Annotated in this window: 51 protein-coding genes and 1 riboswitch (1 of these 52 cut by a window edge); of the genes, 30 read left to right on the top strand and 21 right to left on the bottom strand. The window is 66.5% G+C overall.

The window, feature by feature from the left end; translation table 11 throughout:
• Positions 1-376 precede the first annotated feature (376 nt).
• Positions 377-2,254 carry a molecular chaperone HtpG gene (gene htpG, locus DK847_RS08045; RefSeq protein ID WP_111197593.1) on the top strand — a complete coding sequence of 626 codons (1,878 nt, stop codon included), beginning with the start codon at positions 377-379 and terminating at the stop codon, positions 2,252-2,254.
• A 176-nt stretch (positions 2,255-2,430) separates the two neighbouring features.
• On the opposite strand, the gene efp is transcribed toward htpG, so the two are convergent.
• Positions 2,431-3,003 carry an elongation factor P gene (gene efp, locus DK847_RS08040; RefSeq protein WP_245414554.1) on the bottom strand — a complete coding sequence of 191 codons (573 nt, stop codon included), beginning with the start codon at positions 3,001-3,003 and terminating at the stop codon, positions 2,431-2,433.
• Positions 3,004-3,096: 93 nt separating this feature from the next.
• Here efp and epmA point away from each other — a divergent pair, with 93 nt between their 5' ends.
• Entirely contained in the window at positions 3,097-4,128 is a 1,032-nt protein-coding gene (gene epmA / locus DK847_RS08035) for an EF-P lysine aminoacylase EpmA (RefSeq protein ID WP_111197592.1), read from the top strand.
• 122 nt (positions 4,129-4,250) lie between these two features.
• On the opposite strand, the gene DK847_RS08030 is transcribed toward epmA, so the two are convergent.
• Both DK847_RS08030 and DK847_RS08025 read right to left on the bottom strand, forming a co-directional pair.
• A complete protein-coding gene (locus DK847_RS08030) occupies positions 4,251-5,300 on the bottom strand; it encodes a MaoC family dehydratase (protein ID WP_111198133.1) in 1,050 nt (349 codons plus the stop codon).
• Positions 5,300-6,160, bottom strand: a complete 861-nt coding sequence (locus DK847_RS08025) for an HpcH/HpaI aldolase/citrate lyase family protein (RefSeq protein ID WP_245414553.1) — start codon at positions 6,158-6,160, stop codon at positions 5,300-5,302. Before DK847_RS08025 ends, DK847_RS08030 begins: the two co-directional genes overlap by 1 nt.
• Before the next feature lie 129 nt (positions 6,161-6,289).
• On the opposite strand from DK847_RS08025, the gene DK847_RS08020 reads away from it, so the two are divergent.
• The 5 genes from DK847_RS08020 to DK847_RS08000 are packed head-to-tail and all read left to right on the top strand — an operon-like array spanning position 6,290 to position 10,829.
• A complete protein-coding gene (locus tag DK847_RS08020) occupies positions 6,290-7,462 on the top strand; it encodes an NAD(P)/FAD-dependent oxidoreductase (protein WP_111198131.1) in 1,173 nt (390 codons plus the stop codon).
• Complete coding sequence (locus DK847_RS08015; RefSeq protein ID WP_111197588.1) at positions 7,462-8,229, top strand: bifunctional hydroxymethylpyrimidine kinase/phosphomethylpyrimidine kinase; 768 nt, start codon at positions 7,462-7,464, stop codon at positions 8,227-8,229. Before DK847_RS08020 ends, DK847_RS08015 begins: the two co-directional genes overlap by 1 nt.
• Positions 8,226-8,927 (top strand): DUF429 domain-containing protein, encoded by a 702-nt coding sequence (locus DK847_RS08010; protein WP_111197586.1) that lies wholly within the window; start codon positions 8,226-8,228, stop codon positions 8,925-8,927. Before DK847_RS08015 ends, DK847_RS08010 begins: the two co-directional genes overlap by 4 nt.
• A 34-nt stretch (positions 8,928-8,961) precedes the next feature.
• A complete protein-coding gene (locus DK847_RS08005) occupies positions 8,962-9,900 on the top strand; it encodes a bifunctional 5,10-methylenetetrahydrofolate dehydrogenase/5,10-methenyltetrahydrofolate cyclohydrolase (RefSeq protein ID WP_111197584.1) in 939 nt (312 codons plus the stop codon).
• On the top strand, positions 9,897-10,829 hold the full coding sequence (locus DK847_RS08000; RefSeq protein ID WP_111197582.1) for a threonine/serine dehydratase: 933 nt from the start codon (positions 9,897-9,899) through the stop codon (positions 10,827-10,829). Before DK847_RS08005 ends, DK847_RS08000 begins: the two co-directional genes overlap by 4 nt.
• Here DK847_RS08000 and DK847_RS07995 read toward each other — a convergent pair.
• The 4 genes from DK847_RS07995 to DK847_RS07980 all read right to left on the bottom strand — a co-directional run bounded on the left by DK847_RS07995 (position 10,822) and on the right by DK847_RS07980 (position 14,485).
• Positions 10,822-12,099, bottom strand: a complete 1,278-nt coding sequence (locus DK847_RS07995; RefSeq protein ID WP_111197581.1) for a flavin monoamine oxidase family protein — start codon at positions 12,097-12,099, stop codon at positions 10,822-10,824. The genes DK847_RS08000 and DK847_RS07995 overlap by 8 nt on opposite strands.
• Positions 12,100-12,123: 24 nt before the next feature.
• Complete coding sequence (locus DK847_RS07990) at positions 12,124-12,318, bottom strand: hypothetical protein (protein ID WP_111197579.1); 195 nt, start codon at positions 12,316-12,318, stop codon at positions 12,124-12,126.
• A 315-nt stretch (positions 12,319-12,633) separates the two neighbouring features.
• The gene (locus DK847_RS07985; RefSeq protein WP_111197577.1) at positions 12,634-13,851 is read right to left on the bottom strand and encodes a class I SAM-dependent RNA methyltransferase; all 1,218 of its coding nucleotides are present in this window, start codon (positions 13,849-13,851) and stop codon (positions 12,634-12,636) included.
• A complete protein-coding gene (locus tag DK847_RS07980) occupies positions 13,844-14,485 on the bottom strand; it encodes a thiamine diphosphokinase (RefSeq protein ID WP_111197576.1) in 642 nt (213 codons plus the stop codon). The genes DK847_RS07985 and DK847_RS07980 overlap by 8 nt, the downstream gene beginning before the upstream one ends.
• A gap of 57 nt (positions 14,486-14,542) precedes the next feature.
• A riboswitch (TPP riboswitch) is annotated at positions 14,543-14,652 on the top strand.
• Between the two features lie 45 nt (positions 14,653-14,697).
• Between DK847_RS07980 and thiB the strand changes: the two genes are divergently transcribed.
• From thiB to DK847_RS07960, 4 genes are all read left to right on the top strand, one after another.
• Positions 14,698-15,693 carry a thiamine ABC transporter substrate binding subunit gene (gene thiB, locus DK847_RS07975; RefSeq protein ID WP_111197574.1) on the top strand — a complete coding sequence of 332 codons (996 nt, stop codon included), beginning with the start codon at positions 14,698-14,700 and terminating at the stop codon, positions 15,691-15,693.
• A gap of 108 nt (positions 15,694-15,801) precedes the next feature.
• On the top strand, positions 15,802-17,331 hold the full coding sequence (locus tag DK847_RS07970) for an ABC transporter permease subunit (protein WP_111197573.1): 1,530 nt from the start codon (positions 15,802-15,804) through the stop codon (positions 17,329-17,331).
• Complete coding sequence (thiQ, locus tag DK847_RS07965; RefSeq protein ID WP_111197571.1) at positions 17,328-18,044, top strand: thiamine ABC transporter ATP-binding protein; 717 nt, start codon at positions 17,328-17,330, stop codon at positions 18,042-18,044. The genes DK847_RS07970 and thiQ overlap by 4 nt, the downstream gene beginning before the upstream one ends.
• A gap of 18 nt (positions 18,045-18,062) precedes the next feature.
• On the top strand, positions 18,063-19,871 hold the full coding sequence (locus DK847_RS07960; protein ID WP_111197569.1) for an ABC-F family ATP-binding cassette domain-containing protein: 1,809 nt from the start codon (positions 18,063-18,065) through the stop codon (positions 19,869-19,871).
• Positions 19,872-20,021: 150 nt separating this feature from the next.
• Here DK847_RS07960 and DK847_RS07955 read toward each other — a convergent pair whose 3' ends face one another.
• The 4 genes from DK847_RS07955 to DK847_RS07940 are packed head-to-tail and all read right to left on the bottom strand — an operon-like array spanning position 20,022 to position 24,223.
• Entirely contained in the window at positions 20,022-21,932 is a 1,911-nt protein-coding gene (locus DK847_RS07955) for a DUF2207 domain-containing protein (protein WP_111197567.1), read from the bottom strand.
• Between the two features lie 3 nt (positions 21,933-21,935).
• Positions 21,936-22,493: a LemA family protein gene (locus DK847_RS07950; protein WP_111197565.1), complete on the bottom strand. Its 558-nt coding sequence runs from the start codon at positions 22,491-22,493 to the stop codon at positions 21,936-21,938.
• A 33-nt stretch (positions 22,494-22,526) separates the two neighbouring features.
• Entirely contained in the window at positions 22,527-23,369 is an 843-nt protein-coding gene (locus DK847_RS07945) for a carbon-nitrogen hydrolase family protein (protein ID WP_111197563.1), read from the bottom strand.
• On the bottom strand, positions 23,366-24,223 hold the full coding sequence (locus tag DK847_RS07940; protein ID WP_161957192.1) for a LysR substrate-binding domain-containing protein: 858 nt from the start codon (positions 24,221-24,223) through the stop codon (positions 23,366-23,368). Before DK847_RS07940 ends, DK847_RS07945 begins: the two co-directional genes overlap by 4 nt.
• 91 nt (positions 24,224-24,314) lie before the next feature.
• Between DK847_RS07940 and DK847_RS07935 the strand changes: the two genes are divergently transcribed.
• The 5 genes from DK847_RS07935 to DK847_RS07915 all read left to right on the top strand — a co-directional run bounded on the left by DK847_RS07935 (position 24,315) and on the right by DK847_RS07915 (position 30,798).
• Complete coding sequence (locus DK847_RS07935) at positions 24,315-25,475, top strand: 2-aminoethylphosphonate--pyruvate transaminase (protein WP_111197560.1); 1,161 nt, start codon at positions 24,315-24,317, stop codon at positions 25,473-25,475.
• 145 nt (positions 25,476-25,620) lie between these two features.
• The gene (gene phnA, locus DK847_RS07930; protein WP_111197558.1) at positions 25,621-26,859 is read left to right on the top strand and encodes a phosphonoacetate hydrolase; all 1,239 of its coding nucleotides are present in this window, start codon (positions 25,621-25,623) and stop codon (positions 26,857-26,859) included.
• A 2-nt stretch (positions 26,860-26,861) separates the two neighbouring features.
• Positions 26,862-28,322: a phosphonoacetaldehyde dehydrogenase gene (gene phnY / locus DK847_RS07925; protein WP_111197557.1), complete on the top strand. Its 1,461-nt coding sequence runs from the start codon at positions 26,862-26,864 to the stop codon at positions 28,320-28,322.
• 8 nt (positions 28,323-28,330) lie between these two features.
• Positions 28,331-30,001, top strand: coding sequence for a Na/Pi cotransporter family protein (locus DK847_RS07920; protein WP_111197555.1), 1,671 nt, complete (start codon positions 28,331-28,333; stop codon positions 29,999-30,001).
• A complete protein-coding gene (locus DK847_RS07915) occupies positions 29,998-30,798 on the top strand; it encodes a phosphodiesterase (protein ID WP_111197553.1) in 801 nt (266 codons plus the stop codon). The genes DK847_RS07920 and DK847_RS07915 overlap by 4 nt, the downstream gene beginning before the upstream one ends.
• Positions 30,799-30,996: 198 nt before the next feature.
• On the opposite strand, the gene DK847_RS07905 is transcribed toward DK847_RS07915, so the two are convergent.
• Complete coding sequence (locus DK847_RS07905; RefSeq protein ID WP_111197550.1) at positions 30,997-32,337, bottom strand: aspartate aminotransferase family protein; 1,341 nt, start codon at positions 32,335-32,337, stop codon at positions 30,997-30,999.
• 73 nt (positions 32,338-32,410) lie between these two features.
• On the opposite strand from DK847_RS07905, the gene DK847_RS07900 reads away from it, so the two are divergent.
• Genes DK847_RS07900 through DK847_RS07885 form a run of 4 tightly spaced genes read left to right on the top strand, consistent with a single transcriptional unit; the run spans position 32,411 to position 35,545 of the window.
• A complete protein-coding gene (locus DK847_RS07900) occupies positions 32,411-33,442 on the top strand; it encodes a histone deacetylase family protein (RefSeq protein WP_111197548.1) in 1,032 nt (343 codons plus the stop codon).
• Entirely contained in the window at positions 33,439-33,912 is a 474-nt protein-coding gene (locus DK847_RS07895) for a GNAT family N-acetyltransferase (RefSeq protein WP_111197546.1), read from the top strand. Before DK847_RS07900 ends, DK847_RS07895 begins: the two co-directional genes overlap by 4 nt.
• Positions 33,909-34,802 (top strand): NAD(P)-dependent oxidoreductase, encoded by an 894-nt coding sequence (locus tag DK847_RS07890; RefSeq protein ID WP_111197544.1) that lies wholly within the window; start codon positions 33,909-33,911, stop codon positions 34,800-34,802. The genes DK847_RS07895 and DK847_RS07890 overlap by 4 nt, the downstream gene beginning before the upstream one ends.
• Positions 34,799-35,545: an SDR family oxidoreductase gene (locus DK847_RS07885; RefSeq protein ID WP_111197543.1), complete on the top strand. Its 747-nt coding sequence runs from the start codon at positions 34,799-34,801 to the stop codon at positions 35,543-35,545. The genes DK847_RS07890 and DK847_RS07885 overlap by 4 nt, the downstream gene beginning before the upstream one ends.
• Before the next feature lie 4 nt (positions 35,546-35,549).
• Here the strand turns inward: DK847_RS07885 and DK847_RS07880 are convergent, their stop codons facing one another.
• Entirely contained in the window at positions 35,550-36,551 is a 1,002-nt protein-coding gene (locus tag DK847_RS07880) for a threonine dehydratase (protein ID WP_342634748.1), read from the bottom strand.
• A gap of 64 nt (positions 36,552-36,615) precedes the next feature.
• On the opposite strand from DK847_RS07880, the gene fabD reads away from it, so the two are divergent.
• Both fabD and fabG read left to right on the top strand, forming a co-directional pair.
• Positions 36,616-37,563: an ACP S-malonyltransferase gene (fabD, locus tag DK847_RS07875; RefSeq protein ID WP_111198129.1), complete on the top strand. Its 948-nt coding sequence runs from the start codon at positions 36,616-36,618 to the stop codon at positions 37,561-37,563.
• Positions 37,564-37,567: 4 nt separating this feature from the next.
• A complete protein-coding gene (gene fabG, locus DK847_RS07870) occupies positions 37,568-38,308 on the top strand; it encodes a 3-oxoacyl-[acyl-carrier-protein] reductase (protein ID WP_111197540.1) in 741 nt (246 codons plus the stop codon).
• 43 nt (positions 38,309-38,351) lie between these two features.
• Here fabG and DK847_RS07865 read toward each other — a convergent pair whose 3' ends face one another.
• Positions 38,352-38,930: a DUF4893 domain-containing protein gene (locus DK847_RS07865; RefSeq protein ID WP_111197538.1), complete on the bottom strand. Its 579-nt coding sequence runs from the start codon at positions 38,928-38,930 to the stop codon at positions 38,352-38,354.
• Positions 38,931-39,116: 186 nt separating this feature from the next.
• Here DK847_RS07865 and DK847_RS07860 point away from each other — a divergent pair, with 186 nt between their 5' ends.
• The 5 genes from DK847_RS07860 to gmk all read left to right on the top strand — a co-directional run bounded on the left by DK847_RS07860 (position 39,117) and on the right by gmk (position 43,753).
• Positions 39,117-39,353, top strand: coding sequence for an acyl carrier protein (locus DK847_RS07860; RefSeq protein ID WP_111197536.1), 237 nt, complete (start codon positions 39,117-39,119; stop codon positions 39,351-39,353).
• Positions 39,354-39,458: 105 nt separating this feature from the next.
• On the top strand, positions 39,459-40,724 hold the full coding sequence (fabF, locus tag DK847_RS07855; RefSeq protein ID WP_111197535.1) for a beta-ketoacyl-ACP synthase II: 1,266 nt from the start codon (positions 39,459-39,461) through the stop codon (positions 40,722-40,724).
• A gap of 17 nt (positions 40,725-40,741) precedes the next feature.
• The gene (gene mltG, locus DK847_RS07850; protein ID WP_146256073.1) at positions 40,742-42,157 is read left to right on the top strand and encodes an endolytic transglycosylase MltG; all 1,416 of its coding nucleotides are present in this window, start codon (positions 40,742-40,744) and stop codon (positions 42,155-42,157) included.
• A 65-nt stretch (positions 42,158-42,222) separates the two neighbouring features.
• A complete protein-coding gene (locus DK847_RS07845; protein WP_111197531.1) occupies positions 42,223-43,110 on the top strand; it encodes a YicC/YloC family endoribonuclease in 888 nt (295 codons plus the stop codon).
• Between the two features lie 10 nt (positions 43,111-43,120).
• Positions 43,121-43,753, top strand: a complete 633-nt coding sequence (gmk, locus tag DK847_RS07840) for a guanylate kinase (RefSeq protein WP_111197529.1) — start codon at positions 43,121-43,123, stop codon at positions 43,751-43,753.
• Between the two features lie 44 nt (positions 43,754-43,797).
• Here the strand turns inward: gmk and rsmA are convergent, their stop codons facing one another.
• Genes rsmA through DK847_RS07820 form a run of 4 tightly spaced genes read right to left on the bottom strand, consistent with a single transcriptional unit; the run spans position 43,798 to position 48,952 of the window.
• Entirely contained in the window at positions 43,798-44,634 is an 837-nt protein-coding gene (gene rsmA, locus DK847_RS07835) for a 16S rRNA (adenine(1518)-N(6)/adenine(1519)-N(6))-dimethyltransferase RsmA (protein ID WP_111197527.1), read from the bottom strand.
• Positions 44,631-45,623 carry a 4-hydroxythreonine-4-phosphate dehydrogenase PdxA gene (gene pdxA, locus DK847_RS07830; RefSeq protein ID WP_111197526.1) on the bottom strand — a complete coding sequence of 331 codons (993 nt, stop codon included), beginning with the start codon at positions 45,621-45,623 and terminating at the stop codon, positions 44,631-44,633. Before pdxA ends, rsmA begins: the two co-directional genes overlap by 4 nt.
• A gap of 9 nt (positions 45,624-45,632) precedes the next feature.
• Positions 45,633-46,637, bottom strand: a complete 1,005-nt coding sequence (locus DK847_RS07825) for a SurA N-terminal domain-containing protein (RefSeq protein WP_111197524.1) — start codon at positions 46,635-46,637, stop codon at positions 45,633-45,635.
• A complete protein-coding gene (locus DK847_RS07820) occupies positions 46,637-48,952 on the bottom strand; it encodes an LPS-assembly protein LptD (RefSeq protein ID WP_161957191.1) in 2,316 nt (771 codons plus the stop codon). The genes DK847_RS07825 and DK847_RS07820 overlap by 1 nt, the downstream gene beginning before the upstream one ends.
• Positions 48,953-49,163: 211 nt before the next feature.
• Between DK847_RS07820 and DK847_RS07815 the strand changes: the two genes are divergently transcribed.
• Positions 49,164-50,642: a leucyl aminopeptidase gene (locus tag DK847_RS07815; protein WP_111197520.1), complete on the top strand. Its 1,479-nt coding sequence runs from the start codon at positions 49,164-49,166 to the stop codon at positions 50,640-50,642.
• 6 nt (positions 50,643-50,648) lie between these two features.
• Here DK847_RS07815 and DK847_RS07810 read toward each other — a convergent pair whose 3' ends face one another.
• From DK847_RS07810 to DK847_RS07800, 3 genes are all read right to left on the bottom strand, one after another.
• Positions 50,649-51,662, bottom strand: coding sequence for a LacI family DNA-binding transcriptional regulator (locus tag DK847_RS07810; protein ID WP_111197518.1), 1,014 nt, complete (start codon positions 51,660-51,662; stop codon positions 50,649-50,651).
• 284 nt (positions 51,663-51,946) lie between these two features.
• The gene (fghA, locus tag DK847_RS07805; protein ID WP_111197516.1) at positions 51,947-52,792 is read right to left on the bottom strand and encodes an S-formylglutathione hydrolase; all 846 of its coding nucleotides are present in this window, start codon (positions 52,790-52,792) and stop codon (positions 51,947-51,949) included.
• A 2-nt stretch (positions 52,793-52,794) separates the two neighbouring features.
• Positions 52,795-53,922 (bottom strand): S-(hydroxymethyl)glutathione dehydrogenase/class III alcohol dehydrogenase, encoded by a 1,128-nt coding sequence (locus DK847_RS07800; RefSeq protein WP_111197515.1) that lies wholly within the window; start codon positions 53,920-53,922, stop codon positions 52,795-52,797.
• A 200-nt stretch (positions 53,923-54,122) separates the two neighbouring features.
• Between DK847_RS07800 and DK847_RS07795 the strand changes: the two genes are divergently transcribed.
• Together DK847_RS07795 and DK847_RS07790 are read left to right on the top strand one after the other, a co-directional pair.
• A complete protein-coding gene (locus tag DK847_RS07795; protein ID WP_111197513.1) occupies positions 54,123-55,247 on the top strand; it encodes an efflux RND transporter periplasmic adaptor subunit in 1,125 nt (374 codons plus the stop codon).
• Positions 55,248-55,253: 6 nt separating this feature from the next.
• Positions 55,254-56,062, top strand: partial view of an efflux RND transporter permease subunit gene (locus DK847_RS07790; RefSeq protein WP_111197511.1) — the 5' portion only. Its footprint extends 2,260 nt past the window's final position; 809 of the gene's 3,069 nt are visible here — the first part of the coding sequence; the start codon lies at positions 55,254-55,256; its stop codon lies beyond the right edge, outside the window.

Here is a 56,062-nt window from a genome sequence, read left to right as displayed (position 1 = left end):
GGCTGATGACGTCCGAGAGGATGAACCCGTTCCCGCCCCTTGGCAAGCGCGCAGCAGAAATCACGTTTTGGCCGCATTGCGATCAAGCTGCCGCCCCAACCCGCCGCCATAAGGAGATCGTTGCCTCTAGCGGCCCGGCTGGTGTTGAGCTTCGGAAATCTCAGCCCCCCAGCCCCCCGGATCTCGTGAAGCCGGCCGGGCCCCCCCCCCCCCCCCCAAGTTTCAGTGTGTTTGAGGCGTAATCTCGAGAGAGTTTCGAAGGCCGGAGCAGTCACTGCTTCGGCCTTTTCTCTTTTGTTTTGGCCCCCTTGACCATCGGGCAGCGGCACCCGATATGCACGTCATCAATCAATCACATGCTTGTGAAGAGGGTGACATGGCCACTGACACGGCGACCACGGACGCCACCACCGCGACCTCCCATCAATTCCAGGCGGAGGTGGCAAAGCTCCTCCACCTCATGGTGCATTCGGTCTATTCCGACCGCGACGTGTTCCTGCGCGAGCTGATCTCCAATGCCGCCGACGCGCTCGACAAGCTGCGCTACGAGGCGATCGCCAACCCGCAGTTGCTGGAGGGCCAGCCGGACCTCACCATCACCATCACGCCCGACAAGGAAAAGAAGACACTCACCATCACCGACACCGGCATCGGCATGAGCGAGCAGGAGCTGATCGACAATCTCGGCACCATCGCCAAGTCGGGCACGCAGGCCTTCGTCGAGCAGGCCAAGGCGAAGCAGGGCGACGTGCACCTCATCGGCCAGTTCGGCATCGGTTTCTATTCGGGCTTCATCGTCGCCGGGAAGGTGGACGTGATCTCGCGCCGCGCAGGCTCCGACCAGGCCTGGATGTGGTCCTCCGACGGCTCGGGCAGCTTCACCATGACGCCGGTCGAGTCGGCTCCGCGCGGCACCTCCATCGTGCTGCATCTGCGCGAGGACGCGCTCGAGTTCCTCGAGGACTGGAAGATCGAGAGTGTCGTTCGCACCTATTCCGACCACATCGCGCATCCGATCATGCTCAGTGTCGGAAACGAGACGGCGAAGCAGATCAACTCCGCCAACGCGATCTGGACGCGGGCCAAGTCCGACATCACGCCCGAACAGCACAAGGAATTCTTCGGCCATATCTCGGGCAATTATTCCGACCCCGCACTGACGCTGCATTACCGCGCCGAGGGCCGCAACGAATATACGGTCCTGCTCTATGTGCCGGGCGAACGGCCCTTCGACCTCTATGATCCGGAGCGGCGCGGCCGCCAGAAGCTCTATGTGAAGCGCGTCTACATCGCTGACGACGTCGAGCTGCTGCCGGCCTATCTGCGCTTCGTGCGCGGCGTCATCGATTCGGAGGACATGCCGCTCAACATCTCGCGCGAGATGCTGCAGAACAATCCGCAGGTGGCGGCGATCCGCAAGGCTGTCACCAACAAGGTGCTCTCGGAGCTCAAGAAGCTGAGCGAGACGGATGATGCCGCTTACCGGAAGCTCTGGGAGATCTATGGCCCTGTCCTGAAGGAAGGCCTCTACGAGGACATGGAGCGCCGCGACCAGCTCTATGAGCTCGTCCGGTTCAAGTCGACCAAGGGCGACTGGGTGAGCCTCAAGGACTATATCGCGGGGCTGAAGGAGAACCAGACCGCGATCTATTACCTCACCGCCGAGGATGCGGCCAAGGCCAAGGCCTCGCCGCAGCTCGAGGGCTACAAGGCGCGCGATGTCGAGGTGCTGCTGCTGACCGATCCGGTGGACTCGTTCTGGGTGAGGACGGCGCTGGGTTACGAGGGCAAGCCCTTCAAGTCGGTGACTCAAGGGTCGGCCGATCTCGACCTGATCGTGGCCAAGGACGAGGCGAAGCCCGATGCGGCGGCGGATGCCGAGACCGCAGTGCTCGCCGCCGCGCTGAAGCAGGCGCTGGGCGAGCGCGTGAAGGACGTGCGGTCCTCGAAGCGCCTCACGGAAAGTGCCGTCTGCATCGTCAATGACAGCATGATGGACCGCACGCTGGAGAAGCTGCTGTCACGCCAGAAGGACTCCGGTATCTCGGTGTCGGCCCCGATCCTCGAGGTGAACCCGGGTCACCCGCTGATCAAGGCACTCGCCGCACAGGTGAAGGCCAAGGGCGCGGCCTCGGTCGAGGATGCCGCCCAGCTGCTGCTCGACCAGGCCTTCATCATCGAAGGTGAGCAGGTGCCGGACCCGGCGAGCTTCGCGAAGCGACTGGCGGATGTGATGGCGAAGGCCTTCGGGTGATCCCACTCTTGCCGTCATCCCGGCGAAAGCCGGGACCCCGCTTCTTTCCACGCGGTCGACGCCCAAAGCTGGGCCCCGGCTTTCGCCGGGGTGACGGTCCTTAAGCGCGGGGCTCCTCAAAACAAAAATGGCCGGGGCGAACCCGGCCATTTCCGTATTCGATGCTGAAGGACCCCTCAGTCCTTGGCGCGCTCCACATAGGCGCCGTCCTCGGTCTGGACCACGATGCGGGTGCCGGACACGATGTGGGGCGGCACCATGGTGCGCACGCCGTTCGACAACACGGCCGGCTTGAAGGAGGACGACGCCGTCTGGTTCTTGATGGCGGGCTCGGTCTCGACGATCTCGAGCGTCACGCGCTGCGGCAGCTCGATGGAGATGGGCGCACCGTTGAACAGCGCGATCTGGCACTCCATGCCTTCCTGAAGGAAGGGCGCCGAATCACCCAGCATGTCGCCCGAGACCTGGATCTGCTCATAGTTCTCGGGGTTCATGAAGACGTAGTTGTCGCCGTCCTGGTAGAGGTAGGAATGCGTGATGGTCTCGACGAAGGCGCGCTCGAGCGGGTCGGTCGTCTTGTAGCGCACCACCGTCTTCACGCCGTCCGAGATGCGGCGCATGTCGATCGTGGTGGTGGGGGTGCCCTTGCCGGGGTGCATGGATTCGGCCTTCAGGACGACATAGAGCTTGCCGTCCTCGTGCTCGATGACATTGCCCTTGCGGACACCGCTTGCGATTACCTTGACCACGTTTGTTCTCGTTTCTCTCGAATTGCCGGAATGGGTTGCGCGGGGTATTAGCAGCGGCCATTCCGGAAGCCAACCCCCCAGGAGGTCAGGCCCTTGGCCACCCCGTCCCGCTGGTTCGACCCCTCCCGCCATGCCGACCGGCGCCCCTTCCTGATGGCCCGGAACCGCATCGTGGCGGCCATCCGTCACTGGTTCGCCGAACGCGACTTCGTGGAGGTGGATTGCGCCGCACTGGCCCTTTCGCCCGGAAACGAGGCCCATCTTCATGCCTTTGCGACCGGGCTCATCCAGCCCGATGGCGCAACCGAGACGCGCTATCTCCACACGTCGCCGGAATTTGCCTGCAAGAAGCTGCTGGCGGCGGGGGAAACCCGCATCTTCAACCTGGGCCATGTCTGGCGGAACCGGGAGCGCACGCCCACCCACTCACCGGAGTTCACCATGCTGGAATGGTACCGGGCGCGGGAGGATTACGAGACCATCATCGCCGACACGCTCGCCCTCGTGCAGCTCGCCGCCCGCACCGCCGGCACCCGGCAGTTCACCTGGAAGGGTCGGACGGCGGACCCTTTCGCCGGGGCGGAGTGGCTCACCGTGAACGACGCCTTCAAGACCCATGCCGGGGTGGACCTTCTCGCCACGCTGCGCGCCGACGGCACGGCCGACCGGGATGCCCTGGCAAGGGTCTCGCCCGTCGCCTTCGGCAAGGGCGAGAGCTGGTCCGACATCTTCAGCCGCATCCTGTCGGAGAGGGTGGAGCCGCAACTCGGCAATGGCCGCATCACGGTGCTCTATGAATACCCATCCGTCGAGGCGGCCCTCGCCCGCACCACGGCGCGCGACAGCCGCGTCGCCGAGCGCTTCGAACTCTATGCCTGCGGGGTGGAGCTGGCGAACGGCTTCGGCGAGCTGACCGACCCTGAGGAGCAGCGCCGCCGCTTCGTCGCCGAGATGGACGTCAAGGAACAGGTCTATGGCGAGCGCTACCCGATCGACGAGGAGCTGCTGGAGGCGCTGGCGATGATGCCGCCGGCCTCGGGCGTGGCGCTGGGGCTGGACCGGCTGGTGATGCTGGCGGCGGGCGCGACGCGGATCGACCAGGTGCTGTGGACGCCGGTGGGGTAGGGCGCCTTCGCCACCCCACACTCATCATGCGCGAGCTCGACCCGCGCATCCTTTTCGGTGGCCGCAAAAAGGATGGCCGGGTCAGGCCCGGCCATGATGAGCAGGAGGATATCGGTGAGTGACTACCGCACCATCAGCGCCCAGTAATCCAGCTCCAGGATCACCCCCGGCTTGTCGGGCGCGCCATCCTCCACCGGGAACTCCGCACACGGAACATCGCGCGTGGCGCGCGTGACGATGCGGAGCGCTCCGACATCGTTGCGGCCCGGCACATCCGCGGTCTCGATGATCTCCGACCACGCAAACACCGTGCCGCCGGCAAACAATGGCGCCACGTGGCGGCCGCCGTTGATGGCTGCGATGTGGAAGGCATTGGCCAGCCCGTTGAAGCTGAGCGCACGCGCCAGCGAGATGACGTGGCCGCCATAGATCAGCCTGCGGCCGAAGCGCCCCTGCGCTTCCGAGTGCTGGTTGAAATGCACCTTGGCGGTGTTCTGGTAGAGGCGGGTGGCCAGCATGTGCTCGGCCTCCTCCACGGTCATACCATCGACGTGGTCGATCTTCTCGCCCGCGGCATAATCCTTGAAGCGGTGCGACGAGCCGGCGAGGCCGTCATTCCAAGCCTTGGTGTTGATCACCGGGCAGGCCCGGCCGAGCTCGCTAAGGTCCACGCGCTTCGGCGGCGTGGGAACCATGGCTTCCGGTGCTGGTGCCTGCTCGTCGCGCTTCCGCACCATCACCCAGCGCACATAGGAGAGCACCTCCTCGCCCTTCTGGTTCGTGCCCACGGAGCGCACATAGACGGTGCCGGTCTTGCCGTTGGAGTTCTCCTTGAGGCCGATGACCTCCGAGACCGTCGACAGCGTGTCGCCGGGATAGACAGCCCTGAGGAAACGGCAATCGGCATAGCCGAGATTTGCGACCGCATTGAGCGAGACATCCGGCACGGTCTTGCCGAAGACCACGTGGAAGGTGAGCAGGTCATCGACCGGGGCCTGCGGGTAGCCCACCGCCCTGGCGAAGGCATCGGAGGACTGCAGCGCGAAGCGCGAGCCATAGAGAGCCGTGTAGAGCGCCACGTCGCCCGCCGTCACCGTGCGCGGCGTGGCGTGGCGGATGGTCTGGCCGAGGCGGAAGTCCTCGAAGTAATTGCCGGGGTTGGTCTTGAGGATCACGAAATTGCCTCCGCAATGGCTGCCACGCGGTCCGCCATGGCGAGGTGCAGGCGTTCCACCATTTTTCCATCGACCGTGATGACGCCCTTCGCTGCATTCTCAGGCAGCTGGAACGCCGCGATGATCTTGCGCGCCCAGGCCACTTCCTCGGGCGAGGGCGAGAACATCTCGTTGCAGGCCGCGATTTGGCCGGGGTGGATCAGCGTCTTGCCGTCCATTCCCAGCGTGCGGCCCTGCTCGCACTCGGCCCGGAAGCCCTGTTCGTCGCGGAAGTCATTGTAGACGCCGTCGATCACGTCGAGGCCATAGGCGCGTGCCGCCAGCAGCGTCATCGACAGCCAGGGCAGGATGGCGAAGCGGCCGCCGGTGGCGAGTGCGCGAGATTCCTTCAGGAGGTCATTGGTGCCGAGCACGAGGCAGGAAAGCCGCGCCACCTGGTGCACCGAGGCGATCTCGCGCACGTTGAAGATGGCCATGGGCGTCTCCATCATCGCCCACATGCGGGTCTTCTCGGCCCCGCCCATGCCGAAATGGATCTTCGAGACATTCACGATGTCGCCTGGCCGCGCCACCTTGGGGACGAGGATGGCATCGGGGTTCACCTCGGCCGCCATCCTGAGGTCGTCCACGCCCCAGGGCGTGTCGAGGCCGTTGATGCGGATGACAAGCTCGCGCCGCCCGAAGCCCCCCGCCTTCACCGCGGCGGCCACCTTGGCGCGGGCGTCTGCCTTGGCATCGGGGGCGACCGAATCCTCGAGGTCGAGGATCAGGCTGTCGGCAGGGAGCGTCTTGGCCTTCTCGAGGGCGCGCTCATTGGCGCCGGGCATGTAGAGGACGCTGCGTCTGGCTCTGAACATCTTGTCTTTTCCGTCTCTTGCTGCGCTGCAAGCTAGCCGCCGCAATGCGTCATTGGAAGCCCACTTTTGGATGAGCCGCATGGCTTCTGTGCTTGTGGGATGATTGCGGTTTGGGCAATGTCCGCCGCCATGAAAACTTATGACGTCGTGATCGTGGGTGGCGGCGTGGTGGGCAGCGCCAGCGCCCATTACCTGCGGAAAAATGGATTCGCGGGCTCCATCGCCCTGGTCGAGAAGGACACGAGCTGGGCGCTGGGCTGCACCGCGCGCTCGGTCGGCGGCCTGCGCCAGCAGTTCTCGACGCCGGAGAACATCGCGCTCTCCAAGTTCGGCGTGGCGCTGGTGAAGACCCTGAAAAGCGAATTCGGACCCGATGCCGACATCGGCTTCAAGGAGCAGGGCTACCTGATCTGCGCGAGCCCCGAGGGCCTGCCCATCCTCGAGGAGAACCACGCGGTCCAGATCGCCCATGGCGCCGACAACGTGCTGCTGCGCGGCGAGGACCTGGCGGCGCGCTTTCCCTGGCTGGTGACGGAGGGGATCGCGGCCGGCTGTTTCGGCCTTTCGGGCGAGGGCTGGGTGGACCCCTACATGTTCGCGGCGCTGTTCCGGAAGGCTGCGATCGCGCAGGGCGTTGAGCTGATTCACGACGAGGTAACGGGCGTGACGCGCGAGGGTGACCACATCACCGGCGTGATGCTCACTTCCGGCGAGGCCATCGCCTGCGGCACGCTGGTCAATGCCGCTGGCACCGGTGCGGGCAAGCTCGCCGCCATGGCGGGGATCGAGCTCCCCGTGGGACCACGCAAACGCTATGTCTATGTGCTCGATTGCCCGGCGGCCACCGAGGCGCTGCACAAGGCACCACTCACCGTCATTCCCGGTGGCGTCTATTTCCGCCCCGAGGGCCGCAACTTCCTCGCAGGGCTCTCGCCGGAGGAGCACCAGGAACCGGACAGTCTCGACTGGGAGGTCGATCATGCCTGGTTCGAGGAGAATATCTGGCCGGCACTTGCCGAGCGCGTGCCGCTCTTCGAGGCGATCAAGGTGATCAGCGCCTGGGTGGGTCACTACGACTACAATGCACTGGACCAGAATGCGGTGATCGGGCCGCATCCGGAGGTGACCAACTTCCTCTTCGCCAATGGCTTTTCCGGCCATGGGCTGCAGCAGGGCCCGGCGGCGGGCAATGCGATTTCGGAACTCGTCATCGACGGGCGCTACAAGACCATCGACCTCACGCGGCTCGGCTTCACGCGCATCCGCGACAGGCAGCCGATCTTCGAGAAGAACGTGATCTGATGAAGGTGCTCAGCATCTCGAGCCAGGTCGTCTGGGGGCCCGTTGGCAACAGTGCTGCCGTTCCGGCGCTGCAGGCCAAGGGCCACGAGGTACTGGCACTGCCCACGATCACCTTGTCGAACCATCCGGGCCATGGGGCACCGGCTGGTTTCCGGACGCCGGTGGATGACATGGCGCGCATGTTTGCCGCGCTGGAAGCGCTGGGTGCGCTCGGCGATCTCGATGCGGTGCTCACCGGCTATTTCGCGAGTGTGGGACAGGTGGAGGAGGTGGCGCGGCTGCTCGACCGTGTCCGCGCGCCCTTCCTGCTGGTCGATCCTGTCATGGGCGATCACGGCAAGCTCTATGTTGCGCCGGAGGTGGCGGAGGCGATCCGCGATCACCTGCTGCCGCGCGCCTCCTGCGTCACGCCCAATGGCTTCGAGCTGTCATGGCTGACATCCCGCGAGGTGACGGACGAGCGAAGCGCCATTGCTGCGGCCCATGCGCTGCTGGTGCCGGAGGTGATCGCCACCTCGATTCCCTGCGAGGAAGGCCTCGCCACGCTGCTCGTCACGCCCGGCCAGTCGCACCGCGTGGTCAGCACGAAGCTCGACAAGGTGCCGCACGGCACGGGCGATTTCCTCAGCGGGCTCTATTTGGCCGAACGCCTGATGCAATCGCCGCACCACGCCTTCGCCGCCGCGATGGAGACGCTGTCGCGCGCCATCTGGCGCAGCGCGGGGTCATCCGTGCTGGACGTGGCAGGCACGCTGCACGCGACATGACGCCCGTCATCGGTGTCGATGGCTGCCCCGGCGGCTGGATCGCCGTGCGCTGGGCAGAGACGGTGTCGCATCACCTGTGCCGCAGCTTTGCCGAGGTTCTGGCGATGGATGCGGCGGTGATCGCGGTGGACATGCCGATCGGCTTTCCGGAAGGATCGGGCCGTGCGGCCGAGCGCGAGGTGCGGTCGCGCCTCGGCGGGCGGCAGTCGAGCGTGTTCTCGGTGCCCGCGCGCGCCGCCGTCATGTGCGCGGACTACCGCGAGGCCTGCGCGGCCAATCTCGCCGCCTCCGACCCGCCGAAGAAGGTGTCGAAGCAGATCTTCCACATCTTCCCCAAGATGCGCGAGATCGATGCGCTGATGACGCCGCAGCTGCAGGCGCGCGTGATCGAGGTTCACCCCGAACTCGCCTTCTGGGCGATGCATGGCGAGGCGCCGCTGCCGCTGCCGAAGAAGGTGAAGGGCCAGCCCCATGCGCCTGGCCTCGCGCTGCGCAAGGCGCTGCTGGCGGATGCTGGCTTCCCGCTCGAGGCCTTGCCGCCCGCCGCCTATCGCCGGGCCGATGTGGGGGCGGACGACCTGATCGATGGCTGCGCCTGCGCGTGGAGTGCGCGGCGCATCCTGGAGGGCCGCGCCATCTCCTTCCCCGCCGATCCGCCTCTGGATGCAAGGGGCTTGCGCATGGCGATCTCGGCGTGAGAAAGAGGCGCCAAATGCAAGGAAAGTGCCGCTGATGAACGCCCACGCCGCCACCCGCCACAACGCCCTGATGGGCAAGCCCGTCGCCGAGGAGATCACCCGTGCCGTCTACCAGGGCGTGGAGGAGCTGGCCTCCAAGGGCTGGCCGGTCAAGCTCGTGTCGATCACCATCGGTGATGTTCCCGCCGTCCATCTCTACGTGCGAAACCAGGCACGCGGGGCGGAGAAGGCGGGCATCATGTTCGAGGAGCGGCACCTGCCGGCCACCGTGTCGCGCGTCGAGATGCTGGCGATGCTGCAGGCGCTGAACACCGATCCGCGCGTCACCGGCGTCATCATCCAGCGCCCGGTGCCGAAGCACCTCGACATCCGCGAGCTGCAGACGGCGGTGCACCCGCTGAAGGATGTGGAGGGCATGCACCCGGCCTCCATCGGCAACATCGTCTATCGCGACACCTCCTTGGCGCCCTGCACGGCGGCGGCCTCGGTCGAGTTGCTGAAGCGCACGGGCCTGAAGCTCGAGGGCCTCGAAGTGGTGGTGATCGGGCATTCGGAAATCGTCGGCAAGCCTATCGCCTTCCTGCTGATGGCGGAGGGTGCCACCGTCACCGTCTGCCATCACATGACGCGGAACCTCGCCGTCCATTCGCGCGCGGCGGATGCGATCTTCGTGGCGGTGGGCAAGCCGCGCTTCATCACGCCCAACATGATCAAGCCGGGTTCCGCCGTCATCGACATCGGCATCAACCAGATCGAGGAGAACGGCAAGCACATCACCGTGGGCGACGTGGACTACGAGGCCTGTGCCGAAACCGCCGGCTGGATCACGCCGGTGCCGGGTGGCGTCGGCCCCGTCACGGTGTCGATCCTGATGCGCAATGCGCTCACCGCGGCACAGGCGCAGAAGCGCTATTACGACCAGGTCTTCGGCGGCAAGTCGGACACCATGGTCAGCGTGGCGCCGGCCGAATGATCGCGCGCGAGGCCATCAGCCGCGCCGCCTCCCGCATTGCGGGCCAGGTGCGCCGCACGCCGGTGATCGATGTCATGGTCGCGGGCGTCGATCTTCCCGTCACGCTGAAGCTCGAACTCCTGCAGCATGCCGGCAGCTTCAAGTCGCGCGGTGCCTTCAACACGCTGCTGCAGGCTGAGGTGGGTGCGGGCGGTGTGGCCACCGCATCGGGCGGCAATCATGGTGCGGCGGTTGCCTATGCCTCGCGCCAGCTCGGCCATCGTGCCAGGATCTTCGTTCCCGAGATCGCCTCGCCCGCAAAGGTCTCGCGCATCGCGTCCTATGGCGCGGAGATCGTGCAGAAGGGGGCGAACTATTACGAGGCCTTCGCGCTGTGCGAGGAGTGGATCGCACAGAGCGGCGCCACCAACGTCCATGCCTATGATGCCGCGCCGACGCTGGAAGGCCAGGGCACGCTGGCGCGCGAGCTGGAAGAACAGGCGCCCGGCATCGATACGCTGCTCGTCGCGGTGGGCGGCGGCGGCCTCATCGGCGGCATTGCGGCGTGGTACCAGTCCAGGGTCAAGGTGGTGGGCGTCGAGCCCCAAACCTGCAATGCGCTTCATGCATCACTTGCGGCAGGCGAGCGCGTGAAGGTGGCACCCTCGGGGCTTGCCACCGACTCGCTCGGCGCCAGCTATGTCGGCGCCCTGATGTTCGACATCGCGCGAGACCACATCGCCGGGGTGGCCCTCGTCACGGATGACGACATCCGCGACGCCCAGCGCCACCTGTGGCGCGAGACGCAGCTCGTCACCGAGCCCGGCGGGGCCACGGCGCTGGCGGCACTGCTGTCGGGCGCCTACAGGCCGGAGAAGGGCGAGCGCGTTGGCGTCGTCGTCTGCGGCGCCAATACCTCGATGGACGTGTTCGGCCAGCTGTTCAGCTGAGTTTCAGCACGGCTTCCGCCGCATCCTCGCCCGAAATCACCGCGCCCTCGAACCAGCCGGCCTGGTCGCGCGCATAGTCGGAGGAGGCGAAGGCGAGGCGGCCTTCCGGCTGCCATGCCGCGGAGTCGTAGCCAGCTTCGTGCCCGGCCAGTGCCGCCACCCAGGTGCCGCGCGCGAAGGGGTCCTCCAGCCAGTCGTGCCAGTCATGCGACAGCACGCGGGCATTGGGGAAGAGCTTCGCGGCCTGGTTCCTTACCCAGGCGGGGTCCTGCGGGTGATTGCCGTCCTGCATCAGCCCGAAGGCGACGATGTAGGTGGTGCCGCCCTCGGCGCGCTCTGCGAAGGCGAACTCGATGCCGCTGCCGTCGCCCGTCACCAGCGTGCCCACGGCGACGCCCTCGGCGCGGATCCACAGCTTGAAGCTCCGCCCGCCATGGCCATGGGCGATGGCGGCGGTCCTGGCATCCGACAGCCAAGGCGTGAAGGCCACACCGCGCAGCTGGTTGAGGCCAAGCGCCAGAATGCAGGCCTTCGCCCGGTGCCGCCGGTCACCGGCAATCACCTCAACATGCCCGCTCTCCTGCAGCACTTGCGAAACCGGTTCGCCGAGCATGAGGTCGGCGCCGGAGGCCGCGATCATGCGCTCCGCCAGCACGCCCATGCCAGGCACCACCGTGTCAGTCCAGAAATTGATCATGCCCTCGGCAAGGCCATTGTCATAGGCGCAGCTTGCGAGGAATTCGGAGGCAGCCCCCTTGTCGTGGGCGGCATTGCCGGACACCGTCCACCACGCCGAGAACAGGCCGCGCGTGGCGCGCGGGCAGGCCAGCCGGTCGAGATAGGCGGAGAAGGTGATGCCGGTGAGCGGCTCGCCCTTTTCATTGGTGGCGAGGCCCTTCTTCAGCAGGATCGCATCGGCGGCGACGCGGGCAATGGCGCGTTCATGCGCCGTCACGTCCTGTGGCGAGGCGGGGCCATCACCCTGCAGCATGCCGTCGCGCAGCCACATGCGGCCGGTGACGGGCGTGCGCGGGCGCAGGCTGAGGCCATGTTCCGTCACCAGCGCGCGCAGGCGGTGGTGCCAGGGCGTGATCCAGGCGCCGCCGAATTCCAGCTGCGGGCCGTCGCCCGCATAGGACCTTGCAAAGCCACGCCCGCCGCAGCGCGCACGCGCCTCGATGACGCGCACGCGCCTGCCGGACTTCGACAGCTTGAGTGCCGCAGCCGCACCCGCGAGCCCAGCCCCCACCACGATGACATCCGCATCCATGACGCGGATGCTAGCGGGCGGCGGTCACCACAGCAACCGGCCGCCCGTCACCTGCATGCGCAGCCTTTCGCGTGCAGCGCGCAGTTCGTCCTGCATGCGCTGCAACTCGCGCGGGTCGGCGTCCGATGGCTGGCGCCGCCACCCGGCGTTGAGAAGGAGGGCCGCCTGCTTCGCCTTCTCGAGGCCCAGGAACAGCGGATCGAAATTGAGAGAGAACATGCGAGTCTCCATCGCGGGAACATGGGGCGATGCCCATGCGCGTGAAAGGGTGATGAGGCGCAGCGCGCGCGGCACAGGCCAGCGCAGCGGAAACGACCGTTCAGTGATGTGATGAAAGCGCCTGAAGCGCGAAGGATACGCTATCCGCCTGAGGCCCGAGCCTCAGTGCGGCCCGGAGATCAGCAGCGCGTAAAAATGGCTCCCATGGCTGATTCTCCTCTGTTGGATTGCGTGTGACGGTTTCGTAGCAGCAATGCGCAACGTATGGAAGTGCACCGGGCCAAATTGATGGCGCTGTTGCGCTGTTGCCACAGATCAACGCGCGAAGCGGGCAACGACCTCGACGTGGGAGGAATACTTGAACTGGTCCACCGCCGTCACGCCCTTCAGCGCATAGCCGCCGCCGATCAGGATTTCGGCATCACGCGCGAAGCTTCCGGCGTCGCAGGAGACGGCAACCACCGTCTTCACCTTGCTCCGCGCCAGCTGCCTTGCCTGCGCCTCGGCACCGGCACGGGGCGGGTCGAAGACCACGGCGTCGAGTTCCTTCATCTCGTTGGGTACCAGCGGTTCGCGGAACAGGTCGCGCACCGCCGCCGTCATCGGCTTCAATCCGGAGCTCGCCCTGATCGCGGCATTGAGCGCGGCGATGGCCGGCTTGTCATTGTCATAGGCCTCGACGCGGGCGCGCTCGGCGATGCGCAAGGCGAAGGGGCCGATGCCGCAGAACAGGTCGGCGACGCTCTTCGCCTTGCCGAGCGCCTCGAGGACGAGCCGCGCCAGCGTCTCCTCGCCCGCGGCGGTTGCCTGCAGGAAGCCGCCGGGTGGCAATGCGACGGTGGCCTTGCCGATCTCGAGGCGCGGCGGCACGGCGGTGGCGATCACCTCGCCATTCACCGACAGCCGCGCCAGCCTGAGTGCATTGACGAAGCCGGCGAGATTGCCATGCTCGCGCGCCAGCACGTCACGTTCGGCCTTCACGCTCACGTCGAGGCCGGTGAGCGTCGCCGTCACCGCCACGTCGCAGTCGCCGAGCCTGGTGCCGAGAGATCGCGCGATGTCGAAGGCGCCGTTCAGGGTGGGGTCGAGGATGGGGCACTGGTCGATATCGAGCAGCGTATGGCTGCGCGCCTCCATGTAGCCCGCGGTGACCACGCCGCTGCGTTTCCGCACATGGATGGCCACGCGGCGGCGCCCTGCGCCATGCGCGTCGATGCAGGGGGCGACCTCACATGCGATGCCGCGCGCCTTCAACGCGTCGGTGACGAGCGAGCCCTTCCACGCTTCATAGGGCGCCTCGCGCCAGTGCTGCAGCTGGCAGCCGCCGCAGCGGCCGTAGTGCCTGCAGAAGGGCGCCACACGGTCGGGCGAGGGCTGCTCCACCACGACGAGGGACAGCCGGTCGCCGTCACCTGCGGCCTTCACCACTTCGCCCGGCAGCGTTCCCGGCACGAAGACGATGCGGCCGTCATGTGCCGCCACACCTTCGCCGCGCTTGCCCATGCCTTCGATGGTGAGCGTGAGGTCAGACATCGGCAGCCTGCGGCGGATAGGCGATGGCGATGCCGTAACCGCCCGCGAGCGCGATCTCGACAGGCCCCAGCGCCACGTTGGAAAGCGTGAGGGTGGAACCCACGGGCACGTCACGATCCTTCAAGGGCCACTTCACGCCGGCAAGGTCCAGTCCGTGAAGATCCGTGAACGGAATGATGCTGAGGCGTGTGCCCTGCGGCAGGTCGACCAGCATCCGGCCGCCGACCAGCGGCCAGGCTTCCTCCACGCCGCTCGTCAGCAGGCAGGCGATGCCCTGCCGCGCGATCTGGATGCTCTGGCCGAGCAGTCCGGCCGTATGGTCCGTCTGGCCGCCGAGACCGCCGAGCAGCACGATCTCCGTGGCGCCACGGCGGATCGCTTCCGCCACAGCGATTGCCCCGTCGGTTGCGTCCTTCTCGGCGGGGAAGGTTTCGCGCGGCACGTCGCGGTACTGCACCGTGAGTTCGGAGCCCGCCGAATCGAAATCGCCCACCCAGAGTTCGGGAAGAACGCGCAGTGCGGCGGCATGCATCATGCCGCCGTCGGCGGCGATTACCCGGGCACCCCTGATCTGGGACTTGAGCCGGGGCGTCACGGAGAGGTCGCCGCCCAGCAGAATGGCGAATGTGGTCATGCGCCCTCTCTAGCAAAAGCTTCTTGCCAGCGCACGCGGGAAGCCTTACCTCTGGTCCCGCTCTCAACGGGGTGCCGCGCCAAGCGGCTGAGACGGGGCTGATGCGCCCCAAACCCGCTGAACCTGATCCGGATCATGCCGGCGGAGGGATTGCGAGCGGATGCGCCGGCCCGGCACGTCCAATCCTCCATCCAACGGCGAATGGAGGCATTATGAAGACGACACTCACAGCCCTGTTCGCGCTGCTCACGCTCACCGCCCCCGCGCTGGCGAAGGACACGCTCACCGTCTACACCTATGACAGCTTCGTCGCCGAGTGGGGCCCCGGCCCCAGGGTGAAGGAGGCCTTCGAGAAGACCTGCGACTGCACGGTGGAATGGGTGGCGCCCGGCGATGGCGTTGCCATGCTCAACCGCCTGAAGCTCGAGGGCAAGAACACTAGGGCCGACGTGGTGCTGGGCCTCGACACCAACCTCACCGCAGAGGCGCTGAAGACCGGACTCTTCGCGAAGCACGGGCTGGACGTGAAGGAGGCAAGGACGCCCATCCCTTGGACGGACGAGCATTTCATGCCCTTCGACTACGGCTATTTCGCCGTGGTCTATGACAGCGAGGCCATGAAGGACCCGCCGAAGTCGCTGGACGAGCTGGTGAACGGCGATCCCGCACAGAAGATCATCCTCGAGGACCCGCGCTCCTCGACGCCGGGCCTCGGCTTCCTGCTGTGGATGAAGCAGGTCTATGGCGACAAGGCGGCGGACGCCTGGAAGAAGCTGGAGCCCCGCATCCTCACCGTGGCGCCCGGCTGGTCCGAGGCCTATGCGCTGTTCACCAAGGGCGAGGCGCCGATGGTGCTGTCCTATACCACGTCGCCCGCCTACCACGTGATCGCCGAGAACACCGAACGCTACAAGGCGGCCTCCTTCGCCGAGGGCCATTACCTGCAGGTGGAAGTCGGCGGGATCGTCGAAGGCAGCCGGCACAAGGAGCTGGCGAGCAAGTTCCTGAGCTTCATGATGCAGCCGGGCTTCCAGGACCAGATCCCCACCAACAACTGGATGTTCCCGGCGGGCACGACCTCCGCCCCGCTTCCCGCCGCCTTCGACCAGCTGGTGAAGCCCGCGAAGACGCTGCTCTATTCGCCGGAAGAGGTGGACCAGAACCGCCGCGCCTGGATCGACGAGTGGCTGAACGCCACGGCGAAGTGATGTGATGCGCCAATCCCCCCTCGATCCGTCACCCCGGCGAAAGCCGGGGCCCCGCTTGGGGCGCCCACAGCGGGGTTCCGGCTTTCGCCGGAATGACGGTGTTTTGGGATGATCGCCTACCAGCCATCGCGGGTGCCGGCCGTTGCGGCACTCGCCCTTCTCGCCTTGGCACTCGCTGCGGGCTTCCTGCCCGTGTTGCGGATGGGGCTGGAGCAGGGGCTCTCCGGTCTCGATCCTTACGTCCTCCGCGTCCTGCGCTTCACGCTGCTGCAGGCGGGGCTTTCGACCATCCTGTCGCTCGCCCTCGGCCTGCCGCTGGCGCGCGCGCTGGCGCGGCAATCGTCATTCCCCGGCCGCGCAGTGCTGCTCAGGCTCCTCAACCTGCCGCTGGCGCTGCCGGCCATCGTGGTCATCATCGGCATCATCGAGGTCTATGGCGCCAGGGGCTGGCTCGGCGGGCTCTTCGACATCTATGGCCTGCAGGGCATCCTGCTGGCGCATGTCTTCTTCAACGTGCCGCTCGCCGCGCGGCTGATCCTCGCCGATCTCGAGCGCATCCCGCCGGAGAGCTGGAAGCTCTCGGCGCAGCTGGGGCTCTCCCCGCTCGCCATCTGGCGGCTCGTGGAATGGCCCGCGATCCGCAGCGGCCTCGCCGGTGCGGCACTGCTCATCTTCCTGCTCTGCGCCTCGAGCTTCGCCGTGGTGCTGACGCTGGGCGGTGGTCCGCGCGCCACCACGCTGGAGGTGGCGATCTATCAGTCGCTGCGCGCCGACTTCGATCCGCCGCGCGCCGCCATGCTGGCGCTTGTGCAACTCGCCCTCTGCGCCACGCTGGCGCTTGTCGCCCAGGCCTGGGGCGGGCTCGCGGCCGGATGGCCGGCCTTGCGGCTGCAGCCCAGGCGCTTTGATGGGCGAACCGCCCTTTCGCGCCTGCTCGATGGCGGCGTGGTGCTGCTCGCCCTCCTGCTGCTCGTGCCGCCGCTGCTGGCGCTCATCGGGGCGGGGCTGTTCCACATCAATTTCTCCGCCCTGCTGCTGCGTGCGCTGGCGACGAGCCTCGGCCTCGGCATGGCCAGCGCGGCACTGGCCTTCGTCATCGTCTGGCCGCTCGCCGTGCTGGCGGTGCGCAGCGGGGCATGGCGGAAAGTTGCGTCGATTGCCGTGCTCGCCTCGTGGATCGTGCCACCCGCAGCGCTTGCCACCGGCTGGTTCATTACGTTGATCGCCCAGGCCGGCATGACGGGGCTTGCAGCTTTCCTCGTGATCGCCATGAATGCGCTGATGGCGCTGCCCTTCGTGTCCCGCGTGCTGATGCCCGCACTCGCCCAGTCGGCCGAGGCGCATGACCGGCTGTGCCTCAGCCTCGGTCTCGAAGGCTGGAACCGCTTCCGGCTCGTCGAGTTTCCGGTGATGAAGCGGGCGATCGGCCTCTCGCTCGTCATGGCGCTGATCCTGTCGCTGGGTGACCTCACGGCGATCTCGCTCTTCGGCACGCAGGATTTCGTGACGCTGCCCGCCCTCATCTACCGCCAGATGGGCAGCTACCGCTTCGACGAGGCGATCGGCACGGCAGTGGTTCTGAGCGCGCTCGTCCTCGCCTTCTCGTCGCTTGCCGAGCGCTGGAGCGACCAGCGATGATCCGTCTCGAGGGTGTCACCTTCCGCTATGAAGACATGCAGATGCGCTTCGATGTGGCGTTTCCCAAAGGCTCCTTCACCGCGGTCATCGGGCCTTCGGGCGGCGGCAAGTCGACGCTGCTCAATCTCATCGCCGGCTTCGAGGCGCCGGAGCAGGGCCGCGTGCTGATCGGCGGCGCGGACGTCACCGCACTGCCGCCGCACCAGCGCCCGGTGAGCATGATCTTCCAGGACAACAATGTCTTTGCCCATCTCGACCTGTGGCAGAACGTGGCGCTGGGCGTGTCACCATCGCTGAAGCTCGACATGGCGCAGAAGGCCCGTGTCGAGGCCGCGCTCGCCGAGGTGGGCCTCGGCGCGCTGATGCAGCGCAAGCCCGGCGAGATTTCGGGCGGCGAGCGCCAGCGCGTCGGCGTGGCGCGTGCCCTGGTGCGCGACCGCCCGGTGCTGCTGCTGGACGAGCCCTTCGCGGCGCTGGGCCCCGCCATGCGCAAGGACATGCTGGAACTGGTGACCGCGATGAGCCAAGCGAGGGACCTCACCGTGGTGATGGTCACCCACCAGCCGGAGGATGCGCTGGCCGCTGCGCGCCACACCGCCTATCTCGAGAACGGGCGGATCGTGGCGCTGCGCCCCACGGCAGAGCTCTTCGCGGCTGAGGACCTGCCGGGCCTTCATGCCTATCTGGGGGACTGGAGAAGCGCCAAGCTTTAGGCTAGAGCCTCGGACCTCATGAGCAGGATCCTCCTTCATCTCCGCGGCATCGGCCTTACCTTCGGCGGGCGTCCCATTCTCGAGAATGCCGAACTCGCCGTCGCCGAGGGTGAGCGCGTGGCGCTCGTCGGGCGCAATGGCTCGGGCAAGTCGACGCTGCTCAAGATCGCCGCCGGCATGATCGAGGCGGACAAGGGCGAGCGCTGGGTGCAGCCCGGCACGACGATCCGCTACCTGCCGCAGGAACCTGACCTCTCGGCCTATGCCACCGTGCTCGACTACGTCGAGGCAGGACTGGGCCCTGCCGATGACCCGCACCGCTGCACCTATCTGCTGCGCGAACTGGGCCTCACCGGCGAGGAAGACCCCAAGCGCCTGTCGGGCGGCGAGATCCGCCGCGCCGCCATCGCCCGCACGCTGGCGCCGCAGCCCGACGTGCTGCTGCTCGACGAGCCGACCAACCACCTGGACCTTCCGGCCATCGAGTGGCTCGAAGCCGAGCTCAAGTCGCTGCGCTCCGCCTTCGTGCTGATCAGCCATGACCGGCGCTTCCTGCAGTCGCTCACCAACCGCACGGTGTGGCTCGACCGCGGCGAATCGCGCCGCCTCGAAAGGGGCTTCGCGGACTTCGAAAGCTGGCGCGACGAAGTGCTGGCGAAGGAGGAGGCGGAGCAGGCCCTGCTCGCCAAGCGCATCGAGGCGGAGGAGCACTGGATGCGCTATGGCGTCACCGCCAGGCGGAAGCGCAACATGCGCCGCGTCGACCTGCTGGCGAGCTTGCGCAAGGAGCGCAAGGAGCATGTGGGCCAGCAGGGTGCCGTTCGCATGGCCGCCACGAGCGGCGACATCTCCGGCAAGCTCGTCGCCGAGGCCAAGGCCATGTCGAAGAGCTTCAGCGACAGGCCCATCGTCTCGAACCTCGATCTTCTCGTCATGCGTGGCGACCGGCTCGGCATCGTCGGCCCCAACGGCGCGGGCAAGACCACGCTCATCAAGCTGCTCACCGGCGCACTGGAGCCCGACTCCGGTGTGATCCGCCTCGGCACCAACCTGCAAACCGTCACGCTGGACCAGAGTCGCCAGAGCCTCGATCCGAATGCGACTCTCGCCGACGTCATCACCGATGGCCGCGGCAATTCCGTCACGGTCAATGGCGAGACCAAGCATGTCATCAGCTACATGAAGGACTTCCTCTTCCCGCCGGACAAGGCGAGGACGCCGGTGAGCGTGCTTTCGGGCGGCGAGCGCGGCCGCCTCATCCTGGCGCGTGAACTTGCAAAACCCTCCAACCTCCTCATCCTCGACGAACCCACCAACGACCTCGACCTCGAAACACTCGACATGCTGCAGGAGATGCTGGCGGACTATCCCGGCACCATCCTGCTGGTCAGCCACGACCGCGACTTCCTCGACCGCGTTGCCACCTCGGTGCTGATGGCCGATGGGGACGGCGAATGGACCGAATATGCCGGCGGCTATTCCGACATGGTGGCCCAGCGCGGCCAGGGCGTGGAAGCCCGCAAGGTGAAGGCGGAGGTGGCGAAGGCGACGCCGTCTTCCGCGCCGCCGCCGCAAGCCCCGCAGGCGCAGCGCAAGCTCTCCTTCAAGGAGAAGCACGCGCTGGAGACATTGCCCGGCACGATGAAGACGCTGGAAAACGAGATCGGCACGCTGGAGGCAAAGCTTGCCGATGCCTCGCTGTTCTCGCGCGATCCGAAAGCTTTCGATTCGGCTGCGTCACGATTGACGACAGCCCGCGAGGAACTCGCCAAGGCCGAGGAACAGTGGCTCGAACTCGAAATGAAGCGCGAGATGCTGGAGGGGTAGGGCCTCCCTCGGTAATGGACCATCATGGCCGGGCGTGTCCCGGCCATCTTTCTCCCGAAGCCCCAAAGAGGATACGCGGGTCAAGCCCGCGTATGATGAGTTGGGGGTGTTGCTGCTGCGGGGATGAGACCATCGTGGTACGCTTCAGCGTCACCACCCGCCGCCACCACCGCCGCCACCGCCGCCGCCTGAAAACCCACCGCCGCCGCCACCCGAGCCTGAGCTGCGACCCGGTGCGGTTGCAGCCGCTGCGGCACTCGATGCAAGCCCGCGGCCCAGGCTGTCGGTGAAGCCGCCGCCCATGCCGCCCGAGCCCCAGCTGCGCCCCGAATACCAGGCAGGTGCTGCCGCACCCGCCGCTGCCGCTGCGGCCAGCACGGCGGCGAACTTGGCGTTCCACTCGTTCTCGCAGTCGAGCGCCAGCGCATAGGGCAAATAGCGTTCGAAGAGTTCGGGCGTCTTTTCCGGCGGGTGCAGCACCTTGAGGCGCTCCTCCTCGGCGGTGGAGAGATAGAGGCGGAAGCCCTCGATCTGGTCCATCAGCTGGCGGCCCGACTGGGTGGGCGCGCGCAGCAGGTGGTAGAAGACGACGTTGAGCAGGCCCAGCAGCATGGCCGTGCCCACCAGCGCATAGAGCCCGGGCGAGCCGCCGCCCTGTGAGAAGATCAGCGCGGGGGCCACGATGCCGCCGCCGGCGAAGGGAATGAGGAACAGCAGTGCGCCGAGCGAGGTGATCCTGGCCCACAGGCCACGCGCTGCGAACAGGCCCTTGAAGCTCGCCCAGCCGACGGCCAGAACGACGCCCCACCACACGCCCATCCAGCCGAAGGCGAAGAGACCCTGCACGCCCTCGGCCCCCGGCAGCAGGAAGGCGCCGATGACGAGGCAGAGGACGGAGATCGCAAGGCCGACCGCGAACCAGCCGAGATTCCTGAGGAAGGCCGTGCCCTCGAACTCGTTCTTCAGCGCGCGGTCCAGCGCGTTGCGCGCCGCGCTGATGGAGGCATGGTTGGTCTGCTTCAGCTCCGTGCTGCCCGAGGGGAGCGCCAGGTAGAGGGCGCTTTCCGCCGGTGTCAGCGGCTCGTTGCCGCCCTTGAGCTTGGTGATGGTGAAGGTCCGGTCATCATCGGCGATCCTAAGGCGGCCCTTCACCGCAAGCCCCACCATGGCGGCGGCAAAGCCCTTGTCATCCGCGCCATAGCGTGACACGAAGCGCACGGCCGAGGGGCCCAGCCCCTTGGGCGGCGCGAAGAGCGGGATGATGGTGCCACGGGGCGGGTCGCGCCCTACCTTGTTCCAGGCGAAAAGGAAGTAGAGCGCGGTGGCCAGAAGCCCCAGTGCCAGCGTGAAGAAGCCAGCATTGTCGGAGGCCCACCAGGCCCATTTCTGCGCATCCGACGGCGGCGTCACCAGCCCCTTCTGCCAGGCCACCGCCACGGTGAAGCCTTGCCGCGGGTCGAGTGCTGCCGTCGTTTCCGCCGTAAAGACGTTGCCGCTGAGCGAGAGCACGCGGCTGTTGTTCTCGGTGGAGCGATAGCCGCCGGTGAATTCGTCGTGCTGCAGGATGCGGGCGCCCGGCGGCAGGGTGATGGTCACCCGTGCCATGTCGATGGGGAAGTCCCAGCCATTGCCGGTGACGTTCCAGTAGAGCTCGTCGAATGTCCCGAAGAAGCCGATCTGCCGCGTGGTGCGATAGCTGATCTCGTATCTGTGCTGCGCATTCTCGAGCCAGACGTCCTTGTCGCCGATCCTGATGCGCGTGCCGTTGCTCAAGGGCTCGAGCGAATAAGGCTCATCCTGCCCGTCGCGCTTCACGTCGAGAACGGTGAACCCGACGATCACCCGCTGGCCATGGGCATCCGTGTAGGTCGTCGGGAAGTCACGGAAGATGCCGTGGTTGATCGCCCGGCCTTCCGAATTGACGATGATCGTCTCGGTGACGTTGATCGACGCGTCCGCGTTCACCGTCACGGAGCTGATGAAGTTCCTGATGCGCTCCTCGGCCTGCGCCGGAGCGGCAAGCATGACGGCGAGAAGAAGGAAGGCGAGAAGCCGGCGCATCGGCTACGTCTTGAAGTCGACCTTGGGCACCTCGCGTGCCGCGGCGTCGCCGATCTCGAAGAACTCGGCCTTGGTGAATCCGAACTGGTTGGCGATGAGGTTGGTGGGGAAGCTCTCGATCATGGTGTTGAGGTTCCTTACCGCGCCATTGTAGTAGCGGCGCGACAGCTGGATCTCGTCCTCGATGCCGGAGAGCTTGTCCTGCAGGTCGCGGAAATTGGCATCCGCCTTCAGTTCCGGATAGGCCTCGGCGATGGCGAAGAGCTTGCCCAGCGCCTGGCTCATCGCCTGGCCGGTGGCGGATTGTTCAGCCACCGATCCGCCGGAGATCGACTTGGCGCGCAGTTCCGCGATGTCGCGGAACAGCTTGTCCTCATGCGCGGCATAGCCCTTGACCGTCTCGATGAGGTTGGGGATCAGGTCGGCGCGGCGGCGCAGTTGCACGTCGATGCCGCTCCAGCCCTCCGCCACCAGGTTCTTGTTCTTCACCAGGCCGTTGTAGGCCGACATCAGCCAGATGCCGAACAGCACCAGAATGCCGAGCAGAATGTAAAGGATCATGTCCCCCTGGCTCCCTTGCAACCGAAGGGCGGACTATGAGGCCTCGGGCGTGGCGAGGCAAGCGGGCGAGAATCGGCGGTCATGCGTCAGCGAGGGAATGCGCCCCCGCGTCTCCGCCACCAGCGCCAGGTCGATCTCGGCTGTGACCACGCCCGGCTCCGTGCCGCCATCGGCCAGCACGCGGCCCCAGGGATCGACGATCAGCGAATGGCCGTAGCAGTCCGCCCCGCCCGACAGCGTGCCGCATTGTCCGGGCGCCACCACATAGGCGCCGTTCTCGATGGCGCGAGCCCGCTGCAGCACATGCCAGTGCGCCGCGCCGGTGACGCGGGTGAAGGCGGCGGGGGCGGCGATCAATTCGGCGCCTCCTTGAGCATAGGCGCGGTAGAGGTGCGGGAAGCGGATGTCATAGCAGATCGACAGCCCGATCATCCCTTCTGCGCAGGGCGCGATGACAGCACTCTGCCCCGCCTCGATGGTGGCGGACTCGTGGTAGACGCGGCCCTCGCCGAGGTCGATGTCGAAGAGGTGGATCTTGTCATAGCGTGCCGCAATGGCGCCGGAGGGCGAGAGCATGAAGCTGCGATTGAAGATCTTGCCGTCGGGCGCCTTGACGCCGATTGAGCCGATGAGCAGCCACACCTTCAGGTCCTTCGCCAGCGCCTGCATCGCGGGCAGCACCGGGTGCTCGGCTTCGACGAAGGCAACGGGATAAAGCTTGCCGCCCTTGGTATCGAGGCCAGCACAATATTCCGGCGTGGCGATGAAGCGCGCGCCCTTGCTCGCCGCCTCGCGGATGAAGCCCGTCAGGACGCGGATGTCATTCTGGATGTCCGGTGTGGCCGTCGATTGCACGCAGGCGGCGATGAAGCTCATGTGGCCTCCAGGGTGAAGAAGGAGCGGATCACATGCAGCGAGCTCCGCGATTTCAGGCAGATCATCCACTCCTCCATCTCTGTCGTCCAGTCCGGAATGGCGAGCACGGCAAGCCGCCCGTCGGGCACCAGTTCGCCGTGCGACATGATGGCAAGGCCCAGCCCCTGTGCTGCCGCCTCGCGTGCCGCCTCGCGGCTCTCGATCTCGATCGAGCCGGTCAGCGCCAGGCCCCGCGTCCGCGCCTCCTCCAGCAACAGGGTGCGCGTCATCGAGCCTTCCTCACGCAGGATCAGCGGCAGCTTCACCAGCTGCGCGAAGGGCATCTCCTTCAGCTTCGCCAGCCGCGAGCTGCGCTGCACCACCGCCACCAGCCGGTCGCTCCTGAGCTTCCTCGCCAGGAAGCCCGGCTCCGCCGGCCGTTCGGCGGTGATGGCAATGTCGATCGAGAAATCTTCGAGCCGCTTGACCAGCTGCGCCGAGTTGCCGGTGACCAGCCTGACCGAAAGCTTCGGGTGCTTCAGCCGGAAGCGGGCGAGCTCCGGCAAAATGTGCACGGCGGCATCGGCGCCGATGGTCAGCTGGCCTTCCTCCAGCGTCCGCCCGCGGGAGAGGAGTTCGAGCGCCTGCGCCTCCGCCTCGAACTGGCGTTCGGCGATGGCGAAGAGCTTGCGGCCCATGTCGGTGAGCGCCACGCCCGAGGGTGCGCGGGTGAAGAGCTGCACACCATAGGTCTCCTCGAGCTTCCTCACATGGTCGGAAACGGCGGGCTGGGTCAGCCCCAGGGCCTCGGCCGCGCGGGAAAATCCGCCATGCACGGCAACGGCGTGGAAGGCTTTCAGCTGGGCATGTCGCATATCAGTCACACTTATGTGGTACATAAGAACATACGATTTGACTGATAGGGGTCAAGCGCCCATTTTCCGGCGCAGATCAAGAGGTCACCCCATGGACAAGCAGCCCCACCGCTTCGCTGGCCCACCCGGCCAGGAGGACATGCCCTATCTCCTCACCCCCGGCCCGCTCACCACCTCGCGCGGTGTGAAGGCGGCGATGCTGGCTGACTGGGGCTCGCGCGATGTCGAGTTCCGCCGCGTCGTCTCGGGGATCCGCAAGGGCCTGCTCGACCTCGCCGGCTGCGATGACAGCTATGAATGCGTCATCATGCAGGGCTCCGGCACCTTCGCCATCGAGGCGGCGCTGGGCGCCTTCTGCCCGAAGAGCGAAAGCAGGACGCTGGTCGTCGCCAATGGCGCCTATGGCGACCGCGCCGCGGCGATCCTCGGCAAGCTCGGCCGCCCGGTGGTGAAGATCGACAAGGGCGACAGCGCGGCACCTTCCGTCGAGGACGTGACGCGGGCGCTCGACGCGGATCCCGCCATCAGCCATGTCTGGATCATCCACTGCGAAACGACCTCGGGCATCGTCAACCCGATCGAGGAGATCGCGCGTGCGGTGAAGGCGCGCGGCAAGGTCTACATGGTCGATGCCATGTCGTCCTTCGGCGCCATTCCCGTGCACATGGGCGTGGGCATGGACGTCATGGTGTCGTCCTCCAACAAGTGCATCGAGGGCGTGCCCGGCTTCTCCTACGTGCTGGTGAAGCGCGACATGCTCGAGGCCTCCAAGGGCATGAGTCATTCGGTGGTGCTCGATCTCTTCGAGCAGTGGAAGGGGCTCGAGGCCAATGGCCAGTTCCGCTTCACGCCGCCCACCCATGCGCTCGTCGCTTTCCACACGGCGATGAAGGAGCATGCAGCGGAAGGCGGTGTTGCCGCCCGCGGCGCGCGCTACCAGAGGAATGCGCAAATCCTCATCAGGGGCATGCGCGACATGGGCTTCTCCACGCTGCTGTCCGACAACCAGGCCGGCCCCATCATCCAGACCTTCCTCACGCCGCGCGACAAGAACTTCCACTTCGAGACTTTCTACGAGGAGCTCCGCCGCCGCGGCTTCGCCATCTATCCCGGCAAGCTGACGAAGCGCCCCTCCTTCCGCATCGGCACCATCGGCAAGGTGGATGAAGCCGTGATGAACGGCGTGCTCAAGGCCATCCGCGAGGTGCTGGCCAACATGAAGGTCACCGACCTGGCGCCGCTGGAAGGATAGGGAGAACCCCTCCCCCTTGTGGGGAGGGGCAGGGGTGGGGGTGATGCGTCAGTTCATTCCTCACCGCCCGACTCGCGGCACGACCCCCACCCCTACCCCTCCCCACAAGGGGGAGGGGAACAAGAACGGAAAGACCGAGAAGAGCATGAAAACCGTCACCGTCAATGGCCGCAGCTACAACTGGCCGTCCGCCCCGCTCGTCGTCATCTGCTGCGACGGCTCCGAGCCCGCCTACATGGAAATCGCCATGGCCCAGGGGCTGATGCCGAATCTCAAGCGCATCATCGCCAAGGGCGAGAACCGCCGCGGCCACTCGGTGATCCCGAGCTTCACCAACCCCAACAACCTTTCGATCGTCACCGGCCGCCCGCCGGAGGTGCATGGCATCTGCGGCAACTACCTCATCGATCCCGCCACTGGCCAGGAAACGATGATGAACGACCCCAGGTGGCTGCGCGCGCCGACGATCTTCGAGGCCTTCCAGAAGGCGGGTGCGAAGATCGCCATGGTGACGGCGAAGGACAAGCTGCGCCTTCTCCTCGGCAAGGGCCTCGTCTTCGACGGCACGGCAGTCGCCTTCTCCTCCGAGAAGGCCGACAAGGTGAACCTGAAAGACAATGGCATCGCGGACGTGTGCTCCCTCGTCGGCATGGGCGTGCCGGATGTCTATTCGGCGGAACTCTCGGAATTCGTCTTCGCGGCGGGCGTCAAGCTGCTTCACGGCATGAAGCCGGACCTCATGTATCTCTCCACCACCGACTATGTTCAGCACAAATATGCGCCGGGCTCGGAGGGTGCGAACCGGTTCTATGCGATGATGGACAAGTACCTGGGCGAGCTCGACGCCGGCGGCGCCATCATCGTCATCGTCGCCGACCATGGCATGAAGGACAAGCACCTGAGCAACGGCGAGCCGGACGTGCTGTACCTCCAGGACGTGCTCGACGCCAAGTTCGGCGCGAGCAAGACGAAGGTCATCCTGCCGATCACCGATCCCTACGTCGTCCACCACGGCGCGCTGGGCAGCTTTGCCACCGTCTATGCCTATGGCCCGGACATCGCGGAGATCATGGCCGTCATCAAGGCGCAGGATGGCATCGACGCCGTGCTGAACAAGCAGGATGGCTGCGCCCACTTCGAACTGCCGGAGGACCGCATGGGCGACATCATCGTCGTCTCGGGCGGCCCCAGGGGCTCCAAGGTCATCGGCACCTCGCGCGACAAGCACGACCTCTCGGGGCTGAACGAGCCATTGCGCTCGCATGGCGGCCTCACCGAGCAGGAGATCCCGGTGATCGCCAACCGCAAGTTCAAGAACGCCCCAGCTGCGCTGCGCAATTTCGATGCCTTCGCGCTGGGCTGCAACAATATCGTGGAGGCCTGAACATGAACGTCGCGGCTACAAAGCGCCCCGTCATCAAGGAATCGATGCGCATCGGCGGCAAGAAGGTCGACGCCGAGGGCGTCGTCCCGGTGCATTACCCGTATACGAACGAAGTGATCGGCACGGTCCCCGCCGGCACCGCCGAGCACGCGGCCAAGGCCTTCGCGATCGCGCGCAACTACAAGCCGAAGCTCACCCGTTACGAGCGTCAGCAGATCCTGTTCCGCACCGCGGAACTGATCCGCGCCAAGAAGGACCAGCTCTCCGACCTCATCACGCTGGAGCTCGGCCTCTCCAAGAAGGACTCCCTCTACGAGGTCGGCCGCGCCTATGACGTCTATTCGCTGGCGGGCCAGCTCTGCATCCTTGACGATGGCCAGATCTTCTCCTGCGACCTCACACCCCAGGGCAAGCCGCGCAAGATCTTTACGAAGCGCGAGCCGGTGGGCGTCATCTCCGCCATCACGCCCTTCAACCACCCGCTCAACATGGTCTCCCACAAGGTGGCGCCGGCGATTGCCACCAACAACTGCGTGGTGGCCAAGCCCACCGAACTGACGCCGCTCACCTGCATCGCGCTCGCCGACATCCTCTACGAGGCGGGCCTGCCGCCCGAGATGTTCCAGGTCGTCACCGGCTGGCCCGATGACATCGGCGACGAGATGGTGACGAACGACAACATCGACATCATCACCTTCACCGGCGGCGTGCGCGTCGGCAAGATCATCGCCGCCAAGGCGGGCTACAAGCGCGCCGCGCTCGAGCTCGGCGGCAATGATCCGCTCATCATTCTCGATGATCTTTCGGATTCGGACCTCGACAAGGCGGCGGAACTCGCCGCTGCGGGTGCGACCCGCAATTCGGGCCAGCGCTGCACCGCGGTGAAGCGCATCCTGGTTCAGGAGCGCGTGGCCGACAGGTTCGTCGAGAAGGTGCTGGCCAAGGCCAAGGCCATCACGTTCGGCGACCCGATGAACCCCGACACCGACCTCGGCACCGTGGTGCACGAACTTGCCGCGAAGACCTTCGAGGACCGCGTCCACAAGGCCGCGGAGCAGGGCGCCAAGATCCTCTACAACCCCGGCCGCCAGGGCGCGCTGCTGCCGCCCATCACGGTGGATTTCGTGCCGCACCAGTCGGAGCTCGTCTTCGAGGAGACCTTCGGCCCCATCGTCCCCATCGTGCGCGTGCCGAACGACGACGCCGAGGTGATCAGGATTTCGAACTCGACGCCCTTCGGCCTCTCGTCCGGCGTGTGCACCAACAACCTGTCGCGCATCACCAAATTCGTCGAAGGCCTCAACGTTGGCACGGTGAACATCTGGGAAGTGCCGGGTTACCGCATCGAGATGTCGCCCTTCGGCGGTATCAAGGACTCCGGCAATGGCGTAAAGGAAGGCGTCATGGAGGCCATGAAGTTCTTCACCAACGTGAAGACGTGGTCACTGCCCTGGCCACAATGAGGGATTAGTTGAACCCAGGCACTGCCGTCATCGTCAACCTGCTGGGAGGGGTGGCCCTCCTGCTCTGGGGCGTGCGCATGGTGCGCACCGGCGTGATGCGGGCCTATGGCGACCGGCTGAAGAACTTCATCGAGCACCGCGTCGGCAACCGCCTCTCGGCCTTCACCGCGGGCGGCATCGCAACGGCGATCCTCGGCTCCGGAACGGCGATGACGCTGATCGTGGCGGGGCTTGCCGCGGCCGGCGCCATCAACACGTCCCTGGGCCTCGCGGTGCTGCTGGGGGCGGATGTGGGCTCGGCCATCGTCTCCGCCGTCTTCGCCTCGGGCACCAGCTGGGCGCTCTGGGCCTCGCCGATGCTGATCTTCGCAGGCTATGTCATCCACTCTTGGTCGGCCGAGCTCCGCCCGCACAACATGGGCCGCATCCTCATCGGGCTGGGGCTGATGCTCCTCTCGCTCACGCTCATCAAGCAGGCCTCCGTGCCGCTGAGCACGGCGACGCTGTTCCACCAGGTTCTGGCGGCAGTGGGACGCGAGCCCTTCCTCGCCTTCATCATCGGCGCGGTGCTGACCTGGATGTTCCACTCCTCGCTTGCCGTCATCCTGCTCATCGCCTCGTTCCTCGCCAGCGGCAGCCTCGGCGTCGAAGGCGCGCTGGCCTTCATCCTCGGAATCAATCTGGGCGGCGGTCTTCCTGCGGTGTCGGCAACGCTGGCGCAGCCGCCCGTGGCCCGGCGCCTGCCACTGGCCAACCTCATCTGTCGCGGCGTGGTGGCGATCCTTGCCCTTGCCTTCATCGCCCGCATCGCGCCCGTGGTGCAGCAGCTGCCATTCGGTCCCGTCGAAACGGCGGTCACGTTCCATGCCGCCTTCAATCTCGCCGTCGGCCTGCTCTTCCTGCCGCTGACGGGACTCATGGCGAAGCTGATGGAACGCATCCTGCCCGAAGCACCAGGCGACAGGGACAGCCTCGCCCGCCCGCGCTACCTCGACCCCAAAGCGGCGAAGACGCCCGCCGTGGCGCTCGCCAACGTATTGCTCGAGACCGTGCGCATGACGGAGCTCCTGGAGCGCATGTTCGACACGGCGCTCGATGCGCTCCGCTCCGGCTCCACCGAGAAGCTGAAGCAGCTTCGCCCCATGGACGAGCGCCTCAACACCTACCAGACGCAGCTCCAGGCCTATCTCGGCGATCTCGCGCAGGAGCAGCTGAGTCCAGAGGAATCGCGCCGCGCCCTCGAACTCACGCTCTACATCTCGAACCTCGAACATGCGGGTGATGTCATCCAGCTCAACCTCGCCGACCGCATCGAGGCCAAGACGCGCGAGCAGATTTCCTTCACGCCGGATGAGGTCGCTTCGCTCGACAATCTCTGCACCATCATCCACGACAACCTCAGGCTCGCCTCCGGCGTTCTCTCCTCGGGCGATGTCGAAGGGGCCAGGCGCCTCATCTCGCAGAAGGATGCCTTCCGCGAACTGCAGAACGAGGTTCTCGACAAGCACTTCCAGATCGGTGCCCGTGGCAAGGGCGAGGCGCTGCGCCGCAGCGCGCTCTATGTCGACATGATCCGCGATCTGAACCGCCTCAACAGCCTCGTCGTCTCGGCCGGCTATCCGATTGCCGATGCCGCGGGGCTCCTGCGCGGGTCGCGCCTGAGGCAGGACAACCCATGAAACTCATCCACATCACCGATCTTCATCTGATGCCGCCCGGCGAAATGCTGTGGGGCCTCGATCCCTTCGCGCGCCTCGATGCCGCGCTCACCGATATCGCCGCCCACCACGCCGATGCCGATCTCTGCGTCATCACCGGAGACCTGACCGAGAAAGGCGATGTCGCCGCCTATGGGCTGCTGCGCGAAAGGCTGAAGCGCTTCCCGCTCGAAACGCATCTGCTGCTCGGCAACCATGACGACCGCGCCAATTATCTCGCCGTCTTCGGCGGTGCCGATGGGCACGGCCACGTGCAGCACGCCATCATGCGCGAGGGCTGCCACCTGCTCTTCCTCGACACGCTGAAGGGCCCGCCATCTTCCGCTGGCCTCTACGATGCGCCGCGCCGCCAATGGCTCAAGGCGGAGCTCGAGAGAATCGACGGCGCCCCCGCCTACCTCTTCATGCACCACCCGCCCTTCGACATCGGCCACGCGCTGATGGACCTGATAAAGCTTGATGACGCGGAGGACTTCGCCGCCTTGCTCAAGGGTCACGACATCCGCCACATCTTCTTCGGCCATGCCCATCGCACGATCTCGGGCTCGTGGAGCGGCATCGCCTTCTCGGCCCTCCCAAGCCTCAACCACCAGCTGCCGCTCGTCGGCGGCTCGGTGGAGACGGTCTATTCCGACGAACCGCCCATGTATGCCGCCGTCACGCTCTCGGCCAGCATGACGATCGTCCACTCGGACGCCTTCATGGACCGCCGCCCGGCACGGATGCCCAAGGACGCGGAGCGGGGGAATTGGTATTGACGATGACAGTCAGCAGAAAGCTGCGATGGGGTATCCAGGACGATTTTCAAGTAGGAATTTTCGTTGATGGCCATTTCACTCCGCGCAACAACTCATCCCTCATGGCCGGGCTTGTCCCGGCCATCCTCATTGCGGCCCCAAAGAAGATGCCCGGGACAAGCCCGGGCATGATGAACATGAGTAACCGGTGATGAAGCCCTAAGCCGCCCCCTCGGCCTTCAGCACCTGGCGCACCGAAGCCGCAGTCTTCTCGACGATCTCGGCCAATTCCGCATCCGTCGCGTTGTAGGGAGGGGCGAGGATCACCACGTCGCCGTTGATGCCGTCGACGTTGCCGCCGACGGGATAGCAGATGAGGCCATTGTCGAAGGCCTGCTGCCGGATCTTCATGAACAGCTTCTTTTCCGCCTCGAAGGGCCGCCTGGTCTTGCGGTCCGCCACCAGCTCGAGGGCCTGGAAATAGCCGCGCCCGCGAATGTCGCCAACCGCCTCGATGTCCTTCGTGGCTTCGGCCAGCATGGCGCGGAATTGCGGGGCCTTGGCCTTCACGCGCTCGACGAGCTTGTCGCGCGCCACGATCTTCTGCACCGCAACACCGGCCGCACAGCAGGCGGTGTGGGCGGTGAAGGTGTGGCCGGTCATGGGTGCGCCATGCGTGCCGTGAATCGCGTCCGCCACCTTGTCGTTGTAGATCGCGGCTCCGAGCGGCAGGTAGCCCGCCGCGAGGCCCTTGGCGATCGACATGATGTCGGGCTCGACGCCATCCTCTTCCAGTGCGCGCCAGCTGCCGGTGCGGCCCGAACCGCACATGACCTCGTCGGAGATCATGATCACGCCATGCTTGTCGCAGATCTCGCGCACGCGCCTGGCGTAGCCCTTTGGAGCCGGCACGCAGCCGCCAGCCGCACCCACGACCGGCTCGAAGATGAAGGCGCAGACATTCTCCGCGCCGATGCGCAGGATCTCGTCCTCGAGTTCCTTCGCACAGGCCTCGCCCACCGTCTCCGCGTCGGCGCCCGGCACCGGGCGATAGGCATTGGCGGGCGACAGGCGCGAGACGTCGAGCAGCGAGCCCTCGAAGGCGCGCTTCCGCTCGAGGAAGCCGGATACGGAGAGCGCGCCCAGCGTGTTGCCATGCCAGGAGCGCTCGCGGGCGATGAAGCGCCGCCGGCTCATCTCGCCCCTGGCCGCGTGATACTGCAGCGCGAGCTTGAGGCAGGATTCGACAGCCTCGGAGCCGCCCGTCACATAGACCATGTTGTTCAGCGTGCCGCCGCAGCGCTGGCGGATGATGTCGGTCAATTCCTCCAGCGCGTCGGAGGAGAAGTTGTAGCGATAGCCATGGGCGATGCGGTCGAGCTGGCTGGTGATCGCGGCATTCACCTCCTCGTTGGAGTGGCCGATGCAATAGACGGCGGGGCCGCCGGACCCGTCGATATACTGCTTGCCGTTCACATCATAGACGTAGGTGCCCTTGGCCCAGGCGACCTTGGGAAGGTCACCGGTCGAGTGGATATGCTTTGGGAGGGCGGAGGACATGTGCTGGAAGCCTTGCTTTGGAGTGAACGCTCGCCCAAAATCCTAGCAGCAAAACAGAAGGCACGGCAAACCGGTGATCACCGTCTTCGACGACACGCAACGCACCCATGCACCCCGCGAATTCATCGTCTCGGGCAAGCCCCAGCCAATCCCGGAGCGTCCGGAGCGCATCGACATGCTGATGCAGGGCGTGCGCCGGCTGGGCGGCCCGGTTGTGGCGCCCGCTGAAATCTTCGGTGACACCATCGCGCTGGTGCATGAGCGGCGCTACATCCAGTTCCTCTCGACCGTGTGGGAACGCTGGAAGCGCCTGCCGGACGCGGCGGAAACACCCTCCGCCAATGTCTTCGCGCTGGGCCGGCCCAGCCTGCCGCCGACGCATTACCCGGACAGCGTGGTGGGTCAGTGCGGCTGGCACCTGGGCGACGGCTCATGCCCGATCACGGCGCAAACCTGGGCCGCGGCGCGGGCGAGTGCGGCCACCGCCGCGCATGGCGCGAAGCTGGTGCTGGAGGGCGAGCGCATCGCCTATGCGCTGTGCCGCCCGCCGGGCCACCATGCGGCGGCCGATGTCGCCGCCGGCTTCTGCTACTTCAACAATTCGGCGCTGGCGGCCGCACTGTTCACGAAGGCGGGCAAGCGCACGGCGGTGCTCGACATCGACGTCCACCACGGCAATGGCACGGAAGCGATCTTCTATGACCGGGCGGACGTGCTGACCATCTCGCTCCATGCGCACCCCAAGCGCTTCTACCCCTTCTTCTGGGGCTATGCCGAGGAAACGGGACGCGGCGAGGGCGAGGGCTTCAACCTCAACCTGCCGATGGAGCGCGGCACCACGATCAAGCCCTATCGCGCCGCGCTGGATGTTGCGCTGAAGCGCATCGCCGATTTCGGTGCCGAGGTGGTCGTCGTCGCGGCGGGGCTCGACATCGCGGTCGACGATCCGTTCCAGGGCTTCGCCATCCAGACGGCTGAATTCGCCGAGATCGGGCGGCACATCAAGATGCTGCGGCTGCCGATGCTGGTGGTGCAAGAGGGCGGCTATCCCTCGCCTCATCTCGGCCTCAACCTCGAGCAATTGCTGAAGGGCCTCTCGGCATGAGCCTCGCCGTGCGGCCGATGCGCCCCGAAGACGCGGAGGCCGTGGCCCACATGGTGCGCGGCCTGGCGGAGCACATCGGCACGGATTTCGTGCCGGCCCTGACGGGCGACAGGCTGCGCGAGGCCTCCGACCTCATCGACGTGGTGGTGGCCGATGATGGCGGCCGCCTCATCGGTGCCTGCCTCGGCCTGATGACCTTTTCCACCTGGCGCGGTGCGCCCGGGCTCTACGTCGTCGACCTCTTCGTGCTGCCTGAGGCGCGCGGGCGCAATGTGGGGCTTGACCTGCTGCGCTGCTCCGCCCGGCGCTTCGCCGCGCGTGGTGCCAGGTTCATCAAGCTCGAGGTGGACGAGACCAATACGGGTGCCGAGCGCTTCTATGCCCGCCTCGGCTTCGCCAAGAAGCAGGAAGACAGGCTCCATATTCTGGAGCAGGATAAGTTCATGGAATTCGCGGGAGGACAGTCATGACCATCAAGCGCGTCGGCCTCATCGGCGTGGGCCTCATGGGCCACGGCATCGGCAAGAACATCCTGGAGAAGGGCTACCAGCTCACCGTCATGGCGCACCAGAAGCGGGGGCCGGTGGACGACCTGGTGGCGAGGGGCGCGCATGAGCGCAACAACCCGCTTTCCGTCGCCAAGGAGTCGGACCTCGTCATCCTCTGCGTCACCGGCAGCCCGCAGGTGGAGCACATCATCCACGGTGAATACGGCATCATCAACGCCGTCCGGCCCGGTCTCATCATCGCCGACTGTTCGACGGCGGAGCCCGATTCCACCAAGCGCCTCGCGGCCGACATCGAGGCCAAGGGCGGCCACTTCGTCGATACGCCGATGACCCGCACCCCGAAGGAGGCCGAGGCCGGCAAGCTCGGGCTGATGACCGGCGGCCCGGCGGAGGTGATCGCCAGGATCCGCCCGGTGCTCGACTGCTTCGCCGACACGATCGTCCATGCCGGCGGCGTCGGTTCGGCGCACCAGCTGAAGCTCATCAACAACTTCCTGTCGATCTGTCACGCCGCCGTGGCGGCGGAGGCGATCACCGTCGCCGCCAAGGCGGGTGTCGACATGCAGGCGCTCAAGGACATCGTCATGGCGGGGGGTGCGGCCTCGGTGATGTTCGGGCGGCTCATCAACGTGCCGCTCCACAATGACGACACCTCGGCGCAGTTCGCCATCCGCAACGCGCGCAAGGACCTGCGCTACTACACCAACATGACGGAGCAGCTTCCCGCCACCTCCTTCCTCGCCGAGACGGCGCACCAGATCACCGTGATGGCCGACAACATGGGCTATGGCGAACGCTTCATTCCGCGCCTCATCGACGTGCTGATGAAGGTGAATGGCGTGAAGCCGTGAACCCCTTCTCGCTCGAAGGCCGGGTGGCGCTGGTCACCGGCGCCTCGCGCGGCCTGGGCTTCGCCATGGCCAGGGCGCTGGCGGAGAATGGCGCCAAGGTCATCGCCAATGCCCGCAATGCGGACGAGCTGGCCGCAGCCGCTGCGAAGATCGGCGCTGTGCCGCTGGCCTTCGACGTGACGGATGCGAAAGCCGCTCGCGCCGCACTGGAAGGCGTGGCGGCGCAGCATGGCAAGCTGGACATCCTCGTCAACAATGCCGGCATCCAGCACCGCCGCCCGATTACCGACTGGGAGGACGCGGATTTCGACCGGGTGATCAGCGTCAACCTGTCCTCGTGCTTCCGGCTGGCGCGGGATGCAGTGCGGCTGATGCTGCCCAACCGGCATGGCCGCATCATCAATACGGGGTCGATCGCGGGCATTCTCGCTCGGCCGACGATCCACGCCTATGTGGCAGCCAAGGCCGGGCTGCACGGGTTGACGCGCTCCATGGCGGCGGAGCTCGGCCGTACCGGCATCACCGTCAACGCCATAGCCCCCGGCTACTTCGCGACGGAGATGAACACGGCGCTGCTGGACGACAAGGTGTTCAACGCCTGGGTCGAAGGCCGCACCCCGGCGGGGCGCTGGGCGCGGCCGGAAGAGCTTGGTGGCGCCGTGGTGTTCCTCGCGTCCGATGCCGCAGCCTACGTCAACGGCCATGTGCTGGCGGTGGATGGCGGGCTGTCCGTCACCATGTGACGCCTCACGCCGCCGGCGTCCTGCCTTCCAGCACCGTGGCAAACTTCGGCATGTCGATGTTGCCGCCGGACAGGATGACGCCGACGCGCTGCCCCCTCATCGCCTCGCGCTCCTGCACCAGCGCCGCGAGTGGTGCGGCACCCGCCCCTTCGGCGATGGTGTGACAGCAGCGGAAGTAGAGGCGCACGGCCTCGGCGATCTCGTCGTCGCTCACGGTGACGATGCGGTCCACGCCAGTCTTGATATGGGCGAAGGCCTCCGGGTTGACGACGCGCACCGCCATGCCGTCGGCGAAGCTCGTTGCACTGTTGGTCGACACGGGCTTGCCTGCGGCGAAGGACAGGGCCACGGCATTGGCCCCTTCGGCGACGACGCCGATCACCTTCGTCTTCAGCCCCAGCATGTCGCGCGCCGCAATGGTGCCCACGATGCCGGAGCCCATGCCGATGGGCACGTAGACGGCGTCGAGTTCCCCCGCCGCGCGGAACAGCTCATGGGCATAGGTCGTCACCCCCATCACCAGCTCCTTGCCGAAGGAGGGGATGAAGTCGAGGCCGCGGGCCTGCGCGATCTCCATCGCGGTCTCGCGCGCCGCGTCGAAGTCGTGGCCGGTCTCGATCAGCTCGGCGCCCAGGGCCCGCATCGCGGCGTTCTTCTCGGGCGAATTGCCGACGGGGCAGACGATGGTCGTCCTGATGCCGACGCGCGCAGCGGCGAAGGGGAGCGACTGGCCGTGGTTGCCGCGGGTGGCCGAGATGATGCCGCTGGTCTCGCCGCGGTCCTTCCTCAGCTTCATGTGCACGAGGCCGCCCCGCACCTTGAAGGCGCCGGTGGGGGTGTGGTTCTCGTGCTTCACCCAGGTCTCGCAGCCGGTCGCCTCCCTGAGGAGCGGCCAGGCATATTGCGGGGTGGGCGGCATGGCGGCATAGACGATGCGGCTGGCCTGTTCGAGCTCATCGGCGGTGTACATGCGGCCGAGTAAGGCCGATCCGCCCGGAACGGTCAACCTTGACTCACGGCCCGCCGCATGTTTCGTGCGCCCGAACACCGGAATCACGCGAGGATTGATGATGACAACGGCCTTCATGTTCCCCGGGCAGGGCAGCCAGGCTGTCGGCATGGGCAAGAGCCTGGCCGAAACCTTCGCTTCGGCGCGCGCCGTCTTCGAGGAGGTCGATGCGGCGCTGGGCCAGAAGCTTTCGATGCTGATGTGGGAAGGCCCCGAGGCCGAACTGACCCTGACCGAGAATGCCCAGCCGGCACTGATGGCCGTGTCGATGGCGGTGATCCGCGTGCTCGAGGCCGAGCACGGCATCACCGTGGCCAATGCGGCCAGCTTCGTGGCGGGGCACTCGCTGGGTGAGTATTCGGCCCTCGCGGCGGCTCGGACCTTCACGCTCGCCGATGCGGCGCGGCTGCTCAAGACGCGCGGGCAGGCGATGCAGAGCGCCACCCCGGTCGGCACCGGCGCCATGGCTGCGCTTCTGGGGCTCGACTTCGCCACCGCCGCCGCGGCGGCGGCCGAGGCCGCCCAGGGCGACGTGTGCCAGGCGGCCAATGACAACAGCGACGGGCAGGTGGTCGTCTCCGGCTCGAAGGCCGCCGTCGAGCGCTGCGCCGAGATCGCCAAGGCCAAGGGTGCCAAGCGCGCGGTGATGCTGCCGGTCTCCGCGCCCTTCCACTGCGCCCTGATGCAGCCCGCGGCGGAGGTGATGGCCGAGGCGCTGGCCAGCGTGACGATGAAGGCGCCGGTGGTGCCGGTCGTCGCCAATGTCGGTGCGCTCCCGCTCACCGATCCGGCCGCGATCCGCGAGAGCCTGGTCGCCCAGGTCACCGGCACCGTGCGCTGGCGCGAGTGCGTGGCCTACATGGCGGCGCAGGGTGTGACGCGCTTCTACGAGATCGGGGCGGGCAAGGTGCTCACCGGCCTCTCCAAGAAGAACGCGCCCGAAGCCACCGCCTTCGCCATCAACTCAGCCGACGACATTGCCGCCGCGGCGGCCCAGATCAAGGGATAGGACCATGTTCGATTTGACCGGAAAGACCGCCCTCGTCACCGGCGCCACCGGTGGCATCGGCGCAGCCATCGCGAAGGCGCTGCACAAGGCGGGCGCCACCGTTGCCATCTCCGGCACGCGCGCCAATGTGCTTGACGAACTGAAGGCGCAGCTGGGCGGTGAGCGCGTGGTGGTGCTGGCGTGCAACCTGTCCGATCCTGCTGCCGTCGAGAAGCTGGTGCCCGAGGCGGAAGCCGCCATGGGCGCGCTCGACATTCTCGTCAACAATGCCGGCATCACCAAGGATGGCCTTGCCATGCGCATGAAGGACGAGGACTGGTCGGCGGTGATCGACGTGAACCTCACGGCGTCCTTCCGCCTGGCGCGCGCCGCCATGCGCAACATGATGAAGAAGCGCCAGGGCCGCATCATCAACATCACCTCGGTGGTGGGCGTCACCGGCAATCCGGGCCAGGCCAATTACGTGGCCTCCAAGGCCGGGGTCATCGGCCTCACCAAGTCGCTGGCGCAGGAACTCGCGGCGCGCAACGTCACCGTCAATGCGGTGGCGCCCGGCTTCATCGCCACGCCGATGACCGACGTGCTGAACGACAAGCAGAAGGAAATGATCCTTGGCCGCGTGCCCGCCGGCAAGCTCGGCACGCCGGAGGATGTGGCGGCGGCGGTGCTCTATCTCGCCTCCGACGAAGCCGGCTACGTGACCGGCCAGACGCTGCACGTCAATGGCGGCATGGCGATGATCTGAACCTCATGTCTTCTCCCGTCCTGCGGGAGAGGACGGCACGCCCTCAGCGCTCCATCACCAGAATGTCGAGCTTCGATTCGTACTGCGGCGCGGGGAACAGGAAGACGAGCTTGTTCCTGCCCCGCCGTTCGACGATGGCAACCTGGTTCTCCTTCGGGTCCTGTCCGTAGCTGCGCGGCTTCTCGCCGTTGACGTAGCCCGCGCCGAGATAGGCGAGGCGGGTCGCCGACAGCGTGTAGAACATGCCCCTAGTGCGTTGCGAGCCGGTGAGCTTTTCGAGTTGCCAGCCCGCCCCATCCTCGCTGATGCGGCAGGCAAACCACGGATAGACGGTGAGCGGCAGCGTGCCGCCCGCCTTGATGGTGCGGCACTTCCAGGCACCGTTGGGGTCATAGCCTTCAGCCAGCGGCAGGGCCGTTCCGGCCAGCGCGGCATCGAGGATGGCGACGTCCTCGGGGGTGCCCCCGGCGCGGGCTTCGGCAAGGGCCGAAGCGACCGTGGCGTCAAGTTTCGCCAGGCGGTCTTTATCGAATGGTGTCAAGCGCTTGTCGAGAGCGCCGTCGGCCAGTGCCAGGGCTGGCGCGGTGGCGAGGGCCAGGATGATGAAAACGATTTTGCGCATGGCGGCAGGCTGCCAAACCGCAGGCCTGAACGCAACCCCTGCCTGAAACTGCGCTGCACGGCCTTCACCAAGCCCCTTTTGACGTGCCTGCGAATTGTGCTAGGGAAACCCCCGGCGTGTGGGGGGCCGCAGGGGGTCCTGCTGTCCTGCCTGATACAAGAGAAAACAACCAAGGACGAAATGACAATGAGTGATGTTGCTGAGCGGGTGAAGAAGATCGTCGTCGAACATCTCGGCGTTGATGCCGACAAGGTGAAGGCGGAAGCGAGCTTCATCGACGACCTCGGCGCGGACAGCCTCGACACGGTCGAGCTGGTCATGGCCTTCGAGGAAGAGTTCGGCATCGAGATCCCCGATGACGCCGCCGAGTCGATCCAGACCGTCGGCGACGCCGTCAAGTTCATCGAAAAGAGCGCCGCCTGATCGCTGCGCCGGGTCGGGCCTCTGGCGCGATCACCTGAAGTTTCTGCGCGGAGGCAGGCTGAGATTCGAGCCTGCCGCCGCGTTTTCGTATAGAAAGGGCATTCAATGCGCCGTGTCGTCGTCACCGGACTTGGTATGGTTTCCCCGCTCGCCTGCGGCGTGGACGAGACCTGGCAGCGACTCCTCGCGGGCCAGTCGGCCGGCGGCAGGATCACCCGCTTCGATGCCTCCGACATGTCCTGCCAGATCGCCTGCGAAATCCCGCGGGGCGACGGCACGAACGGCACCTTCAACGCCGAGCAGTGGATGGACCCCAAGGAAATCCGCCGCTACGACGACTTCCTGATCTATGCCATGGCCGCCGCCAAGCAGGCGATGAAGGATTCAGGCGTCGAGCTCAAGACCGAGGACGAGAAATACCGCGCCGGCGCGCTGATCGGGTCGGGCATCGGCGGGCTTTCCAACATCGCCGACACCACCACGCTGATGAACGAGAAGGGGCCGCGCCGCATCAGCCCGTTCTTCATCCCGGGCTCGCTGATCAACCTCGCCTCGGGTCTCGTCTCAATCGAATTCGGGCTGAAGGGCCCCAATCATTCTGTGGTCACCGCCTGCTCCACCGGCTCGCATGCCATCGGCGATGCGGCGCGCCTCATCGCGCTCGACGATGCCGACATCATGGTGGCGGGCGGCGCCGAGTCGGCGATCTGCCGCATCGGCATCGGCGGCTTCATTGCCTGCAAGGCGCTGGCCACCAAGTTCAACGACACGCCGGAGAAGGCGTCCCGCCCCTATGACAAGGACCGCGATGGCTTCGTGATGGGCGAGGGCGCAGGCGTCGTGGTGCTCGAGGAGCTGGAGCATGCCAGGGCGCGCGGTGCCAGGATCTATGCCGAGGTCGTGGGCTATGGCATGTCGGGCGATGCCTATCACGTCACCGCGCCGTCATCCGACGGCGACGGCGCCTATCGCTGCATGACCAACGCCTTGAAGCGCGCCGGCCTGCAGGCGCATGAGATCGACTATGTGAACGCCCATGGCACCTCGACGCCGCTGGGCGACGAGATCGAGCTGCGCGCCGTCGAGCGCCTGATGGGCAACCGCACGGCGGATCTCACCATGTCGTCCACCAAGTCGTCGATCGGGCATCTGCTGGGCGCGGCGGGCGCGGTGGAGGCGATCTTCTCGATCCTTGCCATCCGGGACAATGTGGCGCCGCCCACGATCAACCTCGACAATCCCTCCGTCGAGACGCGGATCGACCTGGTGCCGAAGCAGGCGAAGAAGAAAGAGATCAACACAGTTCTGTCGAATTCCTTTGGTTTTGGTGGTACCAACGCTTCACTGATCATGCGCCGCTTCGCGGCCTGAGGCGCGGAGGAGACAGGTTGGCAGCAACGCAGCCCAGCGTGAAAGTGCCCGGACCCCGCCACGCCCGGCAACGGCGTTCGGCGATCTCGCGCGTGTTGGGCTGGACCTTCCTGCTGCTGCTTGCCGGACTGGTCATCGCTGCAATCGCAGGCTTTTTTGCCTATGGCGAATTCACCGCCCCCGGCCCGCTGGCCGAGGACAAGGTATTCATGGTGGCGCCGGGCCAGTCGGTCACGGAGATCGGCGAGGTGCTGCAGCAGAACGGCATCGTGTCCAACGGCCGCATCTTCGCGCTCATGGCGCAGGCCACCGGCCAGCGCGCCCGGCTGAAGGCTGGCGAATATGCCTTCCCGAAGGGAGCGACGATGGCCGAGGTGATGGCGCTTCTCGCCAGCGGCAAGGCCGTCACCTACAAGATCTCGATCCCGGAGGGCTTCACCAGCCAGATGGCGGTGGACCGCGTCAACGCCAACGAGGTGCTGACGGGCGATCCCGCCGCGGTGCCGCCGGAAGGCTCGATCCTGCCGGACACCTATGTGTTCCGCCGCGGCATGACGCGCCAGAAACTGGTCGCCGACATGCAGGCGGCGCAGGCCAAGCTGCTCGCCGAACTCTGGGCGGCGCGCAAGCCCGTGCCGGTGATCGAGACGCCGGAACAGGCGGTGACGCTCGCCTCCATCGTGGAGAAGGAAACCGCAGAGGCCGACGAGCGGCCGGTGATCGCGTCAGTGTTCATCAACCGGCTCGAGAAGGGCATGCGGCTGCAGTCGGACCCCACCATCATCTATGGCATCGTGGGCGGCAAGGGCCGGCTCGACCGGCCGCTGACGCGCGCCGACATCGACACCGCCACGCCCTACAACACCTATCGCATCAAGGGCCTGCCGCCCGGCCCCATCGCCAATCCCGGCCGCGCGGCGCTGGAAGCGGTGCTCAATCCGGAAGACACCGACAAGCTCTATTTCGTGGCCGATGGCACCGGCGGCCATGCCTTCGCGGCGACGCTGGAAGAGCATAACCGCAACGTGAAGAACTGGCGCCAGATCGCCGGCAACGCCGCGGCAGCCGCCGCCGCGGACGAGGGCGAGGCAGACGCCTCCGCTGCGCCGACGCCCGATGCCACGCCGCCCGCCGCCGCGACCCCGGTTCCGGCGCCGCCTGGCGGCAATGCCGCGGAGGCGCCGTTGGCGGATGTTGCGCCTGCGCCGGACGGCCCTGCAGCGCAGCCCCCCGCCGCCGAAACAGCTGCGCCGGAGCCGCCCCCTGCGGCGGCGGAGCCAGCACCGGCGCCCACCGTTGTGGCCGTGGTGCCGAAGCCCCAGGCCAAGCCGCCCCAGCCCGTGGCAGCGAAGCCGGCGGCCGTGGCGCTGAAGCCCGGCACGGTGCTGACCATCGACGGTCAGGCCACCGTCATTCCCCGGCTGCGCCCCTGAGGCGTTTCGCGCGCTGCGGAAACGTTCTAAAGCTGCGTCACTGATTCACTTCCAGGGACGGCCTGATGCCCATTTCCAGCATGACCGGTTTTGCCCGCGCCTCGGGCGAGCGCCAGGGCCTGTTCTGGCAATGGGAAATCAAGAGCGTGAACGGCAAGGCGCTTGACGTGCGGCTGAAGATGCCGCCGGGCTTCGAGGCGCTGGAGGTGCCGGTGCGCGCCGCGCTTGCCAGCGCCTTCCGGCGCGGCAACCTGCAGGTCTCGCTCTCGGTCAGCGGTCAGATGGGCCGTGAGACGGTGCGCCTCAACCAGGACATTCTCGACCGGCTGGTCGCGGCCGGCGAAACGCTGCGTGACCGGATCGGCGGCGAACCGCTGCGCGCCGACGTGCTGCTGTCGATCAAGGGCGTGGTCGAGGTGACGACGGAACCCGAGGAAGAGGCCGAGATCGAGGCCCGCAACGCCGCCATGCTCGCCAGCTTCCACGAGACGCTGACGTCCCTCGCCGCCGCGCGCCGCGAGGAAGGCGACAGGCTCAATGCCGTCATCTCCGCCCAGGTGCTGCGCATTGCCGAACTGGCCGAGGCCGCGAAATACAATCCGGCCCGCACGCCAGAGGCCATTCGTGCCCGGCTGGCGGAGCAGGTGGCGCGGCTGATGGAGACGGGCTCCACGCTCGACCCCGACCGGCTGCACCAGGAGGCGGTGCTCGCCGCCACCCGCGCCGACATCCAGGAAGAGCTCGACCGGCTCGCCTCGCATGTGGAGGCCGCGCGGGTGCTGCTCGCATCGAACGAGGCAGTGGGCCGCAAGTTCGACTTCCTGGCGCAGGAATTCAACCGCGAGGCCAATACGCTGTGCTCCAAGGCGTCCGACCGGTCGCTGACGGCGATCGGCCTCGACCTCAAGACCGTCATCGACCAGCTGCGCGAGCAGGTCCAGAACATCGAGTGAAGAACCAGCCATGACTGACATTCCCCGCCGCGGCCTGCTGCTCGTGATGTCCTCGCCCTCGGGCGCGGGCAAGACCACCCTGTCGCGCCGCCTGCTGGCCTCCGACTCCAACATCACCATGTCGGTCTCCGTCACCACTCGCGCACCACGGCCGGGCGAGGTGGACGGCAAGGACTACCACTTCATCAGCCACGAGGAATTCGGCCGGCTGCGCGACCGCGGCGACCTCCTCGAATATGCCGAGGTCTTCGGCAATTTCTACGGCACGCCGAAGCGCCCGGTGGTCGAGGCGCTGCAGGCGGGCCGTGACGTGCTGTTCGACATCGACTGGCAGGGCACCCAGCAGCTGGGCGCCACGATGGAGGAAGACCTGGTGCGCATCTTCATCCTGCCGCCCTCGGCGGAGGAGTTGCGCGACAGGCTGATCGGGCGGGCCCAGGATTCGGCCTCGACCGTCGCCAAGCGCATGGCCAAGGCGGCCGACGAGATCAGCCACTGGCCGGAATACGACTACGTGATCGTCAACGAGGACATCGACCTGGCCAATGCCGAGATCGAGGCCATCCTGCGCGCCGAGCGCCTGAAGCGCCGGCGGCGCGTCGGGCTGTCGGAGTTCGTCCGCAGGCTGACGAAAGGGTTGTAGCGGCTGTGTGAACCCGCACCCCGGCTCCTGCCGGGATGGCGAGCTCACTGTTGAAGCCGCGCCGCCAGCCTTGCAAAGGCCTCCACCGGCAATTGCTCGGCACGAAGTTCGGGATTGATGCCGAGGTCGGTAAGGATCGTCTCCGGCTCCGGCAGCAGGCTCTTGAGGCTCGCCCGCAGCATCTTGCGGCGCTGGCCGAAGGCGGCGGCGGTGACGCGCTCCAGTACCTCGAGCCGGCACACCGGTTCGGGCCTCGGCTTCGGGATCAGCTGCACGATCGAGGATGTCACCTTGGGCGGCGGCGTGAAGGCGGATCGATTGACGTCGAACAGCTTCCGCGCCGTGGTGCGATACTGGCACAGTACCGAGAGGCGCCCGAAATCCTTGCCCCCGGGCTTCGCCACGATGCGTTCGGCCACTTCCTTCTGGAACATCAGCGTCAGCGACTCGTAGAAGGGCGGCCACGGCCCGCCCAGCCATCCCACCAGCAATGGCGTCGCGATGTTGTAAGGCAGGTTGGCGATGATCCTCGTCGGGTGGCCATCCGCCAGCCTGGCATAGTCGGTCTCCAGTGCGTCGCCGGAGATCACCGTGAGCCTCCCCGGATAGGCAGCGGAGATTTCGGCGAGTGCTGCCAGGGCGCGGTCGTCGCGCTCGATGGCGATCACGCGGGTCGCACCCTCCATCAGCAGGGCGCGGGTGAGGCCGCCGGGCCCGGGGCCGACCTCGATCACCGTGACGCCTTCGAGCGGGCCTGCGGCGCGCGCGATGCGGCGCGTGAGGTTCAGGTCGAACAGGAAGTTCTGGCCCAGCGCCTTCCTGGCGGCAAGCCCATGCCGCGCGATCACCTCGCGCAGCGGCGGCAGCGCGTCCTCGCTCACGCCGCCGCCTTGCGCATCCGGGCGGCGAGGCGGATGGCGGCGATGAGGCTCTTCGGGTTTGCCGAGTGCGTGCCGGCAATGCCCAGCGCCGTGCCATGGTCCGGCGAGGTGCGGATGAAGGGCAGCCCAAGGCTCACATTGATGCCGCCGTGGAAATCCAGCGTCTTCACCGGGATCAGTGCCTGGTCGTGGTACATGCAGAGGATCGCGTCATAGGTGGCACGCGCCTCGGCATGGAAGGCGGTGTCGGCGGAGAGCGGCCCGATGACATCGAGGCCCTCGGCGCGCAGCGTGTCGAGCGCCGGGCGGATCACCGTGATCTCCTCGCGGCCCATGGTGCCATTTTCGCCGGCGTGGGGATTGAGCCCCGTGAAGGCCAGGCGCGGCCGCGTGAGACCGAAATAGCGTGCCAGGTCGCGCGCCGTGACGCGCGCCTGCGCCAGGATCGCCTCACGCGTCAGCTGCGCCGGCACGTCCTTGAGCGGGATGTGGACGGTGACGGGAATGGCGCGCAGGTCTTCTGCCACCAGCATCATCACCTCCTGCACCGGCTGGCCGTGGCGGGCGGAGAGGTGGGCGAGATAGTCCGTGTGCCCCTGGTGCCGGAAACCGGCGCCATAGAGCGCCTCCTTCTGGATCGGGTTGGTGACGATGCCGCCGGCCTCGCCGCGAAATGCCATGGCCACCGCCTCGTCGATGGCGGCAATCACCTGCGGCGCCGTGTCGGCCGCGATGCTGCCCGGGCGTGGATGCGACGCCAGCGGGCGATGCAGCACGGGCAGGGCGGAGGCGAAGACGCGGGGGGCTTCCGAGGCGGAGGCGATCTCGGCCACGGCGAGGCCCGGGTTGCGGCTCCGCCAGTAGGCGGCGTCTCCCAGCAGTGCGAAAGTGGCGGCGGGCTCATGCCGGAGGGCGGCCCAGGCGGCCGCCGTGATGTCCGGCGCAATGCCGGCCGGCTCTCCGGAGGTGAGGACGAGGGGGGCCGTCATCCCCGCCCGTTACTGGGCATAGCTCGGGTCACGGTACTCGACATAGATCTTGTCGCGCGCCGTGGCGAGGTACTGCTCTTCCAGCTTGTCGTATTTCTCGTTGATCACCGCGCGCTCGATCTGCTCGCGCGTCGGCATGGTGAAGTTGGGCTTGGGCGGGGTCAGCTTGCGGATGCCGCACAGCGCGATGAGCTGGATGCCGCCCTTGCCGCGCATGGGGCCCACGGCGCGGCCCACACCGCCCTTTTCGAGGGCGGCCCGCATGGTGGGCGGCAGCTTGGCGGCGTCGGCCTCGAAGGTCTTGCCCTTCTTGACGTTGAAGATGCCCTCCGAGGCGGCCTTCAGCCCGTTGCAGCTTTTCAGCCGCTGCATGACCTGGGCGGCCTCGATGGCGCGTGACTGCATCAGCATGGGGTCGTCGCCGTCGATGGGCAGGATCACTTCCATCAGGGTGAAGACGGTGATCGGCTTCATGCGCGGGTCGCTCATGATCTTCGCCTGTTCCTGGCCGATGTTGGCCTTGATCTCGGCCATCTTGGCATCGATTTCGGCGTCGCTGACCTTGACCTGCTGGGCGTATTTGCCCTGGATGATGCGGTTGAAGCCCATGCCCGCCTTCACATAGTCGATGAAGGCCTGCTTGGTGACGCCCTTGGCCTCCAGCTTGGCATAGAGCTGGTCGACGGTGAGCTTCATGTTTTCCGCCAGCCGCTTGATGCGGTCCTTCATGTCGGTGTCGCTGGGCAGCAGATTGTAGCGCTTGGCTTCCTGGATCTTCACCGCCTGGTCGATCAGCTGGAGCAGCGCTTTCTTCTTGTCCATGCCGCCGCGCGGCACGTCGTCCATGATCTCGAGCAGCGCGATGCGGCTGGTGAGGTCGAGCTCGGTGATCGGCTGGTCATTGACGATGGCAATGATGGTGGCGGCCTGCGCGGGTGTTGCCGGCAGCACTGCGGGTGCCCATGCGAGGAGGGCTGCGAAAAGCGCAGCGGCGGAAAGACGGCGCCAGTTCATCAGAGCACGAACCCGCCCGCCAGCGTGCCGATCGTCCTCAGCTCCACGCTGACGTCGAGCCGGTATTCAGTGCCATTGTCCGAAACGCCAAACTGGTCGGTGTGAGACATGGAGTAGGTAACATCCACCTTCATGCAATCGCAGTCATAGGTCACGCCCAGGCTTTCGCCCATCCACTTGTCCGACTGCAGATTGTAGCGGGCGCTGCCGAACACGCTCCACACATCGGAGAGCATGTAGCGGCCACTGCCCCAGATCTGCTCTTCATCGTCAGGCCGGCCATAATTGGCGGCCGCCGAAATATCGGCATAGCTCACTGAGCCTGCAAATTTGCCCAAATTGAGACCGAGCGATGCTTCCTGCACGTTGATGCGGGAGAAGTCCTCCTCCCAGCGGGCCTGGTAGCCGAGCGTCACCGCCGGGTTGAACTGCAGCGCGATGGCACCGACCATGTCGGAGGCGGTGCCATCGAGGCCGGAGCCCACGAGGTAGCTGTTCTCGCCCGCGATGTGGAAGCTCTCGCCGACGCTGGCACGCACGAAGCCGCCGCTGGGCGCCAGCAGGGTATACTCGACGCCGGCATTGGCGCGTACGCCGCCTTCCCAGCGGTCATAGCCGGTGAAGCGGTCGCTGAGGAACAGGTTGGACGTGTCGAAGTTGAGGGTGATCGCGTCTTCATTGCCGTTGTCGCGCTGGTCGGGCTCGGAGGTCGAGGCGATCATCTGCACCACCGGCGTCAGCACGCTTTCGAAGGAGCCGATCGAGGTGACGAAGGGCATGCGGGTATCGATGCCGGCCGTGGGCAGCACGGAGAAGTCGGCCTCCGAATCCGCCGAAGCGGTGGGAACGTTCTCGGAATAGAAACCGTCGCCGCGCACGGCGGCGAAGGGCGTCACCAGCAGGCCCGACTGCGAGATCAGCTGACGCCGCCAGTCGGCATAGGCCATCATGTGGGTCTGGTTGGTGCCGAGGTTGAGATCGAGCTGGTTCTTGTCGTTGCTGGGGTCTTTTGGATTGTTGTTGTTGCCGTAGTAGTAGGTGTCGATGGCGTTCTGGCGCTCGAGCGTGTAGTAGTTGAAGCCGTAGGAAAACTCTCCGCCCAGCACGTCTTCCGGCAGCACGTAGTCACCGGTGATAAACGGCGTGGCGACCGGCATGTCACCCTGCTGCTCACCCTGCACCAGCGACCGCCAGCCGATGACCTGCGCCTTGGTGTAGTTGCGGTCGTCGAGGCCGGTGGCCTGCACGAAGCTCGCCAGCATGTTGCGCGGGTCGATGCTGTAGTCCGACATGAACTGCTTGTCGCTGGTCAGCGTGCCGTCCCAGCCCCAGGTCCATTTGTCATTGATGCGGAAGTCGGCCTGGGTTCGGGCCGCGCCGCGCCAGGCCGAGTCATGCGGATTGGTGTCGAGCTTCGAGAATTCATAGATGCCCCAGCCCTGCAGGCTCATCGTTCCGGCGGGCAGCGCCTTGCGGATCTCGATGTCGCCGAGCGGGCCGTTGCGCGTCGTCCACATGGGCGAGAAGGTCATGTCGGTGCTGCGGTCGATCGCCCAGAAATAGGGCGTGGTCAGGCCGAAGCCGAAGTTGCCCCAGTTGACGGAGGGCAGCAGGAAGCCGGTGCGGCGCGTCACCGTCGGGTCGGGATATTCGAAGTAGGGCGTGTAGAACACCGGGACCGAGCCGAACTTCAGCTGCGCGTCCTTGTAGTAGATGGTGTGGTTCTTGTTGTCGTGCTTGGCTTCCCGCGCGGCGATCTGCCAGACCGGCGTGCCGTCCGCCGTCACGCAGGTCTTGCACGCGGTGTAGCTCGCGTGCTCGTAGATGGTGATGCCGTTCTCGTAGCGGCGCGCATATTGCGCGGTGATGGTGACGTTGTTGGTCAGCAGCGCCCGCACATATTCGGCGAAGCCCTCGGCGAAGGTGTCCTTCATCGTCGCGGAATCGGCTTCCATGACGTTGCCGTTCGGCTCCTTCAATACGACGGAGCCATTGGCCGAGAAGGTTTTCTTCTTCATGTCATAAACCACCTTGGTGGCGGTCAGGACATAGGGGCCGTAGGTCAGCTGCACCGTGCCGGTGGCCGTCGCGATGCTGGTCTTGTCGTCATAGGTCAGGGTGTCGGCGACGACGTTGACGCGCGTTCCCTTGGGGATCGGCTTGTCTTCCGGAGCGACGAAGGCGGGCTGGTTGTTGACGCCGGCCAGCGTGCTGCCCACGGAGAGTGCGATGCCGGCAGCCGCCAGCAGTCCGAGGAGGCAGACATGCAGTCCCCGCACCCGTGCATAGCGCTGGTTGAAACGGTGTTTTCGCACCTGACCCCGACAACTCACTTCACGAAGCGAGTATTAACGGGTTTCGGGGGGTGCGGGAAGCCCTCGAGGAGGGTTTCGCGGCGGATTGACGCCTGCTGCCGGACTGTACCGGCACATGGTTAACAACCAGTCAATGATGGGGGCCGCGAAATCATTCCCAAGCCGTTGAAAACGCGCTAGCTTCGCCTTTTCTCACCGTGAAGGCGATTGCATGAAAGTCAGCTTCTCCCCGGCCAGCCTGCCGAAGTCCGGCGTGGTCATCCTTCTCGTGCCCGAGGGCCAGTCCCTGACGGGCCTGGCGGCGGAAGCCGACCGCCGCACCGGCGGGCAGATTCGCCGTGCCATGACGGCGGCGGGCTTCACCGGCCGCGGCGACACCACCCTCGACGTGGTGGCGCCTGGCGGACAGTTCAGCCGGACCGTGCTGTTTGGCCTCGGCCAGCCTGCAGCGCTGCGGCCGCTCGACCTCGAAATGCTGGGGGGCGCCGTGGCCGGGGTGTCGCAGGCCCTCAGGACCGACTCGGTGGCCCTCGCGGCGGATGTGGCTGCGGCGGGGCTTACGGTGGGTGAAACGGCTGCCCTCATCGCCTCCGGCATCCGGCTGCGGGTCTACAGCTTCACTCGCTACAAGTCGAAGAAGCCTGACACGCGAGAGTTGAAGCAGGTGACTGTACTCACGCCCGACGCGAAGGGCGCCCGGCAGCGCTTCGTGGCATTCGAAGCGGTGGCGGACGGCGTGCACTTCGCCCGCGACCTGGTCAACGAGCCACCCAACCATCTCCATCCGGTGGAATTCGCCGAGCGGATGCGGCCGCTGGCCAAGCTCGGCCTCAAGATCTCGGTGCTCACCCCGGCGCAGATGAAGAAGCTGGGCATGAACGCCCTGCTCGGCGTCGCCCAGGGCTCCGCCCATGAGGCGCGCATGGTGGTGATGGAGTGGAAGGGCGGCAAGGCCAGTGAGGCCCCGCTCGCCTTCATCGGCAAGGGCGTGACCTTCGACACCGGCGGCATCTCCATCAAGCCTGCCGCGGGCATGGAGGACATGAAGGGCGACATGGGGGGCGCTGCCTGCGTCGCCGGCCTGATGATGGCGCTGGCAAAGCGCAAGGCCAAGGTCAACGTGGTGGGCGCCATCGGCCTCGTGGAAAACATGCCGGACGGCAAGGCGCAGCGTCCGGGCGACGTCGTCACCTCCATGTCGGGCCAGACCATCGCGGTGCTCAACACCGACGCCGAAGGCCGCCTCGTGCTCGCCGACGTGCTCTGGTACATCCAGGACCGCTTCAAGCCGCGCTTCATGATCGACCTCGCGACGCTGACCGGCGCCATCCTGGTGGCGCTGGGCAAGGAGCATGCGGGCCTGTTCTCCAACAACGACGAGCTGGCGCAGCGCCTGTCGGAAGTGGGTTATGCGACGGGCGAGAAGGTGTGGCGCATGCCGCTGGCGCCCGAGTACGACAAGATCATCGACCATGACGTGGCCGATGTGAAGAACACCGGCGGCCGCCATGCCGGTGCCATCACGGCGGCGCAGTTCCTGCAGCGTTTCGTCAACAATGTGCCCTGGGTGCACCTCGACGTGGCGGGAACCGCCATGGATGCCCCGCGCAACGCCATCAGCCAGAGCTGGGGCTCTGGCTGGGGAGTGCGTTTGCTGAACCGGCTGGTGGCGCAGTTCTACGAGCGCTGAGGCACCTCAGGCGGCGACGGCGGTGCGCGTGGGGGCGCAGCTGCCGCGCAGCTTCAGTTCCACCGGCAGCACGGTGTCGGGCGCCACGGCCTGGCCGCGGATCAGGCCCACCAGCTTCTCCACGGCGCGGGTGCCCGCCTCGGCACGCGGCACGTCGACCGTGGTGAGCGATGGGTAGGCATGCTGGCCATCGGGCGTCCCGTCGGCGCCGATGAAGGAAATGTCGCCCGGCACGTGGATGCCACGGTCGCGGCACACGTCCATGGCGGCGCAGGCCATGGTGTCATTGGCGCAGAACACCGCGGTGGGCGGCTGGGCCATGTCGAGCAGCTGCCGCATCGCCTCCGCCCCGCCATCGCGGTGGCCCGTGCCGTTCCTGACCAGATGGTCTTCCACCGGCAGGCCGAGCTTGGCCATGGCGGCGCGGTATCCGTCGCGGCGCTCCCGCGCCGAGTGCTGTCCCACGTCACCGGAGATATGGGCAATGCGGCGGTGGCCCATGGAGGCCAGCTGGTGCACCGCAAGGTCGGCGACGTGATGATCATCCACCCGCACCACGGGGACCGGGGCGTCATAGATCCGGTCGAACACCTGCACCACCGGCAGGTCCGGCTGCGGGCCGGTGAAGCGCTCCACCCCGGAGCCACCATCCACCACCACCATGCCGTCCACCCGGCCGGCGCTGAGCAACTCGCCATAGGCCTCGCGGTACTTCTCCGACTTGCGGGTGAAGCCCACGATGATGGCATAGCCCATGGCCAGCGCCGTATCCTCGATGCTGCGCACGAGGCCGGGGTAGAAGGCGTTGTCGATGCAGGGGGTGAGCACGAGCAGCGTATCGGTGCGCTGGATGCGGAGCGAACGGGCTACCAGATTGATCTTGTAGCCGCAGGAGGCGGCGGCATCCCTCACGGCACGCCGTGTGCCGTCGGCAACGAGGTCAGGATTGGAGAGGGCCCGCGAGGCGGTGGCTACGGACACTCCGGCGAGCTTGGCAACATCGGATAAGGTCGGTCGCATGCGTTTCAACCCGAAATGGTTTACTTCGCCAAAATATCGCACAACTTAAACGTTTCAAATTGACAAAATCGTTAACCGAACAACTGGATCCATAATTTCTTATAAACTGGACTCAAAAGCAATCTCGCAAAGGAATGCACAATTTTGCGCTAATTGCTATCTAACGCACTGTTATAAAATAAAAAATTCTTTCAACGATCAGTTGCATAATGGCTTCCGGCTCCACCCACTGCACTGCGTCGCAACGCCGCAGTAACGGAACTTTTTGGTTCGCTTGAGGCGACTCAGCGCCGGAATCGCTCCGCGTGCCAGGCGATGTGCTCCGCCATGAAGCTCGAAATGAAATAATAGGAGTGGTCGTAGCCCTCCTGCATGCGCAGCGTCAGCGCAATCGACGCCGCCTTGCAGGCCTCTGCCAGCAGCCAGGGGCGCAGCCCGTCCTGCAGGAAGCCATCGGCGCTGCCCTGGTCGACCAGCAGTTCCGGGAGCCGGGCGCCGTCCTCGATCAGCGCCACTGCATCCCAGGTCCGCCACGCCGCCTCGTCAGGGCCCAGATAGGCGCCGAGCGCGGGGCGTGACCAGTCGGCTGTGGCCGGGTGGACGATGGGGGCAAAGGCCGAGCACGACCGGTAGCGGCCAGGGTTCCTGAGCGCCGCCACGAGGGCGCCGTGGCCGCCCATGGAATGACCGAAAACGCCCTGCCGGCTCATGTCCGCCATCGGGAAGCTGGCAGCGATGACGGCGGGCAGTTCGTCGGTCACATAGGAGTACATCCGGTAGTGCTGCGACCACGGCTCCTGCGTGGCATCGACATAGAAGCCGGCCCCGCAACCCAGCTTCCAGTCGTCGGGCACATCCGCAACTCCCTCGCCGCGTGGGCTGGTGTCCGGGCAGACGATGATGACGCCATGCTCTGCAGCAGCCTGACGGTATTCACCCTTCTCCATGACATTGGCGTGGGTGCAGGTGAGGCCCGAAAGATACCACAGTACCGGCAGCTTCTGGCCTTGCGCATGGGGCGGCACGTAGACCGCGAAGGTCATCGGACAGGCGCAGGCCTCCGAGACGTGGGTGTAGACGCCCTGCATGCCGCCATGGCTCCTCCACAGCGACTTCGCTTCGATCGTCATGGTCAGAACAGGATGACGGAGCGGATGGACTTGCCCTCATGCATCAGGTCGAAGGCCTTGTTGATGTCCTCCAGCGGCATGGTGTGGGTGATCATCGGGTCGATCTCGATCTTGCCCGACATGTACCAGTCGACGATCTTCGGAACGTCCGTGCGGCCGCGCGCGCCGCCGAAGGCGGTGCCCTTCCAGACACGGCCCGTCACCAGCTGGAACGGGCGCGTGTTGATCTCCTGTCCGGCACCCGCGACGCCGATGATGATCGACTGGCCCCAGCCGCGGTGGCAGGCCTCGAGCGCGATGCGCATGACCTTGACGTTGCCGGTGCAGTCGAAGGTGTAGTCGGCACCGCCGATCTGGTCGGCACCGCGCTTCGTCATGTTGACGAGATGCGCCACGAGATCCCCCTGGACCTCGGTCGGGTTGACGAAATGCGTCATGCCGAAGCGCTCGCCCCAGGCCTTCTTGTCATTGTTGATGTCGACGCCGATGATCATGTCGGCGCCCGCCATCTTCAGGCCCTGGATGACATTGAGGCCGATGCCGCCCAGTCCGAAGACGATCGCTGTCGCACCGGTCTCGACATTCGCAGTGTTGAGCACGGCGCCCACGCCGGTGGTGACGCCGCAGCCGATGTAGCAGATCTTGTCGAAGGGCGCCTGGTCATTGACCTTGGCCAGCGCGATCTCCGGCAGCACGGTGAAGTTCGAGAAGGTGGAGCAACCCATGTAGTGGTGCACCTTCTGGCCCTTGTAGGAAAAGCGCGAGGTGCCGTCCGGCATCACGCCCTGGCCCTGGGTGGCGCGGATCGCGGTGCACAGGTTGGTCTTGCGCGACAGGCACGACGGGCACTGGCGGCACTCGGGCGTATAGAGCGGGATCACGTGGTCGCCGGGCTTCAGCGTGGTCACACCCGCACCCACCTCGCGCACGATGCCCGCACCCTCGTGGCCGAGAATCGCCGGGAACAGGCCCTCGGGGTCGGCACCGGAGAGGGTGAACTCGTCGGTGTGGCACACGCCGGTGGCCTTGATCTCGACCAGCACCTCACCGGCCTTCGGCCCCTCGAGGTCAAGTTCCACGATCTCGAGCGGCTTTCCAGCCTGGAAGGCAACGGCGGCACGGGTCTTCATCGGGGCGCACTCCATTCTTGAATTGATGTCGTGGCCAGCACATATCGCGGGCGGCCCTGCAAGGCCAGAGCCAGAAAGATCCGGCGGCAGCAACGGATCTCCCCCCGTCATCCGTCATCGATCCGGCGGCAAGCAATGCGGCGTATGGAAGAGTCCGGGGTTTCGGCCTAGGGTCGCGCCCCGTGAGAGGTGTTTTGCTGATGAGAAGCCTGATTTACCTGCTGGTCGGCATCGCGATTCTCGCCGGGGCGGCATTCGGCGTGCGGCACTATGAAATCGACCTCGCGGCGCTCACGGGCTTCGGGAGCACCAAGACGGTGGCCGCCGGCGGCGAGGCGCCACAACGCCAGGGTGGCGGACGGGCCAACCGGGGCCCCGCCGCGGTTGAAACGGCGCGTGCGGCAACTTCACGTTTGAGTGATGACGTCTCGGCACTTGGCACGCTCCTGTCCGACGAGAGTGTCGAGATCGCGCCGGAGACCAGTGGCCGCGTGTCACGCGTGCTGTTCGCCGATGGCGCCAAGGTCGAGAAGGGCACGCCGCTGTTCCAGTTCGATTCCGATCTTGCGAAATCCGACCTTGCGGAAGCCGAGGCGCGGCTGAAGCTTGCCGAGGCCAGCTTCGCGCGCAACCAGAAGCTCCGCCAGTCCGGCAACGTGGCGCAGAGCGCCTATGACGAGGCGCTGTCGGGACGCGACGTGGCCCGCGCCGCGGTGGAGGCCGCCCGGGTACGGCTCGACAAGCTGACCATCGCTGCGCCCTTTTCCGGCACGCTCGGCTTCCGCAACGTGTCCGAGGGTGCCTATGTGACGGCGGGAACGGCGCTGGTGAAGCTCGACAAGACCGACCGCCTGCAGGTGAGCTTTGCCGTGCCGGAGCTGCAGCAGCAGGCGGTGATGGATGCGGCGACGGTGACCTTCACCGCCGACGCGGTGCCGGGCGAGACCTTCACCGCCACCATCGACGCGCTGAACCCGGTGATCGACGTCAATGGCCGCGCCCTGCAGGTGCGGGCCGATGCCGACAATGCAGCAGGTAGGCTGCGGCCCGGCCTGCTGGTGCGGGTTGCGGTGAAAGGCCCGGAGCGCGAGGCCGTGATGGTGCCTGAATCCGCGGTGGTGCAGCGAGCCAAGGGTGCCATGGTCTATACCCTGTCCGGCGACAAGGTGACGGAGGTGAAAGTCCGCCTCGGCAAGCGTGTCGAGGGCAAGGTCGAGGTGCTCGACGGCATTGCCGCGGGCGACACGGTGGTGACGGCGGGCAATGCGCAGCTTTCCAATGGCGCCAAGGTGGAGGTGGTGTCGACTGCCGCCGCCGCGGAGTAGGCCGCCATGGGATTCACCGAACTCTGCATCCGGCGCCCGGTCTTCGCCACGGTGCTGAGCCTCGTCCTCGTGCTGGCGGGGCTGATGTCGTTCTCGCGGCTGACGATCCGCGAATATCCCAACATCGACGAGCCGCAGGTCTCGGTGCAGACCAACTACCCCGGCGCCTCGGCCGAAATCATCGAATCGCAGGTCACGCAGGTGCTGGAGGGCTCGCTCGCCGGCATCGAGGGCATCGACACCATCGAGTCGACCTCGCGCGCAGAGCAGAGCCGCATCACCATCCGCTTCCGCTCCACCGTCGCCATCGATGCGGCGACCTCGGACGTGCGTGACCGGGTCAGCCGGGTGCGCCGCCAGCTGCCGGACGAGATCACCGAGCCGACCATCTCCAAGGTCGAGGCGGATGCCCAGCCCATCATGTTCCTCGTCACGCAGTCCGACACAATGGATGCGGCGGCACTCACCGACTATGTCGACCGTTTCGTGGTCAACCGCTTCAAGAATCTCGATGGCGTGGCCGATGTGCAGGTCAACGGCGAGCGCACCTATGCCATGCGGGTGTGGATCGACGCCGCGCGGCTTGCCGGCCAGGGCCTCACCGTGCAGGACGTCGAGACCGCCATCCGCAACCAGAATGCCGACATTCCGGCCGGCCGCATCGAAAGCCTCGACCGCGAGTTCACCGTGCTGTCCAAGACGGCGCTGGGCACGGCGGAGGAATTCTCCGACATCGTGCTGAAGGAAGGGGGTGGCCTGCAGGTCAGGCTGCGCGACGTGGCCCGCGTCGAGCTCGGCACGGCGGATGTGCGGCG

Origin of the sequence: Aestuariivirga litoralis, from assembly GCF_003234965.1 — a bacterium.
Taxonomy (GTDB): domain Bacteria; phylum Pseudomonadota; class Alphaproteobacteria; order Rhizobiales; family Aestuariivirgaceae; genus Aestuariivirga; species Aestuariivirga litoralis.
The sequence above is the reverse complement of the archived record's forward strand: the minus strand, read 5'-3'. Positions and strand labels throughout refer to the sequence as shown.

Excerpts from the sequence above, each read along its gene's own strand:
- DK847_RS07955 (WP_111197567.1), bottom strand. The coding sequence starts at position 21,932 with ATGCGCCGGCTTCTCGCCTTCCTTCTTCTCGCCGTCATGCTTGCCGCT.
- fghA (WP_111197516.1), bottom strand. The coding sequence starts at position 52,792 with ATGACGATCGAAGCGAAGTCGCTGTGGAGGAGCCATGGCGGCATGCAG.
- DK847_RS08020 (WP_111198131.1), top strand. The coding sequence starts at position 6,290 with ATGAAAACTTATGACGTCGTGATCGTGGGTGGCGGCGTGGTGGGCAGC.
- DK847_RS07795 (WP_111197513.1), top strand. The coding sequence starts at position 54,123 with ATGAGAAGCCTGATTTACCTGCTGGTCGGCATCGCGATTCTCGCCGGG.
- DK847_RS08005 (WP_111197584.1), top strand. The coding sequence starts at position 8,962 with ATGAACGCCCACGCCGCCACCCGCCACAACGCCCTGATGGGCAAGCCC.
- DK847_RS07865 (WP_111197538.1), bottom strand. The coding sequence starts at position 38,930 with ATGCGCAAAATCGTTTTCATCATCCTGGCCCTCGCCACCGCGCCAGCC.
- DK847_RS07800 (WP_111197515.1), bottom strand. The coding sequence starts at position 53,922 with ATGAAGACCCGTGCCGCCGTTGCCTTCCAGGCTGGAAAGCCGCTCGAG.
- DK847_RS07960 (WP_111197569.1), top strand. The coding sequence starts at position 18,063 with ATGAGCAGGATCCTCCTTCATCTCCGCGGCATCGGCCTTACCTTCGGC.
- thiQ (WP_111197571.1), top strand. The coding sequence starts at position 17,328 with ATGATCCGTCTCGAGGGTGTCACCTTCCGCTATGAAGACATGCAGATG.
- phnA (WP_111197558.1), top strand. The coding sequence starts at position 25,621 with ATGAAAACCGTCACCGTCAATGGCCGCAGCTACAACTGGCCGTCCGCC.
- DK847_RS07860 (WP_111197536.1), top strand. The coding sequence starts at position 39,117 with ATGAGTGATGTTGCTGAGCGGGTGAAGAAGATCGTCGTCGAACATCTC.
- DK847_RS08015 (WP_111197588.1), top strand. The coding sequence starts at position 7,462 with ATGAAGGTGCTCAGCATCTCGAGCCAGGTCGTCTGGGGGCCCGTTGGC.
- DK847_RS07845 (WP_111197531.1), top strand. The coding sequence starts at position 42,223 with ATGCCCATTTCCAGCATGACCGGTTTTGCCCGCGCCTCGGGCGAGCGC.
- DK847_RS07895 (WP_111197546.1), top strand. The coding sequence starts at position 33,439 with ATGAGCCTCGCCGTGCGGCCGATGCGCCCCGAAGACGCGGAGGCCGTG.
- DK847_RS08000 (WP_111197582.1), top strand. The coding sequence starts at position 9,897 with ATGATCGCGCGCGAGGCCATCAGCCGCGCCGCCTCCCGCATTGCGGGC.
- DK847_RS07990 (WP_111197579.1), bottom strand. The coding sequence starts at position 12,318 with ATGTTCTCTCTCAATTTCGATCCGCTGTTCCTGGGCCTCGAGAAGGCG.
- DK847_RS07810 (WP_111197518.1), bottom strand. The coding sequence starts at position 51,662 with ATGCGACCGACCTTATCCGATGTTGCCAAGCTCGCCGGAGTGTCCGTA.
- phnY (WP_111197557.1), top strand. The coding sequence starts at position 26,862 with ATGAACGTCGCGGCTACAAAGCGCCCCGTCATCAAGGAATCGATGCGC.
- DK847_RS07815 (WP_111197520.1), top strand. The coding sequence starts at position 49,164 with ATGAAAGTCAGCTTCTCCCCGGCCAGCCTGCCGAAGTCCGGCGTGGTC.
- DK847_RS07890 (WP_111197544.1), top strand. The coding sequence starts at position 33,909 with ATGACCATCAAGCGCGTCGGCCTCATCGGCGTGGGCCTCATGGGCCAC.
- fabD (WP_111198129.1), top strand. The coding sequence starts at position 36,616 with ATGACAACGGCCTTCATGTTCCCCGGGCAGGGCAGCCAGGCTGTCGGC.
- DK847_RS07950 (WP_111197565.1), bottom strand. The coding sequence starts at position 22,493 with ATGATCCTTTACATTCTGCTCGGCATTCTGGTGCTGTTCGGCATCTGG.
- htpG (WP_111197593.1), top strand. The coding sequence starts at position 377 with ATGGCCACTGACACGGCGACCACGGACGCCACCACCGCGACCTCCCAT.
- fabF (WP_111197535.1), top strand. The coding sequence starts at position 39,459 with ATGCGCCGTGTCGTCGTCACCGGACTTGGTATGGTTTCCCCGCTCGCC.
- DK847_RS07995 (WP_111197581.1), bottom strand. The coding sequence starts at position 12,099 with ATGGATGCGGATGTCATCGTGGTGGGGGCTGGGCTCGCGGGTGCGGCT.
- DK847_RS08025 (WP_245414553.1), bottom strand. The coding sequence starts at position 6,160 with ATGTTCAGAGCCAGACGCAGCGTCCTCTACATGCCCGGCGCCAATGAG.
- DK847_RS07970 (WP_111197573.1), top strand. The coding sequence starts at position 15,802 with ATGATCGCCTACCAGCCATCGCGGGTGCCGGCCGTTGCGGCACTCGCC.
- DK847_RS07940 (WP_161957192.1), bottom strand. The coding sequence starts at position 24,223 with ATGCGACATGCCCAGCTGAAAGCCTTCCACGCCGTTGCCGTGCATGGC.
- DK847_RS07980 (WP_111197576.1), bottom strand. The coding sequence starts at position 14,485 with ATGACCACATTCGCCATTCTGCTGGGCGGCGACCTCTCCGTGACGCCC.
- DK847_RS07945 (WP_111197563.1), bottom strand. The coding sequence starts at position 23,369 with ATGAGCTTCATCGCCGCCTGCGTGCAATCGACGGCCACACCGGACATC.
- thiB (WP_111197574.1), top strand. The coding sequence starts at position 14,698 with ATGAAGACGACACTCACAGCCCTGTTCGCGCTGCTCACGCTCACCGCC.
- pdxA (WP_111197526.1), bottom strand. The coding sequence starts at position 45,623 with ATGACGGCCCCCCTCGTCCTCACCTCCGGAGAGCCGGCCGGCATTGCG.
- gmk (WP_111197529.1), top strand. The coding sequence starts at position 43,121 with ATGACTGACATTCCCCGCCGCGGCCTGCTGCTCGTGATGTCCTCGCCC.
- DK847_RS08010 (WP_111197586.1), top strand. The coding sequence starts at position 8,226 with ATGACGCCCGTCATCGGTGTCGATGGCTGCCCCGGCGGCTGGATCGCC.
- DK847_RS07825 (WP_111197524.1), bottom strand. The coding sequence starts at position 46,637 with ATGAACTGGCGCCGTCTTTCCGCCGCTGCGCTTTTCGCAGCCCTCCTC.
- DK847_RS07905 (WP_111197550.1), bottom strand. The coding sequence starts at position 32,337 with ATGTCCTCCGCCCTCCCAAAGCATATCCACTCGACCGGTGACCTTCCC.
- DK847_RS07935 (WP_111197560.1), top strand. The coding sequence starts at position 24,315 with ATGGACAAGCAGCCCCACCGCTTCGCTGGCCCACCCGGCCAGGAGGAC.
- DK847_RS07985 (WP_111197577.1), bottom strand. The coding sequence starts at position 13,851 with ATGTCTGACCTCACGCTCACCATCGAAGGCATGGGCAAGCGCGGCGAA.
- fabG (WP_111197540.1), top strand. The coding sequence starts at position 37,568 with ATGTTCGATTTGACCGGAAAGACCGCCCTCGTCACCGGCGCCACCGGT.
- DK847_RS07915 (WP_111197553.1), top strand. The coding sequence starts at position 29,998 with ATGAAACTCATCCACATCACCGATCTTCATCTGATGCCGCCCGGCGAA.